This is a genomic window from Pseudomonas sp. W22_MBD1_FP4 (assembly GCF_052113765.1).
Lineage (GTDB): Bacteria > Pseudomonadota > Gammaproteobacteria > Pseudomonadales > Pseudomonadaceae > Aquipseudomonas > Aquipseudomonas sivasensis.
In genome coordinates this window covers 57,008-114,678 of sequence record NZ_JBGQOI010000011.1, presented here as the reverse complement: position 1 = coordinate 114,678, position 57,671 = coordinate 57,008, and the positions used below count along the sequence as shown (strand labels likewise).

49 protein-coding genes and 2 riboswitches (2 of these 51 running past the window's edge) are annotated in these 57,671 nt (G+C 60.5%); of the genes, 25 read left to right on the top strand and 24 right to left on the bottom strand.

Going from position 1 to position 57,671, the window contains the following annotated elements:
- From ACEN2T_RS15950 to ACEN2T_RS15940, 3 genes are all read right to left on the bottom strand, one after another.
- On the bottom strand, positions 1–212 hold the beginning of the coding sequence (locus ACEN2T_RS15950; protein WP_442116980.1) for an autotransporter outer membrane beta-barrel domain-containing protein. The gene continues 2,056 nt to the left of window position 1, outside the view; only the first 212 of its 2,268 coding nucleotides appear in the window; the start codon lies at positions 210–212; its stop codon lies beyond the left edge, outside the window.
- Between the two features lie 211 nt (positions 213–423).
- On the bottom strand, positions 424–2,406 hold the full coding sequence (locus ACEN2T_RS15945) for a hypothetical protein (RefSeq protein WP_442116979.1): 1,983 nt from the start codon (positions 2,404–2,406) through the stop codon (positions 424–426).
- 176 nt (positions 2,407–2,582) lie between these two features.
- Positions 2,583–4,529 carry a hypothetical protein gene (locus ACEN2T_RS15940; RefSeq protein WP_442116978.1) on the bottom strand — a complete coding sequence of 649 codons (1,947 nt, stop codon included), beginning with the start codon at positions 4,527–4,529 and terminating at the stop codon, positions 2,583–2,585.
- Positions 4,530–4,754: 225 nt separating this feature from the next.
- Between ACEN2T_RS15940 and ACEN2T_RS15935 the strand changes: the two genes are divergently transcribed.
- The 5 genes from ACEN2T_RS15935 to ACEN2T_RS15915 are packed head-to-tail and all read left to right on the top strand — an operon-like array spanning position 4,755 to position 9,846.
- On the top strand, positions 4,755–5,768 hold the full coding sequence (locus tag ACEN2T_RS15935; RefSeq protein ID WP_442116977.1) for a LacI family DNA-binding transcriptional regulator: 1,014 nt from the start codon (positions 4,755–4,757) through the stop codon (positions 5,766–5,768).
- Positions 5,769–5,811: 43 nt separating this feature from the next.
- Positions 5,812–6,594: a sugar phosphate isomerase/epimerase family protein gene (locus tag ACEN2T_RS15930; RefSeq protein ID WP_095185893.1), complete on the top strand. Its 783-nt coding sequence runs from the start codon at positions 5,812–5,814 to the stop codon at positions 6,592–6,594.
- Positions 6,587–7,528, top strand: coding sequence for a sugar kinase (locus ACEN2T_RS15925; protein ID WP_095185894.1), 942 nt, complete (start codon positions 6,587–6,589; stop codon positions 7,526–7,528). Before ACEN2T_RS15930 ends, ACEN2T_RS15925 begins: the two co-directional genes overlap by 8 nt.
- Before the next feature lie 45 nt (positions 7,529–7,573).
- Entirely contained in the window at positions 7,574–8,872 is a 1,299-nt protein-coding gene (locus ACEN2T_RS15920; RefSeq protein ID WP_032887028.1) for an MFS transporter, read from the top strand.
- Positions 8,869–9,846 carry a 2-hydroxyacid dehydrogenase gene (locus tag ACEN2T_RS15915; RefSeq protein ID WP_032887030.1) on the top strand — a complete coding sequence of 326 codons (978 nt, stop codon included), beginning with the start codon at positions 8,869–8,871 and terminating at the stop codon, positions 9,844–9,846. The genes ACEN2T_RS15920 and ACEN2T_RS15915 overlap by 4 nt, the downstream gene beginning before the upstream one ends.
- 134 nt (positions 9,847–9,980) lie before the next feature.
- Here the strand turns inward: ACEN2T_RS15915 and ACEN2T_RS15910 are convergent, their stop codons facing one another.
- On the bottom strand, positions 9,981–11,606 hold the full coding sequence (locus ACEN2T_RS15910) for a methyl-accepting chemotaxis protein (RefSeq protein ID WP_032887031.1): 1,626 nt from the start codon (positions 11,604–11,606) through the stop codon (positions 9,981–9,983).
- A 232-nt stretch (positions 11,607–11,838) separates the two neighbouring features.
- Between ACEN2T_RS15910 and ACEN2T_RS15905 the strand changes: the two genes are divergently transcribed.
- Genes ACEN2T_RS15905 through ACEN2T_RS15895 form a run of 3 tightly spaced genes read left to right on the top strand, consistent with a single transcriptional unit; the run spans position 11,839 to position 14,304 of the window.
- Complete coding sequence (locus ACEN2T_RS15905) at positions 11,839–13,266, top strand: nucleobase:cation symporter-2 family protein (RefSeq protein WP_032887032.1); 1,428 nt, start codon at positions 11,839–11,841, stop codon at positions 13,264–13,266.
- 12 nt (positions 13,267–13,278) lie between these two features.
- The gene (locus tag ACEN2T_RS15900) at positions 13,279–13,740 is read left to right on the top strand and encodes an LEA type 2 family protein (protein WP_032887033.1); all 462 of its coding nucleotides are present in this window, start codon (positions 13,279–13,281) and stop codon (positions 13,738–13,740) included.
- Between the two features lie 18 nt (positions 13,741–13,758).
- Positions 13,759–14,304: a GNAT family N-acetyltransferase gene (locus ACEN2T_RS15895; protein WP_442116976.1), complete on the top strand. Its 546-nt coding sequence runs from the start codon at positions 13,759–13,761 to the stop codon at positions 14,302–14,304.
- Between the two features lie 120 nt (positions 14,305–14,424).
- Here ACEN2T_RS15895 and ACEN2T_RS15890 read toward each other — a convergent pair whose 3' ends face one another.
- Positions 14,425–15,351: a carbon-nitrogen hydrolase family protein gene (locus ACEN2T_RS15890; protein WP_032887037.1), complete on the bottom strand. Its 927-nt coding sequence runs from the start codon at positions 15,349–15,351 to the stop codon at positions 14,425–14,427.
- A gap of 91 nt (positions 15,352–15,442) precedes the next feature.
- Between ACEN2T_RS15890 and ACEN2T_RS15885 the strand changes: the two genes are divergently transcribed.
- Positions 15,443–16,363 carry a LysR family transcriptional regulator gene (locus ACEN2T_RS15885; protein WP_181643693.1) on the top strand — a complete coding sequence of 307 codons (921 nt, stop codon included), beginning with the start codon at positions 15,443–15,445 and terminating at the stop codon, positions 16,361–16,363.
- Here ACEN2T_RS15885 and ACEN2T_RS15880 read toward each other — a convergent pair.
- Positions 16,335–16,589 carry a hypothetical protein gene (locus tag ACEN2T_RS15880; protein WP_003190904.1) on the bottom strand — a complete coding sequence of 85 codons (255 nt, stop codon included), beginning with the start codon at positions 16,587–16,589 and terminating at the stop codon, positions 16,335–16,337. The genes ACEN2T_RS15885 and ACEN2T_RS15880 overlap by 29 nt on opposite strands.
- 163 nt (positions 16,590–16,752) lie before the next feature.
- On the opposite strand from ACEN2T_RS15880, the gene ACEN2T_RS15875 reads away from it, so the two are divergent.
- Positions 16,753–17,073, top strand: coding sequence for a DUF883 family protein (locus tag ACEN2T_RS15875; RefSeq protein ID WP_032887039.1), 321 nt, complete (start codon positions 16,753–16,755; stop codon positions 17,071–17,073).
- Positions 17,074–17,223: 150 nt separating this feature from the next.
- On the opposite strand, the gene ACEN2T_RS15870 is transcribed toward ACEN2T_RS15875, so the two are convergent.
- On the bottom strand, positions 17,224–18,261 hold the full coding sequence (locus ACEN2T_RS15870) for an Ldh family oxidoreductase (RefSeq protein WP_032887040.1): 1,038 nt from the start codon (positions 18,259–18,261) through the stop codon (positions 17,224–17,226).
- 180 nt (positions 18,262–18,441) lie between these two features.
- Between ACEN2T_RS15870 and ACEN2T_RS15865 the strand changes: the two genes are divergently transcribed.
- Complete coding sequence (locus ACEN2T_RS15865) at positions 18,442–23,607, top strand: dermonecrotic toxin domain-containing protein (RefSeq protein WP_442116975.1); 5,166 nt, start codon at positions 18,442–18,444, stop codon at positions 23,605–23,607.
- Between the two features lie 21 nt (positions 23,608–23,628).
- On the opposite strand, the gene ACEN2T_RS15860 is transcribed toward ACEN2T_RS15865, so the two are convergent.
- The gene (locus ACEN2T_RS15860; protein ID WP_016979404.1) at positions 23,629–23,898 is read right to left on the bottom strand and encodes a PepSY domain-containing protein; all 270 of its coding nucleotides are present in this window, start codon (positions 23,896–23,898) and stop codon (positions 23,629–23,631) included.
- A gap of 141 nt (positions 23,899–24,039) precedes the next feature.
- Here ACEN2T_RS15860 and ACEN2T_RS15855 point away from each other — a divergent pair, with 141 nt between their 5' ends.
- The 7 genes from ACEN2T_RS15855 (at position 24,040) to ACEN2T_RS15825 (ending at position 30,055) form a co-directional block, all read left to right on the top strand.
- Complete coding sequence (locus tag ACEN2T_RS15855) at positions 24,040–25,035, top strand: FecR family protein (protein ID WP_442116974.1); 996 nt, start codon at positions 24,040–24,042, stop codon at positions 25,033–25,035.
- Between the two features lie 327 nt (positions 25,036–25,362).
- Positions 25,363–25,812, top strand: coding sequence for a hypothetical protein (locus ACEN2T_RS15850; protein WP_442116973.1), 450 nt, complete (start codon positions 25,363–25,365; stop codon positions 25,810–25,812).
- Positions 25,812–26,360, top strand: coding sequence for a hypothetical protein (locus ACEN2T_RS15845; protein ID WP_032887046.1), 549 nt, complete (start codon positions 25,812–25,814; stop codon positions 26,358–26,360). The genes ACEN2T_RS15850 and ACEN2T_RS15845 overlap by 1 nt, the downstream gene beginning before the upstream one ends.
- Before the next feature lie 67 nt (positions 26,361–26,427).
- Positions 26,428–27,174: a hypothetical protein gene (locus ACEN2T_RS15840; RefSeq protein ID WP_442116972.1), complete on the top strand. Its 747-nt coding sequence runs from the start codon at positions 26,428–26,430 to the stop codon at positions 27,172–27,174.
- Between the two features lie 61 nt (positions 27,175–27,235).
- Entirely contained in the window at positions 27,236–27,916 is a 681-nt protein-coding gene (locus ACEN2T_RS15835) for a C39 family peptidase (RefSeq protein ID WP_442116971.1), read from the top strand.
- Between the two features lie 38 nt (positions 27,917–27,954).
- On the top strand, positions 27,955–28,698 hold the full coding sequence (locus tag ACEN2T_RS15830; protein WP_095185906.1) for a hypothetical protein: 744 nt from the start codon (positions 27,955–27,957) through the stop codon (positions 28,696–28,698).
- Positions 28,699–28,747: 49 nt separating this feature from the next.
- Positions 28,748–30,055, top strand: a complete 1,308-nt coding sequence (locus tag ACEN2T_RS15825; protein ID WP_099602903.1) for an autotransporter outer membrane beta-barrel domain-containing protein — start codon at positions 28,748–28,750, stop codon at positions 30,053–30,055.
- A 110-nt stretch (positions 30,056–30,165) separates the two neighbouring features.
- Here the strand turns inward: ACEN2T_RS15825 and ACEN2T_RS15820 are convergent, their stop codons facing one another.
- The gene (locus tag ACEN2T_RS15820; protein ID WP_032887052.1) at positions 30,166–31,491 is read right to left on the bottom strand and encodes a sigma-54 dependent transcriptional regulator; all 1,326 of its coding nucleotides are present in this window, start codon (positions 31,489–31,491) and stop codon (positions 30,166–30,168) included.
- Positions 31,492–31,848: 357 nt separating this feature from the next.
- On the opposite strand from ACEN2T_RS15820, the gene ACEN2T_RS15815 reads away from it, so the two are divergent.
- On the top strand, positions 31,849–32,109 hold the full coding sequence (locus ACEN2T_RS15815) for a hypothetical protein (protein WP_032887053.1): 261 nt from the start codon (positions 31,849–31,851) through the stop codon (positions 32,107–32,109).
- 67 nt (positions 32,110–32,176) lie between these two features.
- Here ACEN2T_RS15815 and ACEN2T_RS15810 read toward each other — a convergent pair whose 3' ends face one another.
- The 3 genes from ACEN2T_RS15810 to gnd are packed head-to-tail and all read right to left on the bottom strand — an operon-like array spanning position 32,177 to position 35,501.
- Positions 32,177–33,001, bottom strand: coding sequence for an HAD family hydrolase (locus tag ACEN2T_RS15810; protein ID WP_095185908.1), 825 nt, complete (start codon positions 32,999–33,001; stop codon positions 32,177–32,179).
- The gene (gene zwf / locus ACEN2T_RS15805) at positions 32,998–34,521 is read right to left on the bottom strand and encodes a glucose-6-phosphate dehydrogenase (RefSeq protein WP_032887056.1); all 1,524 of its coding nucleotides are present in this window, start codon (positions 34,519–34,521) and stop codon (positions 32,998–33,000) included. Before zwf ends, ACEN2T_RS15810 begins: the two co-directional genes overlap by 4 nt.
- Entirely contained in the window at positions 34,518–35,501 is a 984-nt protein-coding gene (gene gnd / locus ACEN2T_RS15800) for a phosphogluconate dehydrogenase (NAD(+)-dependent, decarboxylating) (protein WP_442116970.1), read from the bottom strand. The genes zwf and gnd overlap by 4 nt, the downstream gene beginning before the upstream one ends.
- Before the next feature lie 272 nt (positions 35,502–35,773).
- Between gnd and ACEN2T_RS15795 the strand changes: the two genes are divergently transcribed.
- The 4 genes from ACEN2T_RS15795 (at position 35,774) to ACEN2T_RS15780 (ending at position 40,569) form a co-directional block, all read left to right on the top strand.
- Positions 35,774–35,953: a DUF6026 family protein gene (locus ACEN2T_RS15795; protein ID WP_256226376.1), complete on the top strand. Its 180-nt coding sequence runs from the start codon at positions 35,774–35,776 to the stop codon at positions 35,951–35,953.
- A gap of 161 nt (positions 35,954–36,114) precedes the next feature.
- Entirely contained in the window at positions 36,115–37,872 is a 1,758-nt protein-coding gene (locus tag ACEN2T_RS15790) for a phosphoethanolamine transferase CptA (protein WP_032887059.1), read from the top strand.
- Between the two features lie 114 nt (positions 37,873–37,986).
- Positions 37,987–40,215: a TonB-dependent siderophore receptor gene (locus ACEN2T_RS15785; RefSeq protein ID WP_442116969.1), complete on the top strand. Its 2,229-nt coding sequence runs from the start codon at positions 37,987–37,989 to the stop codon at positions 40,213–40,215.
- A gap of 144 nt (positions 40,216–40,359) precedes the next feature.
- Entirely contained in the window at positions 40,360–40,569 is a 210-nt protein-coding gene (locus ACEN2T_RS15780; protein ID WP_442116968.1) for a hypothetical protein, read from the top strand.
- 100 nt (positions 40,570–40,669) lie between these two features.
- On the opposite strand, the gene ACEN2T_RS15775 is transcribed toward ACEN2T_RS15780, so the two are convergent.
- From ACEN2T_RS15775 to ACEN2T_RS15740, 8 genes are all read right to left on the bottom strand, one after another.
- Positions 40,670–41,161, bottom strand: a complete 492-nt coding sequence (locus ACEN2T_RS15775; RefSeq protein WP_095185912.1) for a GNAT family N-acetyltransferase — start codon at positions 41,159–41,161, stop codon at positions 40,670–40,672.
- A gap of 172 nt (positions 41,162–41,333) precedes the next feature.
- Positions 41,334–42,437 carry a cell division protein ZapE gene (zapE, locus tag ACEN2T_RS15770; protein WP_442116967.1) on the bottom strand — a complete coding sequence of 368 codons (1,104 nt, stop codon included), beginning with the start codon at positions 42,435–42,437 and terminating at the stop codon, positions 41,334–41,336.
- Between the two features lie 39 nt (positions 42,438–42,476).
- On the bottom strand, positions 42,477–45,134 hold the full coding sequence (gene pepN / locus ACEN2T_RS15765) for an aminopeptidase N (RefSeq protein WP_442116966.1): 2,658 nt from the start codon (positions 45,132–45,134) through the stop codon (positions 42,477–42,479).
- 13 nt (positions 45,135–45,147) lie between these two features.
- Positions 45,148–45,978: a DUF2797 domain-containing protein gene (locus ACEN2T_RS15760; RefSeq protein WP_032887068.1), complete on the bottom strand. Its 831-nt coding sequence runs from the start codon at positions 45,976–45,978 to the stop codon at positions 45,148–45,150.
- Positions 45,975–46,235 (bottom strand): YeaC family protein, encoded by a 261-nt coding sequence (locus tag ACEN2T_RS15755; protein ID WP_032887070.1) that lies wholly within the window; start codon positions 46,233–46,235, stop codon positions 45,975–45,977. The genes ACEN2T_RS15760 and ACEN2T_RS15755 overlap by 4 nt, the downstream gene beginning before the upstream one ends.
- Before the next feature lie 14 nt (positions 46,236–46,249).
- Complete coding sequence (locus tag ACEN2T_RS15750; protein WP_032887072.1) at positions 46,250–47,119, bottom strand: rhomboid family intramembrane serine protease; 870 nt, start codon at positions 47,117–47,119, stop codon at positions 46,250–46,252.
- On the bottom strand, positions 47,116–48,090 hold the full coding sequence (locus ACEN2T_RS15745; protein WP_371260727.1) for a metallophosphoesterase: 975 nt from the start codon (positions 48,088–48,090) through the stop codon (positions 47,116–47,118). The genes ACEN2T_RS15750 and ACEN2T_RS15745 overlap by 4 nt, the downstream gene beginning before the upstream one ends.
- Complete coding sequence (locus tag ACEN2T_RS15740; RefSeq protein WP_032887076.1) at positions 48,087–48,977, bottom strand: NAD(+) kinase; 891 nt, start codon at positions 48,975–48,977, stop codon at positions 48,087–48,089. The genes ACEN2T_RS15745 and ACEN2T_RS15740 overlap by 4 nt, the downstream gene beginning before the upstream one ends.
- 156 nt (positions 48,978–49,133) lie before the next feature.
- On the opposite strand from ACEN2T_RS15740, the gene ACEN2T_RS15735 reads away from it, so the two are divergent.
- Positions 49,134–50,081, top strand: a complete 948-nt coding sequence (locus ACEN2T_RS15735) for a DUF1853 family protein (RefSeq protein WP_032887077.1) — start codon at positions 49,134–49,136, stop codon at positions 50,079–50,081.
- Positions 50,082–50,208: 127 nt separating this feature from the next.
- Here ACEN2T_RS15735 and ACEN2T_RS15730 read toward each other — a convergent pair whose 3' ends face one another.
- The 4 genes from ACEN2T_RS15730 to cobW form a co-directional block, all read right to left on the bottom strand.
- On the bottom strand, positions 50,209–50,811 hold the full coding sequence (locus tag ACEN2T_RS15730) for a vWA domain-containing protein (RefSeq protein ID WP_442117002.1): 603 nt from the start codon (positions 50,809–50,811) through the stop codon (positions 50,209–50,211).
- 53 nt (positions 50,812–50,864) lie between these two features.
- Positions 50,865–51,863: an ATP-binding protein gene (locus tag ACEN2T_RS15725; RefSeq protein ID WP_442116965.1), complete on the bottom strand. Its 999-nt coding sequence runs from the start codon at positions 51,861–51,863 to the stop codon at positions 50,865–50,867.
- Positions 51,864–52,089: 226 nt separating this feature from the next.
- Positions 52,090–55,851, bottom strand: a complete 3,762-nt coding sequence (gene cobN / locus ACEN2T_RS15720) for a cobaltochelatase subunit CobN (RefSeq protein ID WP_099602912.1) — start codon at positions 55,849–55,851, stop codon at positions 52,090–52,092.
- 3 nt (positions 55,852–55,854) lie between these two features.
- Positions 55,855–56,916, bottom strand: coding sequence for a cobalamin biosynthesis protein CobW (cobW, locus tag ACEN2T_RS15715; protein WP_099602913.1), 1,062 nt, complete (start codon positions 56,914–56,916; stop codon positions 55,855–55,857).
- Positions 56,917–57,009: 93 nt separating this feature from the next.
- Positions 57,010–57,210, bottom strand: a riboswitch (cobalamin riboswitch).
- A gap of 41 nt (positions 57,211–57,251) precedes the next feature.
- Positions 57,252–57,457, top strand: a riboswitch (cobalamin riboswitch).
- A gap of 96 nt (positions 57,458–57,553) precedes the next feature.
- Between cobW and ACEN2T_RS15710 the strand changes: the two genes are divergently transcribed.
- A protein-coding gene (locus tag ACEN2T_RS15710; RefSeq protein WP_012723860.1) for a CbtB domain-containing protein crosses the window boundary here: on the top strand, positions 57,554–57,671 show its 5' portion. It continues 71 nt past the right edge of the window; 118 of the gene's 189 nt are visible here — the first part of the coding sequence; it begins with the start codon at positions 57,554–57,556; its stop codon lies beyond the right edge, outside the window.

Below are 57,671 nucleotides of genomic sequence, written 5' to 3'. Positions count from 1 at the left end.
CCGGTAGTTGCTCCGTTGACGGTCAGGCTGGAGCCGGCCTGCAGCGCCCAGTTTTTTACTGCCTCTCCAGACTCAATAACTTTGGATTCACCTGGGGCGACGACTTCCTGACTTGCCTGGCTTTGTACCGATACGCCCAGCAACAGGCCCAGTGAAGACACCTTGACAGCCGCACTTATGGGGGAAAGTTTAAAAAAATACTTGATGGACATGCTGTAACACTCGCTCTAACTAAATGCCATGAATCAGTGGCATGACTCGTTCCGAAGGAGTGGAGCCAGACCTGTAGAGGCCGCGAGGTTATAGTTGGGGGAGGTAGGCGTAAGTAGGATAAATCTGAAGAGCGCAGAAGAACTGAGTGGTGCAACCGTAGTAAAAAGCACCGAGACACATCATGTCTCGGTGCTTGTCGCACGCCTTGGGTTACGCGGGCGTTCCATCGCAATAGTTATTGGACGTCACCATACGAATCGGAACAACCGCAGGTATCGATCGTGCCGGTGTTCCGGCGATGTCCAGAGAGTATTGGAACCAGAGCGTATTCCACGGCGCGGCGGCACCGACCACTTTGAGATGCGGATCGAACGGTTTGAGTTGGAAGATAAACCCTTTCGCCGCCATCTCCGCGTCCAGCGTAACTGAAGCTGTACCGCGTGTAGCCTCGATAGGGATATCGCCTAGAAGTCCCGTGGAAGCAACAAACTCAACGGTGATTTGTTTTCCATCCGCAAAAAACTCAGAATTGGGCGGAATCCTCACCTCAACATACTTCTCACTCCACGGCGTACCGGCATCTGTCGGCCGCAAGGAATCACAGATAAGCCTGCCTCTAGGATCCATGCTCCAGGGTCCCAAATGGAGAAACTCCGCCGGGTCGAGTTGATGAGTAATGGCGTCGTCCACTTTCACGGACGTGCTATCCGAGTAGTTACTATTGCTTGCCCCGGAGCGGCTCACCCCATAGAACACCGGAATATCGTCGCCATTGCCCCCCGCAGCAATCGCAGTTTTATCTACCTCGATTTCAACCTCAGTGCCAGGCCCATCGCCAGGCCCAACGGTGTATGAGCCTGCCGGGTTCAACTTGCTCCCCCAATACAGCGTAACGACGTCGTCTTCTTCCGGCTCAGGGTCGACAGACCACAAATCGAAGGTGGCCAGGATGGGGCCAACGTGATCGATGTCGGCGGAGTTCAGATAGTTCGTCGTGGGGGCCGACGCGGGGCCGGTGATGGTGACGATGTCCAGGTCTGGGCTAGGCTCGCCCGGAACCGGACCCGGAGGCCCAACAACGCTTAAATCAACACTCACCAGAGTGTCATCGGTCGGAGAATTGGTAGAGCCGGTCCTGATGATGTCATAACTGGCCGTCACCGAAACCGGGCCTTCCTGATCGGCGTACTCGTCCACAATCAGTTGGCCAGGGACCGTGAATTCGAACGGAAAAACCCCGCTTAGAGGCGCCAGAGCGGTGGTCTGGTCGCCCCAATGCAACCTGTATTGATCGCTCGGCTCCCATGCATATTGTGGAATGGCCCCCTTCACGCCGGCCTGCCATGCTTCGATATCCACCATCCCACCAGAGGGTGGTGCAACGATTACAAGAGGATCCAGGTTCAGGTTTGCACTGCGCTTAAGCCTGCGCCCGGTGGGGATTCTGGAAATCTCGCTGTAATTGCCGGCAGCGTCGACGAATTGGTAGTAAGCAAATAAAATGCCATCAGCCATAGCAGCAATGGCTGAAATAGGTACGTTGAACACTGTTCCACCAGCCTCCATGGGTTTGCTGCCCAAAGAGGGCGCATCGTCGGGCGGCTGGATGGCGGTAAGCCAGACCCGGGCCACGGTGTCCCCCGCCTCATAATCCCCATAGCCAGGAATATCAAGCTCAAACCCTCCGGGGTTCAGGTCCAAGGTCTCTTGCGTAATATCAACACCGAGAGGCAATGAAGCCGGCCAAACAACTCTTGCAGGTGCTTCACTCTTACCGGGCGCTTTGTAAGGACCGTACAGATCAATCTTGATCCGTTGTTGGGCAGAGAAGTCTAAATAATCACTGCCCGAACCGGGCTTTACTTTAAACCTGAGATCAAACTCACCATGGCCGAGGGGTGCGATATTGATGGTCACCTGAACGAAAGGTCCCGACGGTTGAACTGGAAAGAAAATGGGATCCAGCGGTATCCAGAAGGCTTGCCCAACCACGCTGAATTCGATCTGCAGTACGTCCCCGTCATCCGGGAACGCCCAGATGGGGCAGTCAACCCTCAAACCGCCATCGCTGTCCAAGTGCGGCCGCCAGATTAAACCGCTTGTACCATTGAGGGCCTGAGGAAAAATCGGCGCAGCCAGGTTGGGGTCTTCCCAGCCCGCCACACTTGCTTTTTTTGAACGGTTAATTGCCATCTCAGTTTCTCCTTGCCAGTAGTAAGGCGCTCAAGAATGACCCGGGTATGTTGTCGGCCGCTCAGCAACCGAAACAGCCGCCAGCCCGTACATAACCAAGTTCAAATCAAGCACGATGAAGAACGATCAATTAATCTTTAATTACCCTTCACAGCCACGAATGGAAACTTCGCTTTTTAGTCCGGACCATCACCACCAGGTCCACAAAACAGTGGCAAACTATGTGATTTACGCCGATCAATTTTTATATAACGAATCGATGAGCTGCCTATGCGATTTTTATTACGCCATACCGTGAACTCAGCATAAGCGCCTGCCTCGTCTTTCATGGGTTTTACATAAGGAACATAAGGCACGACACATTCGTAATAACCCTGAGCGTCATGAGCGGCCGACCAATAATCCACAAACACCTCAGTGGTTTCCGGGATAGGCTGGTTGCCGCCGAAGCCAAGCGTACCCTGCCATTTCAACCGCACTTCGTCCCCTATCTTGATATCGGCATGTTTGAGCACGTGAACACGAACCCCGTCCCAGATGGGTGGGTCGGTGTCACAGTTCAACCAGGCGTTACTGTTTGCATGTGGAAATTCCGGCCGAGGAAATCTAACTGGCGGGGCTATATTTATATTCACCAGTTGACTGGGCGCCAGTTGATCATTCACACCATTACGGGTTCGATAACTCACTGGGAACGCCGGGTTATTGGGTGTTTCAGCAACCACCGACCAGGCAATAGGGGTAAATGTCACCAAGGCCCCTGCTACGTCCCCGGGCTGTACATGATAGGAGGCCACTGGCTCTTCTTTATCTCCCCAATACAAGTCCAACCACTTACCGACACTCGGACCGTCGGGCAGCGCGACGGTCGCCGTGACAGGTTGATCCGAATCACTGAAATCCAAGTGGTTGGCCGTATCGGAAACCGCACCGCGAATCTCGACCCGCTCCAAGTGTCGATTCAACTCATCAGGTGCCTGATCATGATCCACGCCAAAGACCCGGAAGTCGGCATCGACATGCCGCACGGGCGATGGAATGGCCGTCGGAACGCCTGCACGATAAATGAAGTATTGGACCGGTAGATGGGTCTGCAGGTAACCCTTCTGGATCAACGTAGACCACGGCACCGGCACCACTTTCGGAAAACCCTCGACCCCCTCTCTTGCCAGAACAATACTGTCCCAACTGACCACTACCTCGTCTGCCGGATCCCAATCGAAATAGGCTTCAAACCTCACATTGACGCCCGCACGTGCATCCGCGCGATCAATCAGGCCGTCAAATTCGTAGGCAAGGACCTGGGGTGGTTTAAGCCCACTTGGAGACGGTTTCAAATTGATGTAGACGGGCGTAGGCCCCGAATAATTGGTTTGCTGGTTACCTGCCCGGTCACGCAGGCCATAACGAATAAACCGCGGGCCATTCGGTAATTGTCGAAACAAAATAGAAGGCATGGTGACTAGCAACGGATCCTGAACAGTCGTGAGCGTGTACGTATAGTTGGCCTCGAAGGGGTTTGACTCTTCGTTCAATAATAGAAATATCAATATATCGTCATAGGGTTGGGCATCTATATACCTGGGAATACGCAGACCCGTGTTCTCATACTTGCTCAAATACTCTTCAGTGACGCCGTGCTCGATGATCTCGTTGTTTATGAAGGTCGCAGGCTGCAAAGGCCCCGTCCCACCGGGCGGTATCCAGTCCAGTGTGAAGGTCGTGGTATATGGGCAGTGTTCTATGCCGCCGGGTCCGTCAACATAATAGGTAAGGTCATAGGAGCCGCTGATCTTCAGCCAGTTTCCGCCTATGGTCAGCTCCACAGGGAAATCGTCTTCCTGGCTGAGTGGCCCTTCTAATGGAATCGGTGTCAGCGGATAGGCTGGCTCAGGCGTGTGAGGTTGGATGAAGAAGTGGACATAGTCCGTCTCACCCTCTTGGGCAGGGAACCTCCAGATGTTCTTCAACTGAATTTTTATCGGGTGGTACAAAAACTCAGTGGGAATCAATCCGACTGGATCACCCTCAATGGCATCCACTACTACAGCGGCCTCAAGTGACGATACCTGCCCTTCTGAACGGTCGCAGAAGGATTTTTGGGTGGTCTTCGAAAGCGTCATCGTGCGCTCCTTGATGCTCAGACAGACAGGTAGAAAACCATGGCTGGATCAAATTAAGCGCCCATTTCGAACCTCTGGATACTGTCATAAGTAACAGGTAGGCGACCCCTTTCGTCGGATTCCACAGGAGCCTCCCGACGAGCGCCCCCTTGACGCAAGGGTTGTGTTGGTGTTTCCTGAAACCGGTTTCAAGGCAACCTCCAAACTAATAAAAAAGGCTCTACGGTGACTTCCTTTTCCGATGCCCAGCGCTCTCGCGTCACCATGCTCGACGTCGCCCAACACGCCGGTGTATCCAAGGCCAGCGTGTCGCGCTTTATCGGCGACGACCGTGCCCTGCTCTCCGATGCCATTGCCTTGCGCATCGAGCAAGCCATCGAACAGCTCGGCTACCGCCCCAACCAGATGGCCCGTGGCCTGAAACGTGGCCGCACCCGTCTGATCGGCATGCTGGTAGCCGATATCCGCAACCCCTATTCCATTGCCGTGATGCACGGCGTCGAAACCGCCTGCCGCCAGCACGGCTACAGCCTGGTGGTGTGCAACACCGACCGCGACGACGAGCAGGAACGCCAACACCTGGCTGCACTGCGCTCGTACAACATCGAAGGGCTGATCGTGAATACCCTCGGCCATCACCTCGACCAACTGCTGGAACTGCAACGGGAAATGCCTCTGGTGCTGGTGGACCGCAAGGTCGAGCCGCTGCACAGCGACCTGGTGGGGCTGGATAACCCGGCAGCAGTGCGCATGGCGGTGGAGCATCTGGAACAACAGGGTTATCGCGAGGTGTTGCTGGTGAGCGAAGCCGCCGATGGCACCAGTTCAAGGGTAGAACGCTTGGGCAGTTTCAAGGCCGAAATTGCCCGGCGCCCGGCGCTGACCGGCGCGGTGCTGGAGTTGGATGGCAACCTCGAAACCGGCCTAAAGAATTTTCTCGCCAAGCCCGGCCCCAAGGCGGTGTTCTGTGCCAACGGCGTCGCCGCGCTGGCCTCTACTCATGCGCTCAAGACGCTGGGCTGCAACTTGTTTGAAGACGTGGGCCTGATCGCCCTGGATGACCTGGATTGGTATCCGTTGGTGGGCAACGGCATCACCGCCCTCGCCCAGCCTACCGAGGCAATTGGCGCCAGCGCGTTCGACTGCCTGCTCAAGCGCTTGCGCGGTGACGATGCACCCACGCGCACCCTGGACTTCCTGCCACAACTGATCGTTCGCGGTTCTACCCACCGTCGATAATTTTTTTGCACAAAAATGAAACCGGTTTCAGAGGTAAACAACAATGCATAAATACCCCGTCTCCATCAGCCTTTCGAGCTACGGCGCCGACTTGGTCCGCCAGCAAGGCCAGTTGAGTTTTGTCCAGCTATTGGCCGCCGCCGGTGCCCAACGCATCGAGTGGCGAGAAGAGTTGCTGACCGGCGAAAACGCGGCCGAACTCGCCCAGGCCGCTGCCGAAAAAGGGCTGGAAGCCGTGTTCTCATCGCCCCTGGAACTGTGGGTCGCCGGTCGCGCCCAACCCAACGCCGAACTGAACGCGACTCTGGACCGCGCCCAGGCTTTTGGCGCGCGCTGGTTGAAAGTCTCACTCGGTTACTTCACCGACACTAACGATCTGGAAAGCCTGCACGCCCTGCTCAACCGCCACCCGGTCCATCTGTTGGTGGAAAACGACCAGACTCTGCACGGCGGGCGCATCGAGCCCATGCAGCGGTTCTTCACCGAGGTCGAGCGCCTGGGCCTACCGGTGAAAATGACCTTCGACATCGGCAACTGGCAATGGCAGGACCAATCCGCCCTCACCGCTGCCCGCCTGTTGGGCCGACATGTGGACTACCTGCACTGCAAGGCCGTGGCCCGCCGCCCGGACGGCAAGTTGGTAGCGCTGCCGCCTGGCGCCACCGACCTGCACCTGTGGGAACAACTGCTCAAGCACATGACTCAAGGCATTACGCGGGCGGTGGAATTTCCGCTGCAAGGCGATGACCTGATTGATGTCACCGCCCAACAGGTCGCCACCCTTGCCCTGCTCGGCCAACCCCGCCAGGAGAATGCCCATGTCTGAGATCGATATCCTGTCGTTCGGTGAAACCATGGCGATGTTCGTCGCCGAGCAGACCGGTGATTTAGCGCAGGTCAGCCAGTTTCACAAACGCATCGCCGGAGCCGACAGCAATGTCGCCATTGGCCTGTCGCGCCTGGGCTTCAACGTGGCCTGGCTGAGCCGGGTAGGCAACGACTCCCTCGGCCGCTACGTGGTCGACACCCTGCAAAAGGAAGGCCTGGATTGCCGGAATGTGGCCGTCGACCCGCTGCACCCCACCGGCTTTCAGTTCAAGTCCCGCGAAGAAGCCGGCGCCGATCCCCAGGTGGAGTATTTCCGCAAAGGCTCGGCTGCCAGCCATTTGTCCATCGCCGCCATCAGCCCGGCGCTGCTGCAAGCCCGTCATTTGCACGCCACCGGGATTCCGCCGGCGTTGTCCGAGGCCACCGGTGAACTGTCCGTCGAGTTGATGACCCAGATGCGCAAGGCCGGGCGCAGCGTGTCATTCGACCCGAACCTGCGGCCGTCGCTGTGGGCCAGCCAAGCCCAGATGATCCGCCAGATCAACGCCCTCGCCGGCCTGGCCGATTGGGTGTTGCCGGGCTTGAGCGAAGGCCGCCTGCTTACCGGTTTCGACGACCCGGCCGACATCGCCGCGTTCTACCTGGACCAGGGCGCCGAAGCCGTGGCCATCAAGCTCGGCCCGGACGGCGCCTACTACCGCACCCACCTGGACCAAGGCTTCGTCGCCGCCGTACAGGTGGACAAGGTCGTGGACACCGTCGGCGCCGGCGATGGGTTTGCCGTGGGCATGATCAGTGCCCTGCTGGAAAACCTGAGTTTCCCCGAGGCGGTACAGCGCGGTAACTGGATCGGCAGCCGCGCCGTGCAAAGCCGTGGCGATATGGAAGGCCTGCCCACCCGCGCCGAATTACCCACCCGATCCGTTGCGTGACCCACACCCTGTTGCCACAACTACAACAAGCTCAGGAGCAACCTTATGGAAACCGTGAAATTCGCCACCCGTCGTTGGTGGTACATCATGCCCATCGTTTTTATCACCTACAGCCTGGCCTATCTGGACCGCGCCAACTACGGCTTCGCCGCCGCCTCCGGGATGGCCGAAGACTTGATGATTACTCCCGGCATGTCGTCGTTGCTGGGCGCACTGTTTTTCCTCGGCTACTTTTTCTTCCAGGTGCCGGGGGCGATCTACGCGCAGAAGCGCAGTGTTAAAAAACTGATTTTCGTCAGCCTGATCCTCTGGGGCGGCCTGGCCACCCTGACCGGCGTGGTGTCCAACGCCTACATGCTGATCGTTATTCGTTTCATGCTCGGCGTGGTCGAAGCCGCAGTGATGCCGGCGATGCTGGTGTACCTGTGCCACTGGTTCACCCGCGCCGAACGATCGCGGGCCAACACCTTCCTGATCCTCGGCAACCCGGTGACCATGCTGTGGATGTCGGTGGTGTCGGGTTACCTGGTGCAGCATTTCAGCTGGCGTTGGATGTTTATCATCGAAGGCCTGCCCGCGGTGCTGTGGGCGTTTATCTGGTGGAAGCTGGCCGATGAGCGTCCCAAGGATGCCAAGTGGCTGAGCGACAGCGAAAAGCACAGCCTGGAAACCGCCCTCGCCGCCGAACAGGTGGGCATTAAAGCGGTTAAAAATTACGCCGAAGCGTTCCGCTCCCCCAAGGTGATCATCCTGGCGCTGCAGTTCTTCTGCTGGAGCATCGGCGTGTACGGCTTTGTGCTGTGGCTGCCGTCGATCCTCAAGGCCGGTTTGCAGATGGACATGGTCGAAGCAGGCTGGCTGTCGGCACTGCCGTACCTGGCGGCAGTGATCGGCATGCTGGTGGTGAGCTGGGGGTCGGACAAACTGCAAAAACGTAAACGCTTTGTATGGCCGCCGCTATTGATTGCCTCCATCGCGTTCTATGCCTCCTACGTACTCGGCGCCGAACACTTCTGGTGGTCCTACACCCTGCTGGTGATTGCCGGGGCCTGCATGTATGCGCCTTATGGACCATTTTTCGCGATCGTCCCGGAAATCCTGCCCGCCAACGTCGCCGGCGGCGCCATGGCGCTGATCAACAGCATGGGCGCGCTCGGCTCGTTCGGCGGTTCGTACCTGGTGGGCTACCTCAATAGCAGCACGGGTTCACCCGGCGCTTCGTACCTGCTGATGAGCGGTGCGTTGATGCTGGCGGTGGTGCTGACGATTTTCCTCAAGCCAGGCGCCAGCGACCGTGAGCGCGTGCCCCTGCAAACCCTCGAATTGAAGGTAAAAGCCCAATGAAAAAGTCTGTGGTGTTGTACAAGAAACTCTCCGCGCCGCTGATGGCCCGCCTGCATGAACAGGCCGAGGTCACGCTGATCGAAGCCCTGGACGACACCGGCCTGGCCAAGCTGCGCGACGCCCTGCCGACCGCCCATGGCCTGCTGGGCGCGAGCCTGCGCCTGGATGCCAAATTGCTGGATCTGGCGCCTCACCTGGAGGCGGTAGCCAGCGTGTCGGTCGGGGTCGACAACTACGACATCGACTACCTGACCCAACGCGGCATCCTGCTCAGCAACACGCCGGACGTGCTGACCGAAACCACCGCCGACACCGGCTTCGCGCTGATCCTCGCCACCGCCCGGCGCGTGGTGGAACTGGCTGATATGGTGCGCGCCGGCCAATGGAACAAAAACATCGGCCCCTCGCACTTTGGCAGCGATGTGCACGGCAAGACCCTGGGCATCATCGGCATGGGCCGCATCGGCGAAGCCCTGGCCCAGCGCGGGCATTTTGGCTTTGGCATGCCGGTGATCTACCACAGCCATTCGCCCAAGCCGGCGGTGGAACAACGCTTTGGCGCGCAATACCGCAGCTTGAACGACTTGCTGGAGCAAGCCGATTTTGTCTGCCTGACGTTGCCGCTTACAGCTGAAACCGAAAAACTGATCGGCGCGCAAGAGTTTGCGCGGATGGGGCCCGAGACGATCTTCATCAATATCTCGCGGGGCAAGGTGGTCGACGAAGCGGCGCTGGTCGAGGCATTGCAGCAGCGCACAATTCGGGCAGCGGGGCTGGATGTGTTCGAAAAGGAACCGCTGGATCATGGCTCGCCGTTGCTGCGTTTGAACAACGTGGTGGCAACCCCGCATATCGGCTCGGCGACCCATGAGACGCGGGAGGCGATGGCCACCTGTGCGGTGGATAATCTGCTGGCGGCATTGGCGGGCGAACGGCCAAAAAACCTGGTGAACCCAGATGCCTGGAAACACTAGTTTCTAACACTGCAGAGAACACATGTGGGAGGGGGCTTGCCCCCGATAGCGGTGGATCAGTTATAGATATCTTGACTGACACACCGCCATCGGGGGCAAGCCCCCTTCCACATTTGATTGCTTTGCACAGTGGGTCAGATCACGAACTTGGCCACCATCCCGTTCAAATCCACCGCCAGGCGTGACAGTTCATGGCTGGCAGCGCTGGTCTGGTTGGCTCCCGCCGCCGACTGGGTGGCCAGGTCGCGGATATTCACCAGGTTGCGGTCCACCTCGCGGGACACCTGAGCCTGTTCCTCCGAGGCGCTGGCGATCACCAGGTTGCGCTCGTTGATCAGGCTGATCGACTGGGTAATCTGCTCCAGCGCCACCCCGGCGGCGCGGGCCATTTCCAGGGTGCTTTGGGTACGTTGATTGCTCTGCTGCATCGATTGCACCGCTTCACCGGTGCCGTTCTGGATGCCGGCGACCATTTTTTCGATTTCCTGTGTCGACTGGGCGGTGCGGTGAGCCAGGGCCCGCACTTCGTCCGCCACCACCGCAAAGCCACGCCCGGCTTCACCGGCGCGGGCCGCTTCAATGGCAGCGTTGAGCGCCAGCAGGTTGGTCTGCTCAGCGATCGCGCGGATCACATCAAGCACCTTGCCGATATCGCGGCCCTGAGTGGCCAGGCCTTCGATCATCGCGGCGGTGTTCTGCACGTCCTGGGTCATGGTCTGGATCGCGCCGACGGTTTCCACCACCCGGTCGCGCCCTTCCCGTGCAGCCTGGTTCGACTGGCTGGACGCCTCAGAGGTGGACACCGCATTACGCGCCACCTCTTCGACTGCGGCGGTCATCTCGTTAACCGCGGTGGCCGCCTGATCGATTTCATTGTTCTGTTGCTGCAAGCCTTTGGAGGCTTCTTCGGTGACCGCGCTGAGCTCCTCGGCGGCAGACGCCAGCTGGGTGGCCGAACCGGCGATGTGCTGGATGGTCTGGCGCAGGTTCGCTTGCATCGCGGCCAGGGCGCCGATCAAGCGAGCCGGTTCGTCGTTGCCGTCGTCTGCGATGGTGCTGCTGAGGTTGCCGGCGGCGATGGTTTCGGCCACGGTCACGGCTTTGCGCAACGGCGTGACGATGCTGCGGGTCAGCAACCAGGCCAGTAATACGGTGAGCAACGCGGCGGCGACCGAGACCATAATCACGCCGGTGATGGCACTGTCGTACCCTCGCCCAGCTTCAGCGTCTGCGGTCTTGGCGTCAGCGGCGTTGATGGCAATCAACTTGTTCAGCTGTTCGCCCATCTGATCGGTGCCGTCCTTGATACGGGTGTTGATCAGCGCACGCATTTCATCGACCTTGCCTTGCCTGGACAGGGTCAGCATGTCGGCCTGGGCCTTGAGGTAGTTGTCCAGGGTCGTACCAAATGTCTTGTACAAAGCCGCCTCTTCCGGCCCGGCGGGCAGCGTGGCGTAACCGGCCTGGGCGGTCTTGACCTTGTCGGCCAACACACCGATGCGGGTTTCTGCTTCCTGCAAAGCGGCCGGTTCACGGTTGACCAGTACGCGAAAGGACAGGATGCGCAGGCGCAACACGTTTTCCGTGATCGTGCCCAGGTACGTCACGCTGGGCAGCAGGTTGGCACTCATGGCCACTGACGCCTCGCGAATCAGTGTCATGCGGTTGACCGCAAACACACCTAGAACAACCACTAACAACGCGATGAACGCGAAACCCAGAGAAGCACGAGGGGCGATATTCAGGTGACGGAGGGACATAGGCGAGACTCTCAGGAGTAGTGTTTGCGCGCGTCCCTGCCGCGAAACGATCCGCCGGTGTCAACGCACCGCTCAGACCTTGGCCCACTGTTGTTATTGAGGGGTGGGCCTATAAACGGTATCGGCCGGCTGCAGCATTTTATGCAGGGGGTTCATAAATATTTTTTTACACTTCTGACGACTAGCGGTTTCTGGCATCCTGCGCCTCCATTTTCTGACCCGAGCCCTCAACTTGTCTGACGCTCAAGCCCCCCGCCCGCGCTATAAATCCGACCTGATCTACGGCCTGGAAGACCGCCCACACTTCACCGCAGCGATCTTTGCCGCGCTGCAGCATGTGCTGGCGAGTTTCGTCGGCATCATCACCCCAACCCTGATCGTCGGCGGTGTGCTCGGCCTGGAAAGCGAAGTGCCGTACCTGGTGAGCATGGCGCTGTTTGTGTCGGGGCTCGGCACTTTTGTGCAGGCACGCAAGTTCGGCCCGATCGGTTCGGGGCTGCTGTGCCTGCAAGGCACCAGTTTTTCGTTTATCAGCGTGATCCTCAGCGCGGGTTTCATGGTCAAGGCCCGGGGCGGCGGCACCGATGAAATCCTTTCGACCATCTTTGGCATCTGTTTTTTCGCGGCGTTTATCGAAGTGGTCCTGAGCCAATTCATCGGCAAACTGCGCAAGCTGATCACCCCGGTGGTCACCGGCACCATCATTACCTTAATGGGCTTATCGCTGATCAAGGTGGCGGTCACCGACATGGCCGGCGGCTTCGGCGCCAGTGACCTGGGTGCCGCGAGCAATATGGGCCTGGCGGCGCTGGTGCTCGTGACCATCGTGGTGCTCAACCGCTTCAACAACCCGTTCCTGCGCCTGGGCTCGATCGTAATCGGCCTGACATTGGGCTTTGTGGTCGCCTGGTGGCTGGGCCGCGTCGACCTGGCCGCCTTGCCCCACGTGCCCCTGATCAGCGTGCCGGTGCCGTTCAAGTACGGCTTCTCGTTCGACTGGGTGGCGTTTATCCCAGTGGCAGTGATCTTCCTGATTTCGCCGCTGGAAGCGGCGGGTGATCTGACAGCCAACTCAATGATTTCCCAGCAGCCGGTCAAGGGTCCGCTGTATATCAAGCGCATCAAGTCCGGCTTGCTGGCCGACGGCCTCAACTCGGCGATGGCGGCCACGTTCAACAGCCTGCCGATGGTGACCTTTGCGCAGAACAACGGCGTGATCCAGCTGACAGGCGTGGCCAGCCGCTACGTGGCGTACTTCATCGCGGGTTTACTGGTACTGCTGGGGCTGTTCCCGATGATCGGCGCGGTGCTGCAACTGATGCCCAAGCCGGTGCTGGGCGGCGCAACCCTGATCATGTTCGGCACGGTGGCCGTGGCTGGCATCAAGATCCTCGCCGAAGCCGGGCTGCACCGGCGCAATGTGCTGATCGTGGCGATCTCCCTGGGCATGGGCCTGGGCGTCGCCGCCGTGCCGGAAGTACTGCGTGACCTGCCCAAAGCCCTGCACAACATCTTCGAGTCGCCGATTACCGTGGGCGCGTTCTGTGCGATCCTGCTGAACATTTTCCTGCCGGAAGAGTTCATAGAACTGCAAGAAGATGAATTTGATCCGGAGTCCTCCACCCTCAAAGTGATGCAGGACCCGGACGTCACGAAATAGGAGCACTTTTGTATGCGCAAGCTCATGGTTCTATCACTGTTGCTGCTGACCTTGAGCGCCTGCGCGCTGTTCCCCAACCGCGACCCGGTCAACATCAATGTGGTGGGCATCGAGCCACTGCAAAGCCAGGAACTGGAAGTGCGCTTCGTCGTGAAACTGCGGGTGCAAAACCCCAATGAAACGGCGATCGACTACAACGGCGTGGCCCTGGACCTGGAGGTCAATGGCCGGCCGTTGGCGTCGGGTGTCAGTGATCAGGCCGGAAGCATCCCACGCTTTTCCGAGGCCGTTCTGAGGGTCCCCGTCAGCGTTTCTGCGTTCTCGGTGTTGCGCCAGACCCTGGGCCTGAGCCAGACCCAAAGCTTGAACAATCTGCCGTATGTGCTGCGCGGCAAACTCGCGGGTGGGCTGTTTGGCACGATGCGGTTTGTGGATCGCGGCACCCTGGACCTACCCAATACTGCCACTTGGTAAACCTGGAGTTTCTGCAACATGGATGCGTTGCCTACCCTTTACACCGAACGCCTGATTCTGCGCCCGCTGACGCTGGACGATGCGGATGCCGTCCAACAGCACTTTCCCCACTGGGACGTGGTGCGTTACCTCAACGCCCTCGTGCCCTGGCCCTACCCGGCCGACGGCGCCCTCGCCTATCTGCAAAACGTGGCCTTGCCGGCCATGGCACGGGGCGAGGAATGGCATTGGTCAATCCGCCTCAAAACCGCGCCTGAACAACTGATCGGCAATGTCAGCCTGATGGATGACGTGGATAACAACCGTGGCTTCTGGCTGGCGCCCGCATGGCAAGGCCAGGGATTGATGACCGAAGCCAGCGCGGCGGTGACCGACTATTGGTTCGGCGTGCTGCAACGCCCCGTGATGCGTGTCCCCAAGGCCGCGCCCAACCTGGGGTCGCGGCGAATTTCCGAGCGTACGGGGATGCGCTTGATCAGGACCGATGAGGGGCAGTTTGTCGAAGGCACCTTCCCACGGGATATCTGGGAGATGACCCGCGAGGAGTGGTTGGAATCCCAATGACCCAAACGCTGAAAATCAACTGTGGGAGGGAGCTGCCCCCGATGGCAGTGGGTCAGTCACACCTGCACCCATTGACACAGCGTCTTCACGAGCACGCCCGTTCCCACATTTAGACCCGGTTCAGTCTGTAACAAAGCGCACGCCCGGCTTGGCCCGCTCATCCACCGTCAACTCAAACACATCCGGGCGAGCGTAGTGCCCCACCACGTCATAGTCGTACCGCGCCTTCACCAAGTCATCGGTGTTGATCTGCGCCGTCAACAGCCCAGCCCCACCCAGCAACGGCCCCGCGAGGATGTCACCCATAGGGCCGACAATCACACTGCCGCCAGCAATCAACGGACGGCCTGCTGGCCAGTTGGCAATCTCCAGCCCCAATGCCTCGGGCGAAGCTTGCACCTGGCACGCGCTCACCACAAAACAGCGCCCTTCATGGGCCACATGGCGCATGCTCACCTGCCACATTTCGCGCTCATCCACTGTTGGCGCGCACCAGACTTCGACGCCCTTGGCGTACATCGCCGTGCGTAACAGCGGCATCATGTTTTCCCAGCACACCGCGCCACCGAGACGCCCTACTGCGGAGTCGATCACTGGCAAGGTGGAGCCATCGCCCTTGCCCCAGATCAGCCGTTCGGTGCCGGTGGGCATCAGCTTGCGATGCTTGGCCACCAGACCACCCGAGGGTTCGAAATACAGCACGGTGCAATACAGCGTGCTGCCACTGCGCTCGATCACACCCAGAACCAAGCTGGCGCCGGTGCGCGCCGACAAGCCGGCCAGCGCCTCGGTTTCAGCGCCTGGCACATCAATAGCGTTGGCAAAGTAACGGGCAAACGCCTCGCGCCCCTCGGGCAGGCGGTAGCCCAGTTGTGTGCCGAAGCCTTCGCCTTTGGGATAGCCGCCCAGCAGCGCCTCGGGCATGACCACCAATTGCGCGCCGCTGCGTTTGATCTCGTCCTCGTAGCCCAGGATTTGTTCAAGGGTTGCCGCCTTGCCGTCCGGCAACGAACCGAGTTGCAAAGCTGCCACAGTAGAAACAGGCATTACGATCACTCCGAATTAGGGGGGTTGCCCATTCTCCGGCCAGCCGTGATCATGAATAAAGCCCACCTCAGCACTGAATGATATGAGCCAAATGAATATCGCCCAGGTCGATCTGAACCTGCTGAAGACCTTCGAAGCGCTGCACGACGAATCCAGCGCCAGCCGCGCGGCATTGCGCCTGGGCGTCACGCAATCGGCCATCAGTGCGGGCTTGCGACGCTTGCGCGAGGTATACGGCGACCCGCTGTTCGTGCGCACCGGCCGAGGCTTGGCGCCGACGTTGCGGGCCAATCAGTTAAAGCCGGTGATCAGCGAGGCGCTGGACCGTTGCCGGCAGAGCCTGGCGATGGTCAACCCGGATAACCCGCATTACCAAGGGCGTTCCGTGGTAGTGGGGTTGTCCGATGATTTCGAGATCGCCTACGGTCGCCGCTTGATGCAGGAGATCGCTCAACGTTTGCCGAAACTGCGCGTGATCTTTCGCCAGACCCACAGCCAGATCGTGGCAGGCGCCCTGCTCGACCGCACGCTCGATCTGGCAATTACCGCCGGCGGGTTTGCGCAGAACCGTTTGAGTCGACAGGTATTGGCGGAAGGAGACTACCTTTGCCTGGTAGACCCCGGCAGTCTTGCGCCGGACCAGAACAGCATCGGCCTGGAAGAGTTCGTCAGCCGCGAGCATGTGCTGGTGTCGTCAGGCGGTTTTATCGGAATTACCGATGAGGGGCTCGCAGCGCTGGGGCTGAGCCGGCAAGTGTGTGCGTCGACCAGCCACTTTGCCGCACTGCCGTTTTTGCTCAAGGGCAGCCAAGCGGTTGCGACCATTCCGGGGCATGCGGCACAGGCGATCGCCGAGATGACAGGCCTGCGCGTACTGCCCTGCCCGCTGGCGCTGCCGCGCTACCCCGTGGAACTCGGCTGGCGGACACAGGCCCAGTTGGACCCTATGTTGCTCAAAGTACGTGAGGCGATTGCCGCCAGCTTTACTTCGCCGCTGCCATCAGCTTATTGACTTCGCTGCGCACCATATTGGAAAACTCTGGCGGTGACATGCCATCAAGCTCTGCGCGGACCCACTCGGCCCACTTGCCCTTGCGCTTGGCACGCTCACCGAACAACCGCGCCGCTTCGCCCTTGGCCTTGCCCAGATTGGTTTGCCACAGGTCATAGAGGCGGGACTTTTCATCTTCCAGCTCGGCACGTTCGGCGAGGGTCTTGTTGGCGAGATTGAAGCTCATGTTGAATTACCTGCTGCACAAATAGGCGACATCTTACACTGTAGGTCGAAATTTCCTGATTCGGATTTTGGCTGGAACTGCGCTCAAGCAAAAAAACTGCAACTTTTGCCATCGCGCGATACTCCATTGTTCACTGTCACATTCACTCGCAAGGAGTCACACAATGGCCCGCAAAACTGCTGCCCAAGCTGTCGAAGACCAGATCAAGGATCAAGCCTTCAGCGAACTCACCGCGCTGATCGAAGAGTCGGACAAACTGCTCAAAAGCAGCGCCGCCCTGGTGGGCGAAGAAGGCGAAACCCTGCGCGAGCAGGTCGCGATCAAACTCAAGCAAGCCCTGGACTCAGTGTCCAACGTGCGCGAGCGTAGCAAGCCGGTGGTGGATGCTACTGAAACCTACATCGGTGGCCACCCTTGGCAAACCGTGGCCATTTCCGCAGGTTTCGGCCTGGTAGTGGGTTTGTTGCTGGGTCGTCGTAACTGATCAAGCAAGCGGCGCAATAGCAACCACACCGCTGATGCTATTGCGCCGTTGCTCTGGCTCTTGATCTGCTTGTGATCTTGATCTTAAGCACCCGACAAACAGTTATCGCTGGCAAGCCAGCGCCTACATGCAAGCTGCGCCAAACCCTTCTCAGTCAGTCACCAGCGCCTGTAATCGCGCCAGATCCTCAGCCTCCAGCTCAATCCCCAGCTCCAACGACTTCGCCCGCGTGCGATGACGTCGATCCCCCGGCAACCTGCGCAACCCTGCCGCATGCATCTGCCGCACCAGTTCCTGGCTGCGCTCGGCAAAGCTTTGCCCAGCGGTTTTGCTTGGGTCGATCACGATCAGCAACTGCCCAGTCCACGGCGTGCGGGCGCCTGGGTGATCAGCCCAATCAAACTCAAAGGAGAAGTTGCCTCCAGTCAACGCCGCCGCCAACAGCTCGACCATCATCGACAACGCCGACCCCTTGTGCCCGCCAAACGGCAGCAACGCGCCGCCTTCGAGCACGGCTTTAGGGTCAGTGGTGGGTTGGCCGAGGCTGTCGACGCCCATGCCCGGCGGCAATCGCTCGCCCTTGCGCGCGGCTATTTGCACGTCGCCATGGGCAATGGCGCTGGTGGCCAGGTCGAAGACAATGGGCGCGCCATCGGCACGCGGGGCGGCGAAGGCGATGGGGTTGGTGCCGAACAACGGGCGGTCGGCGCCATGGGGCACCACGCAGGTCATGCTGTTAACTACGCTCAGCGCCACCAGGCCTTCTTCGGCGAAGGGTTCGACGTCGGGCCACAGCGCCGCAAAGTGATGGGAGTTGTGAATCGCCAGCAACGCAATGCCGGCGCTGCGGGCCTTGTCCACCAGCAACCCACGCGCTGCCGCCAGGGCCGGCTGAGCGAACCCGTTGCCGGCATCGACCCGCACGAAGCCGGACGCCACGTCGGTGACCACCGGCACCGCCTGGCCGTTGACCCAGCCGCTGGCCAGGGTGCTGAGGTAACCAGGGATGCGGAAGATGCCGTGGCTGTGAGCGCCATCGCGCTCGGCGCTGGCGCAGTTGTGCGCAAGGATCGCCGCGACGTCGGGCGAGGTGCCGTGCTTGACGAAGATCGCCTGCAGCAACGCCTTCAGCTCGTTGAAACCCATGAATGCTGTAGCACTGTCGATGATCGGGGACTGGGCAGACATCTGTAGCTCCGATTTTATAATTGGAAGAGACAACAACAATCCAGACCCGTCGATTAAACAACGCCTCCTGTGCTTGCTGTCAACGTCCGCTTGCCGCCGAAGCAGTTATCTACCGCCCCGCCCCTGGCGCAAGCGCCTACCGTGGAGCCTCGTAACTGCCAGTTTGATGGAGCGAGCACCATGGCGACGCTTTCCCCGCCGTACTTTTTCGACGAATTCCTGCTACCTGCCGGGCGTAAACAGCCGACGCCACGGGAGCGGGCGTTGGGATTTACCGTCAAGGATCTGGAGTGGTTGCATACGCTTTACTACGCCACGGATGCAGCCCGCCAGGATGCGGCCCTGCACACGCACCCCATGCAGGTGGAGCGACTGCTGATCAACCGTCCTGGCAAACCCGCGCTGACCCTGACTGGCGCGTTCCTGATGAGTCCGACACCGGACAACAATAAAGCCGTGCTCTATACCCCCTACGGCGGGCTGGAGCTGTTCGACAGCCGCGCCGTGCTGCTTGCTGCGGTGCACGAGCGCTTGCAGTTGCCAACGCAGCGAGATGACCTGCTGTGCTTTATATCCATCGCTGAACGTGACGCGCTGCCGGTAGACGCGCCGGTAACAATCACCACCGCCATCATCCAGGGCGCGGTGATGCAGGATCAGGAGGACGCCATTATGGCCAGCCAGCAGCAGAACGTAGCTGCCCTACTCAATGAGCTGCGCAAGCTGCCGAGCCTGCACGGGATGCTTGATAGCCTGCTCGGCATCATGGCCCGTTCCTTCTTTCCTAAGTTGAAACAGGCCGACACGCGGGTGGATTTTTTCAGCCGCGCCTCGCAGCAAAAAGACCGTCGTTGGCTGGCCTCACTACCGTTGCGCGATGCACTGCTGCAGTTTTATGCCAAACAAGCCTGGCCCCAGGATCAAACTCATTCGTTCGTCAATATCGGCTACGACAGCAGCGCCTTGACCGCGGATCAACGCGTCCTCGACCAGCAGCGCTGGGACAGTGTGATCGAACAAACCAGCGGCATTCTTTCCTCGTTACTGAAAAGCCTGCTACAGACCTACTGGAACGAAGACGTCAGCGCGGGCCAGTCGCGCCTGACGTTTTGTGCCCGGGTGATGCGCGAAAAGTTTCGCGCCGATCTGTTGCTCAAACGCCAGAACGCGATTGTCTCCACCTCAGAGAGCCAGCAACTGCGCGCCGCGTTCCTGCTGGACTCGGCCGCGAGCACAGCGCCCGCGGATGATTTGCGCATAGAAAAGGTGCGTATTCACGCGCCCTATCAACATTACGTCGACCTCGCCAGCACGTTGATGATCAGCAAGGCCCACACCTACCTCTACACCCAGTCCCGCGGTCTGCAAGTGCTCAAGGATCTGAACGACCTCAACGACACGCTGCTGGCGATGCTCAAGGCCGCCGGCCATCAGGATGAGCTGCTCAACTTTCTCTCGCTGGATGAACGCAGCGTGTATATCGGTATGGATCATGTTCAGGTCAGCGGGCAACCGATGCAGGGCGATGTCTTCCAGGACATGCTCGAAGACATCGTCGCCAAGCAGTTCGACAACCTTGAGCATGCCCTCGGCGTGTACCGCCGCAGCGCCAGCGACATCGACCTCGCCGCGCTGCTCGACCATGCGCTGGACGTGCGCACCCTGCTCGATAGCCGTCTGCTGGTGCAGGACGCCGGCGGGCGCTGGTCGGTTCACCCCGTGTCCAGCGGCAATGGGCACCCCAGCACCGTACTGGCGGAAACCGCCAAACGTCATCTGCAGCGCCTGCAGGCCGTTGAAACCGCCATGGCTATGGGGCGCAGCAAACATCCGACCTTGGGCGTGCTGGCGGCCCATGCGTTGGACCTGGAGCTGGCGAAAAGACAGCTGGCGCTCGACGCCGACGATGTCTGCATCAATACCTATGCCACCCCGGCCCAGGAACGTGAGGAGCGCTTGCCCGTGGCGTCTTCGAGCATGGTCGCGCACTTTATCGCGCGGGTGACCGGTCAGGCCGAAGCACTTACGCCCTCGGCCCTGACCTGGTTCTACGGCCTTCGCAGTGAAGGCGTCGCCCGGCAACTGCACAACCTGAGCGTCGATAGCTTCAATGCCATCATCGAGCAGGTGATGAGCACCTTCGCCCAGCACGAGCTGCGCGAACTGCCGCACCTGCTGCTGGACAACAACCAGGCCCATCTAAGCCACGGCCTGTTGCAGGGGTTGAGCGGCGAGGCCGAGATGAGCCGGTTATACAAAAGTTTGTCGCCGCAGCAACTGGCGCTGCTCGACTGCGTGCTCAACGCCGACAGCCTGCGCAGCCGCGCCAGCCGTCACGGGCTCAACGGCTTCCTGCCGGACGCATACGCCCTGAGTCTCTGCAGTGACGCAGCCGCCCTGCCCCAGCCCCTGGCCAACTGTTTTGTACTGACCGAACGCGGAGGCCTGGACCCCGATCACTCCGGCGCGGCCCTGCTGTGGACCCCGCGCTCTGGGTTTGAGGCGTTTGCATCCATCCAGGCGCTGGGTGAGGTGCTGGGGCAACGCTTGCAAGATCCGCTGGTCTGCTGGCCCTTGCTCGAAAACCTGCCGGTATCCAGGCGCATGCCCCACCAGACCTACCGCTTGGGCCCGCTGCAACGCATTGACGATCATCTGCTGGATAACCGCCAACGCTCCTACAGCGCCTGGCTGCGCGACGAGATTGACCATCTGCTGGCAATGAAACCCGGCGTGCAGCGCTTCCAGGATTGTATGGACGCTTTGATCCGCCGCGCGCCACCGTCCAACCTGCCCAGGGCGATTGCCATGGCGCACGCGATGATCCACCAGCAGTCACTGCCGGTCTGGCTGGGCATGGCGTCGCCGGATGAACAGATACTGCACGCCGAACTGCTTGAGCAGTACCGCCTCAGCGCGCCGCAGGAGCGTGACTATCTGCACAGCATTACGCCCCTGCGCGAGCAGGTCGCTAACACGCTGACGAGCCTGCTCGATGCTCGCTTTGCCCAACAAGCGCTCAACCCCGATAACATCCTGATTCCCTGCCGTATTGACCTGGACGGCCACACGCAGACCCTCACCGATTTCGCCCTGCGGCACTTGCCGGACCTGCATGCCGAGCGCATCCGGCCACGCTCGCGCACCGCCACGCCGTTACCGGCGGCGCTGGACGGCGATGCCGTCGTGCAACTGGTGCGCCAACTGGACTTGAAAGGCATCTACCAGCAACGGCTTATCACCCACCTCAAGCAACCAAGCGAAGACGCGCGCGCGCGGCGAACCCTGTTTTGCCGGCAGTTACCCTGGCAACTCCTGCAATACGCCCATGAGCAGATGCTCAATGAGCGACTGTCTGCCAACGCCTGGAGGCTCATCCAGCAAGTGTTTGACATGCCCGATGCAGTGGCGCGTGCCAGCGTGAGTGGCAGCTCGGCCACCGTCCGCCACTTGGAGTTGATCGCCACCGAAGGCGCGGCAGGCGCCAGGGCGCTGGGTTGCTACCTGATAGGTCCGCAGGCTGGCGCGTCCGGGCCGCTGGTGCTGTACGCGCCCTTCAGCCCCCAGCATTTGCTGAAGGAATTCGCCAGCGAAGCGGCGCTGCTCAGTGAGTTCACCAACCCCGGCGCACTGCAGGACTGGATCGTGGGGCAACTGGAGGGGGCGCAGCGCGCCACCTATTGCAACCTGCTGGACAAGGGCTGGCACGTCGGACTGGCAGAAATCACCCTCGGCGCAACGCCCATGGGCGGCAACCTACTCAAGCAACTGTTTGAGGACAACGTGCAGATGCTGCTGCAGATGCTAGGCGCGCAGTTTGCCCCGTCGGGCAAGACCCATTGGGATGCGATCACTTGCCTGCTCACTCAGGAAATCCCCAACGGCCTCCAGTTCCTGGCCGGCAAACTGGCCTATCCGCTGGTGGTGTGGCGCAGCTATCAACTGTTCAAAGACTCCGCCGAAAACCTGCAGGCGCACCGCTGGAGGCACGCACTGAAAACCTTCGCCCTCGGCGTGGCTGAATTGGCCTCGTTGCGCAAAGCGCTGGACAGGCCCCTGCAACAGACGCCGCCACCTGCAGAGCAGCCCTCAGTGGAGCGGTGGCTGCAAGCGCCTGCCCCCGCAGCCGCCAACCTGGACGAGTTGGCAATAACCGCGCCCGAACGCACGCAGTTGCGCGGTTTTGAACACCACGATGACGCCCTCGGCGACTTGTCATTCAGCTCAGCCAACCAGGTGTATCGGGATGACACCACCTCGCGCAATTTCCTGCCGCTGGCGGGAAAAGTCTATCCGGTAAAACGCGCCGGCGAACGCTGGCGCCTGAGCAAGGGCGAGCGGCTGGGCCCCTATGTACAGCGCAACGCCCACGGCCAGTGGACGCTGGACCTCGACCGCCATCACCCACGCTACGGCAAAACCTTGAGCCGCTACGCCGGCAAAATGAGCACACGCCTGGCCGAACGGGACGCCATCAACATTGAAGCCGTGGGCATGCGCGAGATCGCCGCGCTATCCAGTTGGAAGGCCCAATGCATTGATGAAGCGCTGAATGTGGCGACTTACTATGCGGTGACCTGCAAGCGCAACTTGCTGCACTTCGCCACGCTTCGTGAACCGAGCAGCCGCCTGGGGCGTTTTTTCAGTGAGTTTTTCGGCGTTGTCTCGCTGGCGCCCGAACAAGTGCGAAGGGTCGAGCGGCGCATTGACGAGGTGCTTGATGAACTGATCAATCACACCCTGATCGGGCCCGACTCGATGCGGTTTGTCAGCGGCACCCATCGGTACAGCCCCCGCGATTCCTTTGCTTTCGTCGTGCCCGACGATGCCGACCATAAGATCTACCTGCTGGACCGCTTCTTCGACCCGCCCATGGACATCTATCAGAACCGCCTGACCACGCCGTTCAACATCTGCGCCCATGCGCGCGCCACAGTGCTGATACACGAGATCACCCACATCAAATCTCTGACCGAGGACCTGGCTTACCTGGACAGCATGCGGCCCTTCCCGGACCTCATCAACGTTGCCATCAACGGCGCCACGCTGATGAAAACCGACCTGGATAACCTGCGGGATAACGCACTGTCGATCTCCACCCCTGCCAGCATGCTGTTCAGAACCTGGGATGCGTTTTCCCAGCAATGGGAGGATTTCGGCAGCCGCCGCTTGACCGCGCCGTTGCGCGATAAAGTCCTGAGCACCACCGGCGCCCGCACACTGGAGGAGGCGCGATCGGTGTTCATGAGCAACAGCGACAAGCGTATCGACACGATTCTGGCCAATGCCGACTCGGTGACCTGCATGATCAGCGAGCTGGGGCGCAGTCTGGATGCGGGAGCCTGAGCAGGCTCCCGGCGGGGTAGATCAGTCTTTCTGGTCGCGCAGGATATTGCCCGAAGCGCCGTCGATACGTGCTTCATAAACGGTGCCGTCGGACTTGCGCCCTTTGACTTCCCAATAACCGTTGTCGTCGGCTTCAGCGGCGTAGACCTCGACATAGCCTGCCTTGGTCTTGGCCACCTCGATGGCCTTCTCGATGGTGATCCAGCCCGCACCCGGTTTATCGGCCAGCGCGGCGCCGGCGCTGAGCAGCGCAGTGGTTGCACACAGGGCGACTAAGGTTTTCTTCAGCATTTTCGTTCTCCATTGTAGGAATGTCCTGAATTTTTTAGGCGCCTCCAAACGAGAATAAGTTCCAATTGATGTGCAATCGCCATGATGGATGTTCTCGCGATGCACCCTGGGGGTTAGAATGTGGGAAATCAGGATGAGTTAATGAGCGAAAAGTCCCTTTCAGAAGCCGAATATGACGCCATCACCGACGCCGCTGCGCATTGGTGCATGCGTATGCATGCAAGTGATTGCACCCCCGGTGAACGTCAGGCTTTTGCCCAATGGCACGATTGCGACCCGCTGCACGCCTTCGAATACGCCGCGATGCTGGAAATCTGGGACGTCGCCGACCATCTGCCCCGCCACGAACCCACCGCCTTGGTGGTGCCGTTCAAACCGCGCAGTCGGCTACGTACCTACGCCGCCGCGGCAGCCATATGCCTGGCAGCCTTACCGGTGGCGGCCTTTACCGCTTGGGAAGCGGGCTGGCTGCCCAATGCCTACGAGCGCTTTGAAGCCGCCGATGGTTTGCGCCAGGTGACGTTGGGGGATGGCAGTCAAGTGGAGCTGAACCTCGGCACTGAACTGGTCTACAGCAACTACAAGGACCAACGTCGGGTGACGCTGAAAAAGGGCGAAGCGTTTTTCAAAGTCAGCCACGACCGTGAGCATCCGTTCGTCGTGCGTGCCGGCGAAGGTCAGGTGCAGGTGACGGGCACGCAATTCAATGTGTGGAAATACGGCGATCAGGTGCGAGTCATGCTGCTTGAAGGCGCAGTCCAGATTTCCAGCGACCGGATCCACGGCAGCGTGCCGCTTACCCCCGGGATGCAGGCCAGCTATCAACTGGGCGACGCCACACCGCGTGTCGCCACGATCAGCCCCAACGACAGCGCGCTGGCCTGGCGCCAGGGCAAGCTGATCCTCGACAACCTGGCCCTGGTCGACGCGTTGCCGCTGATCAACCGCTACCTGAACAAACCGGTGATGCTCGCAGATGCCAGCACCGGGGCGATTCGCATTGGCGGGATCTACAACATCAATGAAGTCAACAACCTCATCCCCTCCCTGCCCAAGGTGCTGCCGGTCTACCTGACCCAGAACCAGGATGGCAACCCCGTGCTCAACTCCATTCCGCGTCAATCCCCCAAAGGCTGAGCCTGATCCACATCCCCGGGCCTCTTTGCGCCCGCAGTGTCCATTTTTGAAACACACGGCGCCTCTGAAGCGCCCGTACTGTGCGGATTCATCGATTTGTCATGGGCGGTGTTACAGCGGTGATACAACAGGGTGAATCGTTTGTGGTACGGCCGCGTGCGCGTGCCGTGACCGCAGGTGTATCAGCCATGAAACAGCACTGACATCACTTTGCCCTCGATTCATTCCAACCTATTGAAAATAAACACTAAATAAAAAGCGGCACGGCTTCTGCTCTATCCCTTACAGCGCTGTTTAGGGTCAGCGCGAAGAATAGGGAATGCCGCCGTGATCACACTCACTCAAGGTCCGATGAACGTACTGCTGATCAGCTGTGTACTCAGCGTCGGCATCAGTGTTCCAAGCTTTGCAGGCGATGGCGTGATCGTGACAGGGCGCAACGTACAGGCTCACATGTACGGTCGCGCCGCCTTCGGTAAAGACCCCTACCCCACCACCGCCAACGCCAATCCCAGCCGCGACATCATCGGTGCAACCGGCGAGCTCAGTGATATGGATATCGGCGGCATCAGCAGCGGCTCCAGCATCGTCGGCGCGATTCCGACGAACAACACCTTGACCGGCCTGCATGCCACGCAAAACAGCATGTTCACCCTGGGGGCCGGCTCTGCCGCCGGCCACGGTGCGGGCAGCAGCATGGGTGGACAGATCAGCGACTCGATCCAGCGCGGCATGGCGCCGCTGAACAACATCGGCAGCATGATGGGGGGCAAGTAATGAACCGCTCCCTGCTCGTTCTCGCCCTGCTGGCCGCCGCTCCGGTATTCGCCGACAACACCGCGGTGATCAACAACAGCGGCCAACAATACGAAGGTGTCGTGTCGATCAACCAGGCGGCCGGCAACCAGCAACAAATGTCCAACAGCCGTGCCATTGCGCTCGGTGGCCAGGCCACCAACGTCAACATCCAGCGCCAGAACGGCAGCGTCGACCCGTCCCTGAACGCCAAAGCGGCGATTCATGGCACCTCTTTTACCAACGGCAACGGTGTGCTGGGTATCAACCAGTCGGCCGGGGCCAATAACCAATCAGTCAATGCCGTGCGGATCAGCATCAACCCTGGCCCGCAAAGCATTGATGACAGCGTCCTGTTGCAACAGAACTCGACGCAGTTGACCGACTCAGGGCTCACCCCCACCACTGGCAGCCGCCAGGTCGCTACCAGCGACCAGGCCTTCACAGGCAGCCGAGGAGTGATTCAGGTGAACCAGAGTGCCGGGGTGGGGAACCGAGTGGCTAACACCCTAGGCATCACTATCAAGTAAACGCTTGGTAGTACTCGTTAGACCGTACCAACACTTAACCAACTAATTAGAAGCAAGGAGAAACACCATGAAACCTCAAATGGCTCTGAAACCAATGGTTTTCGCTCTCGCCGCACTCATGGCTGCTGCTGCTCAGGCAGGTGGTGGTGGTTGGCACCCTGCGCCTCAACCAACCGGGGTTGTTGCCTCTGTCGTGACCGATGTACAAAACAGCGGCGGCAACAAGTTTGACGACACCAAAACCGAAAACAATGCCTCTGCCGATAACTCGGTAAACGGCAACAGCGGCAACACCGGTGTTAACGTTCAGTCGGGCAGCGGTAACCAGGCAGACAACTCTGGCGCCATCTCCAGCGCCAAGGGTGACTTTGCAACAGTATTCGCTGTCGTCGATGTCAATCAAAACAGCGCGCTGAACAACTTTGTCAACAAAGGCACCCAGAACAACGCCTCTGCGGATAACTCCCTTAACGGTAACTCCGGCAACCTGGGTTACAACGGCCAGGCCGGTCAAGGCAACCAGGGTAAAAACAACCTGGCAATCACCACTGCTGATGGCAAAAACATCGCAGCGGCCGCCAACACCGAGCAAAACTCCCTCGCCAACAGCTACCTGAACACTGCCGCTACCAGCTACGGGTATGGCCATGGCAAGGCTCAATACGTGTCCAACAACTCCAGCCTCGACAACTCGGTTAACCGCAACTCCGGCAACGTGGGTGTGAACCTGCAATCCGGCTCGGGCAACCAAGGCAGCAACAGCCTGTCGATCGGTCAAGGTTGCACCGTCTGCTCCAGCGGCGTGCGCTTCTGATCCAACGGGGCCTTGGCAACAAGGCCCTTTTTTATTCCAGTGTCCAGCAGGTCACACGATCATGCGCCTCGCGACCCTCACCCTCCTGATGTTACTCACCGGCCCAACGTGGGCAGGCACCATGGCGATCTCCGCCCTGCCTGGCGGTGCAGTGATCTACAAGAAGGTCGAGAGTATTCGTGAGCGCCGGTTCGCCAACCTGGTGGAACAGAAAACCGATTTCAGCTGCGGTGCTGCGGCACTCGCCACCATTCTGCGCCAGGGTTACTGGCTGGACGTGGACGAAGATCACGTCATCAAAGGCATGTTGATCAATGCAGACCAGGACCTGGTACGTACCCAGGGTTTCTCCATGCTGGACATGAAGCGCTACCTCGAAAGCATCGGCATGCGTGCCCGGGGCTACAAGATCGGACCAGAGACCCTGGTCACCGTGAAGATCCCTGTGGTGGTGCTGCTGGAAATTCGTGGCTACAAGCACTTCGTGGTGATGCAGCGCGCCGACAAGGACTGGGTCTATATCGGCGACCCGGTATTGGGCCACAAGCGCTATTCGCGTGACGACTTCCTCAAGGGCTGGAATGGCATCGTCTTCGCTGTGCTGGGTGAAGGTTACGACAAGGCCAACGCCTTGCTCGACCCGCCTACTCCGCTGACCGCCAAGAACCAGTTGAATGAGTTCAGGCCCGTAGGCGATGCCGAGCTGATGGACTTCGGTTTTATTCAGAGCGACTTCTTCTAAGAAGCGCAATAAGGGGCAGGACGCTCCAGGAGCAGAAGATGAACACTTCCCGTTGGCTGACGGTCATGTGTCTGGCAGCCTCAATGCCCGCTTATGCTTCATCGGGGTTCAAACCGATCGAACTCAAGGATTCGGAAATGGCCGACCTGCGCGGCCGCTACGTCATGCCGGGGCGCATCATTAGCTTCGGCATTGTCATGAGCAGCACGTGGACCAACGCCGTAGGAGACACCATCACCGGCAAGGCCAGCATGCAGGTCGACTCGTCGACCATCACCCCACAATTCTACGTACAGACCACCGGCTCGACCGGCAACGGGACCAACCCGAACACCGGCACCGGCACAGTCACAGGCGGCGCCGGGCTGGGCAGTGGCCAAGGCGTGACCCAGAGCGTGCGAACCGCTGGCGATGGCAACACCGCCTACAACAACGTAGGCATTACCGTCGAGAACGGCTTCGCGCCTTCCAACGCGGTGCAATCGGGGCAAGTACTCGTCGCCGGCGGTACCGTTACCGGGGACAGCGCAGCAGGTCGAGTCAGTGTGTCGGCCAACAATGGCGGCTTGCAGATGGCGATCCAGGCCAACCATAACCAGGGCAACAGTTTGCAGCAGATCGGCGGCGGTACTGTGCTGCAAGGTACGGTTTTGACCGGCAACACCAACTTCGTCAACAACATGACCCAGCTCAACGTCGTGATGAATAACAACGGTTTGAACAACGGTGCGCTGAACTGCAACTTGGACCAACTCAAAGGCCTACGCACCCTCGGTTATTGAACTACGCTGACCCTCGACACTTACGCATTAGAAAAGGACGGCTTATTTCATGCATCGATCGTTATCGCTTCGTGCGGTGGTCTGTTTAAGTACGCTCTTGCCTGCATCCGTTCTGTATGCCGCGCCAGACGCCGATATAGAAACGCTCAAACAGGAACTTTTAGAACTCAAGCAGCGGTATGACGTTCAGCAAAAAGCTTTGGCGGTACTGGAACAACGGGTACGACAGGTCGAAGATCAACCGTCGGCACCGGCACCCAAGCGCCTGGCCAAATCCCCGGCAGACTTTCAGAAAGCCAGTGGTGCAACGGTCGCAGGCACGGGCGCCGCAGCAGCATCCGGCGGCGCCGGTGGTGGTGGCGGCAGTTCCTACGGCCAGTCCCTCAAGGACGACTCGGCCCCTGCGCAAAGTGTGAGTAACCTCTATAACGAAGCCAGCGGCTTTTTCGGGAATGGCAAGTTCAGCTTTGAAACCGGCATTACCTATGCCCGTTACGATGCTCGCCAGTTGACCCTCAACGGCTTCCTGGCGCTGGACTCGATTTTCCTCGGCAATATCAACCTGGACCGGATCAAGTCCGATAACTGGACCCTGGACCTGACCGGGCGATACAACTTCGATAACCGCTGGCAGTTCGACGTGAACGTGCCCGTGGTGTACCGCGACTCCACCTACCAGTCCGCCGGCGCCGGCAACAACGGCACGGCGACGTCGGAAGCCTCGGTCACGCGCGACCCGACCATCGGCGACGTCAACTTTGGTGTGGCGTACAAATTCCTCGACGAAACTCCCAATCTGCCGGACGCCGTGGTGTCGGTGCGGGTCAAGGCGCCTACGGGTAAAGAACCGTTTGGTATCAAGCTGGTCAAGACACCCGGCAACGACAACCTGTTCGTGCCGGAAAGCCTGCCTACGGGTAACGGGGTCTGGTCGGTCACGCCGGGGATTTCCCTGGTCAAGACCTTCGACCCGGCGGTGTTGTTTGGCTCGCTCTCGTACACCCACAACTTCGAGGGTTCGTTCGACGACATCAGCAGTGACGTCAACCAGAAGGTCGGCGGCAAGGTCAGCCTGGGCGACAGCTTCCAGTTTGGCGTCGGTGTGGCCTTTGCCCTCAACGAGAAGATGAGTATGTCGTTCTCGGTGTCGGACCTGGTGCAGCGCAAGAGTCGGCTCAAGCCTAATGGCGGCGACTGGCAGTCGGTGGTGTCCAGTGATGCGAACGCCGGGTACTTCAACGTGGGGATGACGATCGCGGCATCGGATAATTTGACGATCGTGCCGAACCTGGCGATTGGGATGACGGATGATGCGCCGGACTTTACGTTTAGCCTGAAGTTTCCGTATTACTTTTAACTGATCCGACGGTGTATTCCTGAGGCGAAGGAGCTTGCTCCCGATAACGTAATAAAAGGAAAAGCCCCGCAACGATAAGGGTCGTTGCGGGGCTTTTCGGTTTACCCGCCCTAGCGGATCTGGTGTTTGTGCAGCAACCGATAGAACGTTGGCCGGGAAATTCCCAGGACGCGGGCAGCGACACTCAAGTTATCGCTGTGCCGGTTGAGCACATCGCACAGCGCCTGGCGTTCGGCGCGGTGTTTGTAGTCTTCCAGTGTAGACAGGGGTGGCGAAATTGCCTGTTCGCTGATCAATCCCAGATCAATAGCCTCGATCTGTCGCCCTTCGGCGAGTACCAGGCCACGACGCACCCGGTTGGCCAACTCGCGCACATTGCCCGGCCACGGGTGTTGCCCCATCGCCACCAGCGCGTCTTCGCTGAAACTGCGCGGACGGCGGCCGGTTTCCTGGCTGTAGAAACGTGAGAAGTGGTTGGCCAACATCGCTACGTCGCCGTGGCGCTCGCGCAGCGGCGCAGTGACCACTTGCAGCACGTTGAGTCGGTAGTACAAGTCCTCACGAAAAGCCCCCTTGGCCACAGCGGCTTCGAGGTCGACGTGAGTTGCCGCCAGTACCCGCACATCCACGGGGATGGGCTGGCTGCCGCCGACGCGCTCAACCTGTTTCTCCTGGAGAAACCGCAGCAGATTGGCTTGCAGTTCCATGGGTAAATCGCCGATTTCATCAAGGAACAGCGTGCCGCCATGGGCCGCTTCGATGCGCCCGACCTTGCGCTGATGGGCGCCGGTGAAGGCGCCCTTCTCATGGCCGAACAGTTCGGATTGGATGAGGTGTTCAGGAATCGCGCCGCAGTTGATCGCGACAAAGGGCTTGGCGTGGCGTTGGGATTGGCGATGCAGGGTCTTGGCCACCAGTTCTTTACCGGTGCCACTGTCACCACGGATCAAAACCGGGGACTCGGTGGGTGCGAGCTTGGCCAATAGCTTGCGAAGTTCGCGAATCGGCCGACTGTCGCCGAGCAGTTCGTGCTCCGGCTCATTTACAGGTGTATTGCCCTTGCCGCGCAAGCGCGCCATGCCAAAGGCCCGGCCGAGGGTGACCTGCACGCGCGCGACGTCAAACGGCAGGGTATGGAAGTCGAAGAACCACTCGCAGACAAAATCACCGACATTCTGCAAACGCAGCACATCCTGGCTGAGCACAGCGATCCACTCGGTGCCGCTGCGGCCGATCAATTCCTTGACCGCTTCGGGACGCTCCAGGTGATAGGGCTGCAACCGCAGCAAACCCAAGTCACACGACCGGTCGCCCACCGCCTCCAAAGCACAGCTGTCCACCTCCCAACCTGCCGTGCGCAAACCGGGCAATAGCCCATGGCAGTCATCACAGGGATCGACCACGAGCAAGCGGCGTTGCGCAGGTGTAACAACCATGACTATTCCTTGGCGCCAAAATTGTTGATTGCTGGAGGTAAAGTTATTTAGAAACAACGGTTTGTGGCGCTCAGCGCTAACACTAGCAAAATCTTGACGCGGGCCTTGTACCGTTTCGCTATAAGTGCGGGCAAAAAGCCACCCACTGTCGCGTCCATCAAAAAAAGTTGGGCACGGCTAAAACTTTCATTCAGCTTTCAAAACAGCCGCTTACATGACAGTCATCAGGAAAAGTTAAAATTTGTTGCTCTAACATGTGACCCGTACCCCGTCATCGTGCATCAGTACAAGTAACCCGCCGCACGGTCAGCCCAACCGCCGGTACTCACTTGAATGGGCATTTAGAGAGAGACCCACATGAACGCCCCGCTCCGCATCAACGAAGCTCTTTTGATCGCAGACCGTGCTTTTCAGCCCTTTCAGTGCGTGGCTTGGCACGATGGCAACGGCGCCTTGAGCCTGAGCGTCATCGACCGCACCAATACCCGTATTGGCAGCAAACAACTGTCATCGAACACCTACAGCGACCCGGCGCAATTGGAAGACCTGCTGTTGCAGGCCCGTGCCGAACTCGACAAAGATGGCTACCAGTTGCAGTCCTGGGCCATGCCTAAGTAAGTTGCTGCACCAACTTCCGATCACTGCAAGACACTGATCGGAAGTTGGGCAACTGAACTTAAGACGTTTATCGCGCGGCGAGAATAAACCGCTCGATTGCCTCTGCAGCACCGTCATCAATATTACTACCGGTGACCACATTGGCCTGGCGCTTGACGGTTTCTTCCGCCTGCCCCATGGCAATCGATAATCCGGCTACCTGAAACATCGCCGGGTCATTTCCCCCATCGCCGATGGCCGCCGTCTGCTCCAGCGGGACCCCAAGGTGCGCCGCCAGGGTCTTCAAGGCCTCGCCTTTATTGGCCAGCATGGCCGTCACATCCAGATAAATCGGTTGCGAACGCGATACCTGCGCCAGGCCTTGCACCTTGGGCTGTAAACGCGCCTCCAGTTCCACCAACAACTGCGCGTTGTTGCTGGCGGCGACGATCTTGTCGATCCGATCCAGGTACGGCTCGAAACTCTCCACCACCACTGGCCCATACCCCAGGCCATGGGCTTCGCGCGGTTCCATCGGGCCTGGCGGGCCACGGCGCAGCCAATCACCGTCGGCAAATACCCATGGTTCCACGTCCGGCTCGGCCGAGAACATCGCCAGTGCGACCAGCGCCGCCTCCGCCGGCAGATGGTGGGCAACCAGGATGCTGCCATCCGGGTTGATCAAGGTACCGCCGTTAAAACCGGCTACCGGCACATCGATCCCGAAGGTCTCGATCAGGTGCAGCATGGCTTTGGGCGGTCGCCCGCTGGCGAGGCTGAAAAACACCCCCGCCTCGCGCAACGCACTGACCGCATCGACCGTACGCTGGCTCAGACGGTGATCTGGGTGCAGCAACGTGCCGTCCACGTCGCTGAGGATGAAACGGATGGGATGAATCGCGGCATCACTCATCCAAGGGTGTGCCAAGTGCGACCATCGCGGGCCAGCAACGCATCTGCAGCAGCAGGACCGTCTTCACCGGCCTTGTAAGCCTGGATTCCATCGTCTTCCTTCCACGCATCGAGAAATGGCTGCACGGCACGCCAGCCGTTCTCGATATTGTCGGCCCGCTGGAACAAGGTCTGATCGCCGGTCATGCAGTCGTAGATCAGGGTTTCGTACCCGGTCGACGGTTGCATCTCGAAGAAGTCCTTGTAGGCAAAGCCCAACTGAATGTTGGCCATATCGAGGGTCGGCCCTGGCTTTTTAGCCAGCAGGTCAAACCACATGCCTTCGTTGGGCTGGATCTGGATTTTCAGGTAGGTGGGCTTGAGCTCATCAACCTCGGTATCGCGGAACTGCGCATAAGGCGCCGGTTTAAAGCAGATCACGATTTCGGTGTCGCGCACGCTCATGCGCTTACCGGTACGCAGGTAGAACGGCACACCGACCCAGCGCCAGTTGTCGATCATCACCTTGAGGGCAACGAACGTCTCGGTGCTGCTGTCGGGCGCGACGTTGGCTTCTTCCCGGTAGCCCGGCAACGACTTGCCGCCGATTTCGCCAGCGGTGTACTGCCCACGCACCGAGTTGGCCCGGGCATCTTCCAGGGACCAAGGCCGTACCGCGCCAATTACCTTGGCCTTTTCACCGCGCACAGCGTCGGCACCAAATGCGGCGGGCGGCTCCATGGCCACCATCGCCAACAACTGGAACAGGTGGTTCGGCACCATGTCCCGCAGGGTGCCGGTTTTTTCGAAGAAATTACCCCGGGTTTCCACACCAACGGTTTCGGCGGCGGTGATTTGCACATGATCAATGTAATGGTTGTTCCAGAACGCCTCGAACAGCACGTTGGAGAAACGGCTGATCAGGATGTTCTGTACGGTTTCCTTACCCAGATAATGGTCAATGCGGTAGATCTGCTTCTCGCTCATCACCTTGAGCAAGCTGGCGTTCAGCGCTTCGGCGGTGGCGAGGTCGGAGCCGAACGGCTTTTCGATCACCACACGCCGGAAGCTGTCATCAGTCTCCGTCAACAATCCGGCACTGCCCAGGCGCTGCACCACTTCACTGAAGAAGCGGGGCGCAGTGGCCAGGTAGAACACAGCGTTGCCGGTGCCGCTGTCGGCGATTTTCTTGCCGATGTCGGCGTAGGTGCTGTCGTCGAGGAAATCACCCTCGACGTAGCTGATGCCTTTGGCCAACTGCGCCCACAAGTCCGGGTCCAAAGCGTTCTCGCCATTACCCTTGACCTTGCTCGCAGCCTCGGTGCGAATGAAATCCTCGAGTTTCTTGGCGAAGTCGGCATCGCTGATGGCGTTGTGATCAACGCCCACAATGCGCAGCCCATCGCCCAACAGGCCATCACGACTGAGGTTGTACAGCGCCGGCATGAGCAGGCGCTTGACCAGATCGCCATGGGCGCCAAACAGAAACAGCGTGGTTGGAGGTGCGGGTTCGGCCTTGGGTTTCTTGCCGTTAGCGGTCATTTTTTGGAAGTCTCCACATGACCACCAAAGCCGAAGCGCATGGCAGACAGCATCTTGTCACCGTAGGTGCTCTGCTGGCGCGAGCGGAACCGCGCGAACAACGAGGTGGACAGCACCGGTACCGGCACGGCTTGTTCCATGGCGGCTTCGATGGTCCAGCGGCCTTCGCCACTGTCGGCGACGGAACCCGAGTAGCCTTCAAGTTTAGGGTCGGTGGCCAGGGCGTCGGCGGTCAGGTCCAGCAACCAGGACGAAACCACACTGCCACGGCGCCAGACTTCGGCGATATCGGCAACGTTAAGGTCGAAACGCTGGTCTTCCGGCAGGTTGTCCGAGTTCTTGGTCTTGAGGATGTCAAAGCCTTCGGCGAAGGCCTGCATCATTCCGTACTCGATGCCGTTGTGGATCATCTTGACGAAATGCCCGGAACCCGCAGGACCGGCGTGGATATAACCCTGCTCGGCGCGCGGATCTGCGGAGGCGGAACGGTCCTTGGTGCGCGGGATATTGCCCAGGCCCGGTGCCAGCGCGGCGAAGATAGGGTCAAGGCGTTGCACGGTTTCGGTATCGCCACCGATCATCATGCAATAGCCGCGTTCCAGGCCCCAGACGCCGCCAGAGGTGCCGACATCAACGTAGTGCAGGCCCTTTTGCGCCAACGCCTTGCCGCGACGAACGTCATCCTTATAGTTGGTGTTGCCGCCGTCGATGATCACGTCACCGTCTTCGAGCAGCTCACTGAGTTCATTGATGGTGTTTTCAGTGGGGTCGCCTGCTGGCAACATCACCCACACGGCGCGAGGCTTTTGCAGCTCGGCAACCAGGGCTTTCAAGTCGGCAACGCCAGTGGCGCCCTCCTCGCTCAAGCCTTTGACAAATGCTTCGTTACGGTCGAAAACAACGGTGGTATGCCCATTGAGCATCAGGCGCCGTGCAATATTCCCGCCCATGCGGCCTAGTCCGATAATCCCCAGTTGCATGTGCTGATGCTCCTAACTACTAAATAAATGTGTGACATAGTTTATAGCGCAATGAGGCTAATGAGGGTTAGTCAGGGGCAGATCCATGTAGTTTCATGACAAAAAAGTTGCCATCGTTTCAGCATCACAGCACCAAAAGTCACAGGACCACCAAAAATAAAAAAGTTCCATTGCGCTGAAAAAGAATTCAGAATTGCTTCCGACTGTTGCCGAGAACCTCGACTCAAGCGTTCTGGCACACCGCGACACACCGGCTATTTGCGAGGTAAGCAATGAGCACTGCACAGATGACCCGTCCTCCCCAGACCCTCTACGTCACGCTCCGTCGCGATGAACTGCGCCAGTTGAAAGACGAACGCGAGCAGTTGCAGCAGGAGGTCATGCGCCTGCGTGCTCATATCATTCAAGCCCAGCTGGATCAGCCTTACGGCGCGCAACCTGCGCTCTGCTGAGCCCTGTAATGACTTTGTAAGATAACGGCTACACAAATCTCACAAAGTTTTCACACGCACTTCCCGATACTCCCGCCCACAAGGGCCACCCCAATGCAAGGGTGGCCTCTATTGCGCGCAGCCCTGCGCGTGATTGAAAAACTACCGGGTTGGAGCGCTGGATGGCGATGTTCGAACGCAGCACTAAGTCTGCGAAAGGCTTTGATTGGGCCGGTCTTGGCTGGCTATTCCTGTTTTTCTGGTACTTCTCCGGCATCACACAACTGCTGATCCAGCTCAGCGGCACGTCCGGCTTCAGTGGTTTTCGCCAAGCGTTCTTCATGAGCGCACTGTGGCTCGCCCCCCTGCTCGTTTTCCCACGCCGTACGCGCTTGCTCGCCGCCCTGATTGGCGTGGTGCTGTGGGCCTGCTCCATGGCAAGCCTGGGTTACTTCTTCATTTACCAGCAGGAGTTTTCCCAAAGCGTCATCTTCATCATGTTCGAGTCGAACATCTCTGAAGCCGGTGAATACGCCACCCAATACTTCGCTTGGTGGATCGTGCTGGCCTTTATTGCCCACACCGCCGTCGCGGTTTTCCTGTGGACCCGCGTGCGACCGGTGTACCTGCCGCGCGGCCAAGCCCTGGTGGCGGCAACGGCGATCCTGGTGGCCATTGTCGGATACCCGCTGGTCAAGCAAATTGCCCGCAGCGACACCCTGGACGACGCCATCGACCGCTTTGAATCGCGCATCGAGCCTGCAGTGCCTTGGCAGATGATCGTCGCCTATCGCCGCTACACCGAACAACTCGACAACATGCAAGGCATGCTCGACAGCGCCAGCCAGATTGCGCCCTTGACCAATCTCAAGGACACCATGGCCGGCCAGCCCTCGACCCTGGTGCTGGTCATCGGCGAATCCACCAACCGCCAGCGCATGAGCCTCTACGGTTACCCGCGCAACACCACGCCGGAACTGGACAAGCTGCGCGACCAACTGGCGGTGTTCGACAACGTCATCACCCCGCGCCCCTACACCATCGAAGCGCTGCAACAGGTGCTGACGTTCGCCGATGAAGAGAACCCGGACCTGTACCTGAAAACCCCGTCGATTGTCAGCGTGATGAAACAGGCCGGCTACAAGACTTACTGGATCACCAACCAGCAGACCATGACCAAGCGCAACACCATGCTCACGACCTTTTCCGAACAGGCCGACGAACAGGTGTACCTGAACAACAACCGCAACCAGAACGCACGCCAATACGACGGTGACGTCCTCGCGCCATTCTCCAAGGCCCTGGCCGATCCAGCGGAGCGCAAGTTCATTGTGGTGCACCTGCTCGGCACCCACATGAGTTACCAGTACCGCTACCCGCCGACGTTCGACAAATTCACCGATCGCCAAGGCGTACCGGCAGGCATCAGCGATGATCAATTGCCCACCTACAACAGCTACGACAATGCCGTGCTGTATAACGACTTCGTGGTGTCGAGCCTGATCAAGGATTACGCCAAGACCGATCCAAACGGCTTCCTGCTATACCTGTCCGACCACGGTGAAGACGTATTCGACTCCGCCGGCCACGCCACACTGGGGCGTAACGAAGGCAAACCGACTGCGCCGATGTACACCATTCCCTTCATGGCCTATGCCTCGCCGAAATGGCGTGAGAGCCATGACTGGAGTTTCGCCGGCGATCTGCAACGCCCTTACACCAGCTCGCAGTTGATCCACACCTGGGCCGACCTGGCCGGGCTGAGCTCCGATGAAATCGACCGCAGCAAAAGCCTGGTGAGCGACAGTTTCAAAGCACGTCCGCAACTGATCGGCAACCCGTACTTGCGCCAGCAGAAGGCCCTGATCGACTTCAGCCTGATCAAGCCGAAGAAGGTTGGCCCGACCGATGTGGTGCTTCAGGAAGCGCCAGGTTCGTAACAGAAAGATAACAATCATTCTCGTTTAACCCTAAAGTTCCGCTCCTCCTTTCGTCTTTGAGCCAAGGCCTTCCCTTTCCGGGGTGGCCGCAAAGACGACAAGGAGTCTCACGCGATGTTCGCGCCAATTACCCGTTCCATGACCCTCACGCTCGGCCTGTGCAGCGCCGCGCTGAGCCCGGACCTGCTGGCTGAAACCGACCCCGAACAGACCCAACTCGAACTCGGCGCCACCCGCATCACCGCCGAAGGCCTGGGCGCGACCACTGAGCACACCGGTGCCTACACCACCGGTTCGATGAGCACCGCCACCCGCCTCAACCTGTCCGTGAAAGAAACCCCGCAGTCGATTTCGGTGATCACGCGCCAGCAGATGGACGATTTCAATCTCAATACCTTGACCGACGTGCTGCGCCAGACCACGGGTATCAACGTGCAGCACAACGACTCAGACCGCGTGTCCTACTCCTCTCGCGGCTATGGCATCACCAATTTCCAGATTGATGGGATGCTCAACACCTTCGGCTACATGAAGTCCGACGCTGACACCATCATCTACGACCACATCGAAGTGGTGCGCGGCGCCACGGGCCTGACCACCGGAGCGGGCGACCCTTCAGCCACTATCAACATGGTACGCAAGCGCCCCACCGCCCAGTGGCAGGCGAAAACCGGCGTAAGCGCGGGCAGCCATGACAACTATTACAGCTACGTGGACGTGGGCGGCCCGCTGGCATTCGACGGCAAGTTGCGCGGGCGTACCGTGCTGGCCTATCGCGACAGCCAATCCTTCCGTGACAACTATGAGCTACAGCGGGAGGTCGGCTACGGCATTCTCGAAGGCGATCTGTCAGACGACACCGTGCTGGCCGTAGGTTTTGATTACCAGAACAAACAAGTCCAGGGCACTTCCTGGGGCACCGTGCCGTACTGGAACAGCCAGGGCGGCAAGGCCGGGCTGTCGCGCTCCACCAACATGGCCGCGCACTGGAGTTCCTGGCCGCTGACGGACAAGACCACTTTCGCGACCCTCGAACATCGACTGGGTGGCGATTGGCATATCAAAGCCGCCTACACCCATCGCCAGAGCGACACAGATGGCAAGGTCTACTACGGCGGCTCGGGTTTCCCCAACGACGACCGCAGCGGCATGAGTGCCTGGGCGAGCCACATGCGCGGCACCTCGCGGATGGAAGCCATCGACCTCAACCTGGCCGGCAGCTATCAGTTACTGGGCCGCGAACACGCCTTGATGATGGGCTACGGCGAGGCCGCGCAACGGGACAGTTCGCCATTTATGCGCGAGAACATCCCAGCCGGCTACTACAGCATTGAAGACTGGAAATACATGGGCGGGATCGCTAAGTTCGGCGACACCGTCACCGGCCTCAAAGGCGAACACAGCAGCAAGGAACAGAAGGCCGGCTACCTGGCCACGCGACTGAGTCTCACCGACCGCCTGCATGCGGTACTGGGCAGCCGCTATGGCAGTTGGGAACTGAAAAGCGCAGCCCCCCGATACGACGACAACGACCAACTGACCGCCGCCGGCAAAACCAGCCAGACCCACAACGACATGTGGACGCCCTATGCCGGGCTGCTTTACGACATAACACCGGAGTACACCGTCTACGCCAGCTACACCGATATTTTCAAACCCCAAAGCCTCAAGGATGCCAACAAGAAATTCCTTGAGCCGGTGGTGGGCAGCAACTACGAAGTGGGCATCAAGGGGAGTGTGCTGCAAGAGCGCCTGAACCTGGCGGCGGCGTATTTCTGGAGTACTCAGGACAACGTTGCCGAGCGCGATTACTCGGTGCCACGCAACCCAAGGACCGGCGAGGAATATTACAAGTCAGGCGGCAAAGGCAACAAAGTGAACGGCTTCGAACTGGAAGCGTCCGGGGAAGTGATGCCCGACTGGAACCTCACGGCAGGCTACACCTACACCCATTCGGTCAACGGTTCGGGCAACCGCAATAACACGGGTCAGCCGCTGAACCTGCTGAAAGTATCCAGCGCTTACCGCCTGCCGGGTACATGGCGCAACCTCACCGTCGGCGGCGCCGTGAACTGGCAAAGCGATTTCTATGATTTCAGCAATCGACCGACCGGTGCGCGCGATACCGATGGCGACCCGATCACCACCCGGGCAAAAATCACGCAGCAGGCCTACACCGTGGTTAACCTCATGTCCCGCTATCAATTCGACGACCATGTTTCAGCGTCGCTTAACGTCAACAACCTGTTTGATAAAAAATATTACGAGCGTGTCGGCTTCTATAACGGCGTGTACTGGGGTGACCCGCGCGCCATTACGTTGGCCTTGGACTGGAGACTTTAAAGCGCACAACCCGAAGTTAACGAAATTGTTAACTTCGGACGTTTCTCGAGTTAATTCCCACTTAATAAGATCGCTGCAAAATCGCCCCATGAATCTGCTCAAGGACAGAACGGATAACCGATCACACTTAATGAGAATACCCCGATGAAACTCTCGACTTTGATGCTTGCCAGCCTGATGACCCTAGCCTCCGCCGCCGCTTTTGCAGAAGATGGCTCGGAGCGCGCGAAGGAGTACTACAACAACTTCACCTTCATGCTGCAGAAGGTTCACGGCACTAACGAGCAAACAGCATCCGCCGACGACACGTCTTCCAAGACCAGCACCACCAATCAGGAACAACCGAAGAGTTAATTAATGTTTAGTTAATCCGCAACACCCTGGGCCATTCCGCTCCGTTGGCAAAGGTTTATTGGGCGCCATTTAATGGCGCCCTTTTTTTGCCTGTTATTTATTAAAGCGGCTTGTTCCAGAACAGCATACGGCCATGAGCCGGATCAAACTTTGAATCATCAAAACCAAACTTTCGATACGCCGACTGAGCGATAGCATTACCCTCAAGCACCTCCAAGGTGATCTTGCAGCAACCGCGCTGGCGGGCAATTTCCTCGACCTTTTGCAGCATTTTCTGACTCAGGCCCAGGCCGCGGAACTCATTCATCACCACCACGTCATGAATGTTGACCAGTGGACGGCAGGCAAAGGTGGAGAACCCTTCAAAACAATTCACCAGCCCCGCTGGCACGCCGCCGACGAACGCCAGCACACTGAAGGCATGGGGGCGCTTGGCCAATTCGGCCGGCAGTTGCTCTAGAAGGTCAGCGGGCAGGCTATGGCTTCCGCCCATGGGGTCTTGTGCGTAGTGGTTGAGCACGCGGCCTATGGCTTCAGCGTGCACGGGGTTGGTGTAGCTGGCTTGCAGCACCAGGATATCTGGGGTTTCCATTGCCTTCCTCGATCACGACAACAAGGGAATCGGCTCCCTTTGAGGGGCTCGATTGTAAGCGTGGAGTCGGCGGTAGATGAAGGAGAAAAACTACAAATATCTGCCAGAAAGCGCGAGGTTCATGGCGACGAAAAAGCGCTGGCGGCAGATTTAGGAGGTTGCCCTGCACGCCTTAGCCGAAACGCTGCAATTGCATTTCCTGCAGCCGGCTCAGGGTGCGGCGGAAGGGAAACTCCAGGTAGCCCTGGGTATAGAGGCGCTCCAGCGGCACTCGGGCCTCGATGAACAGGGGCACCTTGCGGTCGTAGCACTCATCCACCAGGGCGATGAACCGACGCACGCTGTCGTCGTGCACCGACAACTGCGGCAATTCGCGATCACCCGCCACCACCCGCTGGGCGCCGTCTTCGGTGCCTCGGGCAATCCGGCCCGGGCGCTGCTGCGCACTCAGGTCAGGCACCTCGCCAAGTAAAATCGCCTTGAAGCGATCACACAGCAGCATGAAGTCCATAGCGGCCAAGGGTTGTTCGCACAGGTCGGCATAACGACACCAGAGCACGCTGTCACTGGACCGCACCGTCACGATGCTACGGTGACCGACAACGACCGGCTCGTGGCTCACCACCTGCCCTTCTGCCAATTGCGTGAAGACAGTCGCAAGCGCCTCGGGCTGATTCACCCAATAACGCTGCATGCCGACACCTGGATGCAAACGATGATCTTCACCGCCGTCCACCGCCACCACCCGCATATGCTGCTTGACCGCTGCGATACCCGGCAAAAACCGTTCGCGGTTGAAGCCATCGGCATACAGTTGGTCGGGAGGCTGGTTGGAGGTGCAGACCATCACCACACCTTCCTCGAACATCACCTGGAACAACCGACCCAGGATAATCGCGTCCCCGATGTCATTGACGAACAACTCGTCAAAGCAGAGTACGCGCACTGCCTGGCTCAGCTCTCGCGCCAGGGCCTGCAACGGGTCGGCGGTGCCAGTAAGCTCGAATGAACGCTGATGCACCCACCCCATGAAGTGATGAAAGTGCTGACGCCGCGCCGGCACTCGCAGGCTCTGGTAGAACTGGTCCATCAACCAGGTTTTGCCCCGACCCACCGGCCCCCACAGGTAGACACCGGTGACCGGCGCACGCCCTTGGTGCAGAGCCTCATGGCAGGCTTGAAGGGCATCCACCGCCCGCCGCTGGGCATCGTCAGAGACGAAGCCCTGCTGGGCGATGGCGTGTTGATAGGCAGCGAGAGGCGAGTCGAAAGTCATGCACGCACTCCTGACAGGCCGTTTTCTTAACCTTCGAACTTACGCAAGGCTCTTACTGACCACCTCGAACACATCGCTCGACAGCTCGCCCGAACCACGAATGCGCTCCAGCTCGGCCTTCATCAGCGCCTGTCGCGCGCTGTCGTATTTACGCCAGCGGGTCAACGGCGCCAACTGGCGCGACGCAATCTGCGGGTTGAAGCCATTCAACTGGATCACCAGATCCGCCAGGAAGCGGTAGCCGGAGCCATCCGCCGCATGGAAGTTGATTAGGTTCTGCCCGGCAAAGGCGCCGATCAGTGCACGCACTTTGTTCGGGTTTTTGAGCGTGAACGCCGGGTGTTCCATCAACGCCTGGACCCGCGCCAGCCCGCCCGGCAAGGTGCTGCCGGCCTGCACACTGAACCACTGGTCCATCACCAACGGGTTGTCCTTGAAGTTCTCGGCAAACACCGCCAACGCCTGGGCTTTTTCCGCCTCGAACGGCGAGTTCACCAGCACCGCCAGCGCGGTCAGACGCTCGGTCATGTTGTCACTGGTGTCGAACTGCTCCAGGGTGGCCGCCAACACCTCAGGCTTGCCGCTGAGCATCAGGTACGACAGGGCGATGTTCTGCAAGGCGCGACGGGCAAAGTGCTCGGCCGCTGCCACATATGGGGTTTGCTTGGACAGGTCGCGATTGGCCTGATAACGCAGCCACAGCCCTTCGAACAAGTTGTCGGCCAGTTGCTTGCGTGCAAATTCGCGTGCGGCGTGGATCGCATCCACATCCGCCACTTCGCTGATTTCTGTCAGGTAGGCTTCGCCCGGCAACGAGAGCATTTCCGCGACCATCGCCTGGTCCAGGCTTTCGTCGCTCAGTACCGTACGCAGCGCGTCGATCAGGCGTTGATCCATTTTCAGCGCCTGGCCCGCCTGATGCTGGCCAATCAGTTCCTGCAACACCTGCACCGACAGTTGCTGGCCGGCATCCCAACGGTTGAAGCCGTCGCTGTCGTGTTGCATCAGGAACATCAACTGATCGCGGTTGTACGGGAAGCTCAGTTTCACCGGCGCCGAGAAGCCGCGCAGCAGCGACGGCAACGGCTGTTCAGCGATGTCGACAAACGTGAACGTCTGCTCGGCCTCAGTCACCGAAATCACGCGGGACGTACCGCCCGCCGCTGCTTCACCGGCCAGGCGCAAGGCGATACCGGCGCCCTTCCCGTCCAGCAAGCCCAGCTCAACTGGAATCACGAACGGCAGTTTCTCGACCTTGTCCGGGGTTGCCGGGCAGCTCTGGCGGAAGGTCAGGCTGTAGGTCTTCGCCGCGGCATCGTACGACTCGCTCACCGCCAGACGCGGTGTACCGGCCTGGCTGTACCAGCGCTTGAACTGGCTCAGGTCGGCGCCGTTGGCGTCTTCCATGGCCTTGATGAAATCGTCGCAGGTCACGGCCTGGCCGTCGTGGCGCTCGAAGTACAGGTCGCTGCCTTTACGGAAGCCTTCGGCGCCCAGCAAGGTGTGGATCATGCCGACCACTTCCGAACCCTTTTCGTAAACAGTTAGGGTGTAGAAGTTGGAGATCTCGATAAAGCTGTCCGGGCGCACCGCATGGGCCATCGGGCCGGCGTCTTCGGCGAACTGGTGGGTCCGCAGGTATGCCACGTCCTGGATACGCTTGACCGTGGCCGAGTTCATGTCAGCCGAGAAGCCGGAGTCGCGGAACACGGTGAAGCCTTCCTTGAGCGACAGCTGAAACCAGTCGCGGCAGGTCACGCGGTTGCCCGACCAGTTGTGGAAGTATTCGTGGGCGACGATGGCCTCGACGCGCTGGTGCGCGGCATCGGTGGCGGTTTCGGCGCGGGCCAGCACGGCGCTGGAGTTGAAGATATTGAGACCCTTGTTCTCCATGGCGCCCATGTTGAAGTCGTTCACCGCGACGATCATGAAGATGTCGAGGTCGTACTCACGGCCATAGGTTTCTTCGTCCCAGCGCATGGATTTCTTCAGGCTGGTCATGGCGTGCTGGCACTTGTCGATGTTTTCTGGCTCGACGTAGATGCGCAGCGCCACTTCGCGCTGGGTCATGGTGGTGAAGCTGTCTTCGACGCACCACAAATCTCCGGCCACCAGGGCAAACAGATAGGCGGGTTTCTTGAACGGGTCTTCCCAGGTCGCCCAGTGGCGGCCGTCTTCACCGGGGCCGCTGGCAATCGGGTTGCCGTTGGACAGCAGCACCGGGTAGCTGTGCTGCTCGGCGATCACCGTGGTGGTGAAGGTGCTCATCACATCCGGGCGGTCGAGGTAATAGGTGATTTTGCGGAAGCCTTCGGCCTCGCATTGGGTGCAAAACATGCTGCCGGATTTGTACAGGCCTTCCAGAGCGGTATTGGTTTCCGGGTGGGTCTTGACCGTGGTATCGAGGGTAAAGGTCGCCGCCGTCGGGTGCACGGTCAGGTGGCTATCAGTCAGTTGGTAGTCAGCGTCCGTCAGTTCCTGGTCGGCCAGGTTCACGCTCACCAGCTCCAGCTGCTGGCCATCGAGCACCAACGGCGGCAGGCCCGCGCCACGCTCGGGGTTACGGCGCATCACCAGCTGCGCGTGGACCAGGCTGTGGTCCTCGAACAACTCGAAGGTCAGGTGCGTCTCATCGATCAGGTAGTCCGGCGCCTGATAATCCTTCAGGTAAATCATCTTCGGTTGTTCGGTGCGCATGGGTGGCATCCTTCTACTGGTGCACGGCGAGCTGGTAGGCCGTGTACTTACGAATATTGATAACGCCGGTGTCGAAGATCAGGTATTGGCCCTTGATCCCCAGCAGCGTGCCTTCGGCAATCGGGTTCTTGTCCAGGTTGAAGCTGACGATCTTGGCCGGATACTGCTCCACCGGGTAGCGAATCTCAATCGGCTCGATGTCGGTCACCGGTTGGATGGCTTGCAGGCCAAAGCGTTCCTGCAGGTTTTCCAAGCCTTCGGCGCAGGAGGCGAACAGTTCGTCACGCACCTGCTTGAGGTCTACGGGTTGCGCGTCGCCCTTGAGCAATGCACGCCAGTTGGTCTTGTCGGCCACCTGGCTGCGCAGCACGTCTTCGACGAAGCCGGACTGCTGGCGCGTGGCAACTCGCAGGATCGGCAACGCCTGGCTCGCGCCCTGGTCCAGCCAGCGCGTCGGCAGTTGGGTGGCGCGCGTGATGCCGACCTTGATCCCCGACGAATTGGCCAGGTAAACCACGTGGTCGGTCATGCAAAATTTCTCGCCCCAGCCTGGATCACGGCAGGTGCCAGCGTCGTAATGGCAACGCTCGGGGCTCATGATGCACAGGTCGCACTGGGCCAGCTTGGTCATGCACGGGTAGCAATAACCCTGGCTGAAGCTGGTCTTGGTCTTGCGGCCGCAATGGCTGCAATGGATGGCGCCGAGGTACTCCAGGCGGATGTGGGTACCGATCAATGGGTTGACCGGCACCTCGGTCTCGCCCAGGCGAAACGCGTATTGAACGGTCGGCTCACCGAGTTGCGCCGACATTTTGCTGACTGCACCGCGACCAATTTCAATCAATGGATCGCATCCGACTTGAACAGGATGTTCGCCACCGGCTCGGATTTGGACGCGCATTCCTGCGGGCCCATGTAGCCGGTGCGCTGGTCTTCCGGCAGGTTCTGGATTTCCCAGGCGATCATCGCTTGCAGGGACAGTTCACGCTGTTCGGCGGTGAGCTTGCGGCCATCGGACCACTTGCCGATTTCCACGGCGAGCTTGAGGCTCTCGTAGATGTCCGGGGTGATGTTTTCGATCATTTCAGCAAAAGAGGACATTAGGCTCTTCCTTATCAAATAGACGATTTGCGGCGGCTGTACAGCCCACCCAGCAAACCGGTGAGGCAACCGATAACCAGGCCGCCCACGTGGGCTGCGTTGGCGATTTCGCCGAAGCCGATCATAGAGACCAGCCCCGACATGCAGAGCACCAGCCAAATCAGCATCATCGCCAGCACGCCACGGGGCAGGCGATAAGCCGGATTCGGCGAGAGTAAATGAAAGATCCAGCAATGCCCGAGCAGGCCATACAGCACGCCCGACAACCCGCCGAACAAACCGGGGCCACCGTAAGCGTATTGAGCGTAGTTGGAGACCAGGCTGAACAGCACGGTCAAACCGAGCAAGTTGACACTGCCCTGGCGTGCTTCGATACGCCGTCCCAGTTCCCAGTACCACATGCCGTTCATGGCCAGGTGCAGGATGCCGAAGTGGATCAACATCGGCGTAACCAACCGCCACCACTGCCCCGACGCCAAACTGTCGGCCAGCGGCGTGAATTGGATGTACTCGCCCAGGATGCGGAACGGCAAAAACGTCAGCCAGGCGACGGCTTGCAGGTTGTCCCCCAGCAAGGTCAGTGCGCCGACGATAATGCTCGCCAGCAGCACAGACGCCGTAACCGGGCTGTGACGCACTTGCTGGGCAAAACTCGGACGCGTCATCGGCGCCTGTTCAGGGATATCCAGTTGCTGGTCGGGGTCACCGGCGGGAAACCGCTGGTACAGCACGCGCACGTCGTCGCTGATGGTCTCGGGCACCCACAACACCTGCTCGCCCGCCTCTTCGCTGACGCGATGGGGCACTTGCATGCGTTGCAGCAGTTTGACGAAGCCGCCCAGATCGACACTCAAGGGCAGGCGCAGTACAGCCACGGTACTCATGTGATGACCTCGGGCCGCTCAACATCGACCCATACGAATTTACGTGGATCGAGGCGGGTTTCCTGATCCAGGCGATACGCCACCAGCTTGCCGTACAGCACTGCGCTGTAGTCCAGGCAAGCCAGGTTGTCGCGGATCGGCGCCGGTTTGCCACTGCGCCAGTAGTGGCCGACGAACAGCAACGGCTCGTCGACGCCATAGCGCAGCAGTGAATTTTTTTCACTGGAGGACAGCGGCGTGCGCGCCACCGGCTCGGGCAGTGCGTCGGGCTGGAACACGATGTCGCCGTAAGTCTTCGGATCGTCTTCCCAGAACTTGGTGCGGAAGAACGAACGCGTCAGACCGTCGCCACCGGTGAGCGTCAGGCCATCGGGCAGGCGCATGTCGGTGCCGCGCAGCAGGCGGTCAAAGGCGTTGCAGGCAAAACTGCCAGGGACGGCAGCGGCCTGCAGGAAGTGCTGGTCGATGCAGCCATCCGGGAAGGTCGCACGCAGCGGCGTGATAAAGCCGTCGTCCCAGCACGCATGCACCACGCGGAAACGCCCGGCATCGACAAACAGCGGCATGTCGTAGAACCAGCCGAGGAAGTCGTGCCAGTCGGCCGGGTGGTGTTCGAACTGGGTCAGGGTCTCTTGAATCAACCGCGCATGCCGTGGGTTGTGCTCACGCACGAACTGCTTGCCACTGCCCGGTGGCGCCGGCGTGGTCCAGCCCAGAGCGTTGAACTCGTGGTTGCCCATGATGCACAGCGCCTGGCCGGCCTCGGCCATGTCGTGGACGATATGCAGCGCCTCGCGGATGCGTGGGCCACGGTCGATGATATCGCCGAGGAACACCGCCATGCGCGACGGATGGCGCCAGGTGCCGCCCTGCTTGTGGTAACCCATTTGGTCGAGCAAGTGCTCAAGGGTATGAGCGCAACCGTGCACGTCACCAATCAGGTCGTAGCTACGCGCGGGATCGAGCATCAGTCGCCTCCACCCCCCAAGCGGCTGCCCCAGCCCAACTTGGTGCGGCACACTTCGTAATAGTTGTGGTCCAGCGGGTGGATCAACCGCAGCTTCTGCGCCTTTTTGCTCACGGTGATGGTGTCACCGGGGGCGCAGGTGAAGTGGTTCTGCCCGTCACAGGAAACCTGCGGGTAGATTTGCATGTCTTTGGACACCACGATTTTCAGCTCACTGTTGCCATCGACCACAATCGGTCGGCTCGACAACATATGGGGATACATCGGCACGATCACAATGGCATCCAGCTTGGGATGCATGATCGGCCCGCCGGCCGACAGCGCGTAGGCCGTGGAACCGGTGGGCGTGGCGACGATCAGGCCGTCAGCCTTCTGGCTGCACACGAACTGGCCGTCGATGTACAACTCGAACTCGATCATCCGCGTGGATTTACCGGGGTGAAGCACCACATCGTTGAGAGCATCGCCCTGGCCGATGGCTTCGCCGTGGCGGCGCACTTCGGCTTGCAACAGGAAGCGGTTTTCCACCAGGTAGTGGCCGTCGAGCACCTTGGCCACTTCGACTTCCAGTTCATCGGGGCGGATATCGGTGAGAAAACCCAGGCTGCCCCGGTTGATCCCCAGCACCGGCACGTTATGCCGCGCCAACGCCCGCGCGGCACCGAGCAGGCTACCGTCGCCGCCCACCACGATGACCATGTCGCACACTTCGCCGAGCATTTTGCGCGACGAGGTTTGCAGGCCGTGGCCAGGAAGAATCTCGGCGATGGTGTCTTCGAGGATCACGTGCAGGTGGCGATCCAGCAGGAATTTTTTCAGCCGGCGGACGGTGTCCAGCACCTGGGTACTGCCCAGGCGACCGATAATGCCGATATTGCGAAAGTGCTCCATGGGGCTCCTGCGGGATATGGGGTGTGGCAAAAAAGAAACGATTATGGGCGAAAGGCCGCCTCAGACAAAATCCTTTGTCATCGCCAAGCCTTGATGACAATGGTTCTCAGGGCTTCTGCTCATCCTGCGCCCGCATTAAAAGGCTATGCTCGGACCATGACCGTATTCCCCGACCTGCACAGCTTACCCCGCCAATTGCGTCACCCTGAGGTGCGCGACCTGGCGTGGGTGGTGCTCGCCCCGCCGATGCTCGCGCAGACGCCTTGGCCGCAGCGCCATCCACTGGCCGGCAGCGACTGGGTGCAGGCGCCCGAGCGTCTGGAACGCTGGCTGCGGCAACTGGACCAGGACAGCCGTGACTTGCAGCACTGGTTAAGCCTGGCCCGCACCCGCCGCCTGGGCCTGTACTACGAGCGACTTTGGCAATTCGCCGTGCAGCATGCGCCGGGCGTGGAGTTGCTCGCCGCCAACCTGCCGATCCGCCGCGCCGGGCATACCCTGGGTGAGTTGGACATGTTGCTGCGCGACCGCGATGGCGTGCATCACCTGGAACTGGCAATCAAGCTCTATCTCGGGCCGCAGGCGGGTAATGGCGAGAACCCGGCGCAGTGGCTGGGGCCGGGCTGCCATGACCGACTGGACCGCAAGTTGGCGCATCTTGCCCAGCATCAATTGCCTATTTCGGCGCGTCCGGAAAGCCGCGAAGCACTGGCGGCGCTGGATATCCAGCAGTTCGATGCGCATTTGTGGCTCGGCGGGTATTTGCTCTATCCCTGGCCTGGACTGGCCGAAGCGCCCCACGGCGCCCATCCGCAGCATTTACGGGGGCGCTGGTTGCATCAGCGTGATTGGCAGGATTTTGTCAGCGCCAGCGCGCCAGGTCGCTGGCAACCATTGCCCCGGCATGCGTGGCTGGCGCCGGCGCACTACTCGGCGGATGAAGTGTGGAGTGAAGAACAGATGCAGCATTGGCTGAGGGAGCTCGATCCGATGGCGCCCGCGCAGTTGCTCGTGCGCATGGTGCAGAGCGGCGAGGATTGGGAGGAAGCCGAGCGGTTGTTCCTGGTGGCGGATCTTTGGCCGAATGTGCCAGGGGCTGGCTGATGGAGTGTGTGGTGTCTGTGAGTGCCTCATCGGGGGCAAGCCCCCTCTCACCACTGACCGCACTCCAAAAGGGTGTACTCGGTCAAATGTGGGAGGCGGCTTGCCCCCGATAGCGGCGACACCGCCACTACAAATTATCGATATGCCGATAATCCAACTGCAACCCGGCCGCCAGCGCCTCGGCCCGGCCCAGCCTGATTGGCCCGCGCTCGATATCCACCAGCAACCCTGAACACTCCAACGACGGCAACGCGGCGATGTCCTTGAGGCGTCCATCGGTGATCACCAATAAACGCTGGTCCTCAGCCGGATAACGCCTGCGCCGAGCCGTCAGCCACTGCCCGGCCTCGGTCAGTGCGGCCAGCAATGGGGTGCCACCGCCCGCGCCGAGCTGATCCAGCCAGCCTGCCAAGCCTTTCGCGGCCTTCAAGCCCTGCACCTGCCATTTGGGCGCCTGCCCGCTGGCGGTCAGCAATGCCATGCGCGCCCGTTGTCGGTACGCGTCATCAAACAACTGGGCCAGCAAGCCCTTGGCATCGGTCAACGCGTGATGGCGCCGAGTAGAGGCCGATGCGTCGACAATCACCAGCCACAATTGCTGGGCAGAACGGCTGCGCAGGTGAAACAGCAAATCCTCACGGGATTGCGGTCGGCCGCCAAGCAAGGTGCCCGGCCAGTTGATCGAACCCTGTTGCGCGCTGCGCGCCTTGCCCTGCCTGCCTCTGTCCAGTCGCCCTGCCTTGGGCCGGGCATCCGCCCCCGCGTCAGGTCGGGGGCGAATGCCTAGGGCTTTTTTGGCCAGCTGGGTACTTCGCGACGTGCGCCGGTGGGCAGCGGCGGCGCGGGCATGTCACCCCACTGGCCTTGACCCGGCGAAGCCTCGCTGGAATTGGGCGACTGGCCCTCAGGCGGTGGACTGGCGGGCGGCGACTGTTCCTGGCGACGGTGGCGCAGGGCAAACTCAGCCACTGCTTCAATATCCTCCTCGGCAATTTCATCAGCGCCGCGCCACGCCGCATGGGCCCTGGCGCCGCGCAGCCAGACCAAGTCCGCGCGCAAGCCGTCGACGCCCGCAGCAAAGCAACGCTCGGTAATCTGCGCCAAGGCCTGGTCATCCAGCGCGATACTGTCGAGCCGCGCCCGAGCCTGGGTGCAACGCTCGCGCAGGGCCGCCTGGGGCTCGGCCCACTGGGCGCAGAACGCGACAGGATCGCTGTCGAAATCCAGGCGACGGCGAATGATCTGGCCACGCTCGGCTGGCAAGGTCTGCCCACTCAAGGCCACGTTAAAACCGAAACGGTCGAGTAACTGCGGACGCAACTCACCCTCTTCCGGGTTCATCGTGCCGATCAACACAAAACGCGCGCTATGGCGATGGGAGATGCCGTCACGCTCGATCAGATTGGTGCCGCTGGCCGCCACGTCCAGCAACAGGTCCACTAAGTGGTCGGCCAGCAAGTTGACTTCATCGACATACAACACGCCGCCATCGGCCTTGGCCAATACGCCGGGGGAAAACTGCGCGCGGCCCTCGCCCAGCGCAGCGTCGAGGTCCAGGGTACCGACCAGGCGCTCCTCGGTCGCACCCAACGGCAAGGTGACGAATTGACCGCTCGCAAGCAGGTCCGCCAGGCCACGGGCCAGTGTGGACTTGGCCATGCCACGCGGGCCTTCGATCAGCACACCGCCGATCTTCGGGTCGATGGCGGTCAGGCACAGCGCCAGTTTCAGGTCGTCGGCGCCGACCACGGCGGACAGCGGGAAATGGGGAATATCGGTCATCCGGTCTCTCTTTAAATTCTGCTGTACACGTAATCACCCTGTCACGAGCCCGCTTCTTGTGGCGAGCGGGCTTGCCCCGCGTTGGGCTGCGAAGCAGCCCCAATAGAAGCGCCGCAGTCTGCCAGGCAGCTCCGGGGCTATGTTTTGGGGCCGCTTCGCAGCCCAACGCGGGGGCAAGCCCGCTCACCACAACAGCACCGCCCGCCACAACGGCCCATCTCGCGCTCTAACTGCCTTCTTCTATATCCAGCAACAGATTTTCCAACGCTTCACGGTACGCCCCTGGCTCTTGCCAAAGGCCACGCTGTTGCGCCTCCAGCATGCGCTCGGTCATGTCCCGCAATGCCGCGGGGTTGTGCTGCTGCACAAACGCGCGGGTGTCGGGGTCGAGCAGGTAGGCGTCGGCGAGCAAGGCGTATTGATGATCGTCGATCAGCGCCGTGGTGGCGTCGAAGGCGAACAGATTGTCCACGGTCGCGGCCATCTCAAACGCACCTTTATAGCCATGACGCTTCACCCCATCGATCCACTTGGGGTTGGCAGCGCGGGCACGGATCACCCGGTTCAGCTCTTCCTTCAAGGTGCGGATCTTCGGCAAGTCCGGCTGGCTGTGATCACCGTGATAGCTGGCAGCCTTATCGCCGCTCAGGGTTTCCACGGCGGCGAGCATGCCGCCCTGGAATTGGTAGTAATCGTTGGAGTCGAGCAGGTCGTGCTCGCGGTTGTCCTGGTTTTGCAGCACGGCCTGCACCTGGCTCAGGCGCTGGGCGAACTGCTCGCGGGCGGCGGTGCCTTCGTCGGCGCCGCCATAGGCGTAGCCGCCCCAGTTCAAGTAGACCTCGGCCAAGTCCTCGCGGCTTTGCCACAGGCGGCCATCGATCGCGCCCTGCACGCCTGCGCCATAGGCACCGGGCTTGGCGCCAAAAATGCGCCAGCCGGCCTGTTTCGCCGCGGCCTCTTCATCCAGGCCAGACGCCAGCAACGCCGCTCGTTCGCTGCGCACCTTGGCGGCCAGTGGGTTCATGTCGTCCGGTTCGTCCAACGCCGCCACCGCCTGCACCGCCGCGTCAAACAAGCGGATCAGGTTGGCGAAGGCATCGCGGAAAAACCCGGACACCCGCAGCGTCACATCCACACGCGGGCGGTCCAGCAGGCTGACCGGCAGGATTTCAAAGTCATCCACCCGCTGGCTGCCCGTGGCCCACACCGGGCGCACGCCCATCAGCGCCATGGCCTGGGCGATATCATCGCCGCCGGTGCGCATGGTCGCGGTGCCCCAGACCGACAGGCCCAACTGGCGCAAATGATCGCCGTGGTCCTGCAAATGCCGCTCAAGAAGCAAGCTGGCCGACTGGAAGCCGATGCGCCAAGCCGTGGTGGTGGGCAGGTTGCGCACATCGACGGTGAAGAAATTGCGCCCGGTGGGCAGTACATCCAAGCGCCCACGACTCGGCGCGCCGCTCGGACCTGCCGGCACGAAACGGCCGTCGAGGGCGTCCAGCAAACCGCGCATTTCCGCCGGGCCGCAGGCATCCAGGCGTGGTGCCACGACGATGCGCAGGCTTTCGATAACCGCTTTCACGTCTTCCCAGCCGGGTTCTTCCAACTGTTCAAGGGGACCTTCCAACGCCTGCTCGATCAGCCGCGCCGCGTACAACTCCAGACGCTCGCGGGTGTCGCCGGCGGTGCGCCACACCTGCGCATCGATGCTCTGCAACACCGCCGGGCGGCGCCCAGTCCACGGTTCGGCCAGGGCGCAGTCCAGCGGGTCGAAGCCCAGCCCAAAGGCCTTGGCCAACACGCGCAGCAAACTCGATTGCGGGCCACGGCCATCGCCTCGGGGGATGCGCAGCAAGGCCAGCAACGTATCAATGCGCAAACGGCCTTGCGGCGATTCACCGAAGATATGCAGGCCGTCGCGGATCTGCGATTCCTTCAAATCACACAGGTAGGTGTCCAGGCGCGGCAGCCAAATCGCCGCATCGGCGTCGCCATCCAGTTCAAGCTCCTGGTCGATACGGGTTTCGCGCACCAGCTTAAGGATGTCTTTTTGCAGCTCACGGGCACGGCGTGGGTCGAGCAGTTGGGCCTCGTAATACTCGTCCGCCAACAGCTCCAGGTCACGCAGCGGGCCGTAGGTTTCGGCGCGGGTCAGCGGCGGCATCAGGTGATCGATGATCACTGCCTGGGTGCGCCGCTTGGCCTGGGCGCCCTCGCCCGGGTCGTTGACGATAAAGGGGTAGATATTCGGCAGCGGCCCCAGTATTGCGTCAGGCCAGCAGTGTTCCGACAGGCCCACGCCCTTGCCCGGCAGCCATTCCAGATTACCGTGCTTGCCTACATGGATGACGCCATGGGCGCCATAGGTGTGGCGTAACCAGAAATAGAACGCCAGATAGCCGTGGGGCGGCACCAGGTCCGGGTCGTGGTACACCGCACTGGCGTCCACCTGGTAACCCCGCGCCGGCTGGATGCCGACGAACGTCAGGCCCAGGCGTAGGCCGGCGACCATCAGGCGGCCATCGCGGAACATCGGATCGTTATGGGGCGTGCCCCAGCGCTCCAGCACGGCGCGCTGGTTGGCTTCAGGCAGGCGCTTGAACATCGCCTCGTACTCATCCAGGCCCAGGCTTTGATGGCACGGGCGCAGGTCGAGGCTGTCCAGATCGTTGGTGACGCCACCCAACAAGTCGTGGATCAAGGCGGTGCCGCTTTCCGGCAGTGCCGCTGGCACCGGGTAACCTTCAGCTTGCAACGCACGCAGGATATTCAGCGCCGCCGCTGGGGTGTCCAAGCCCACGCCGTTGCCGATGCGGCCATCGCGGGTCGGGTAGTTGGCAAGGATCAGCGCGATGCGTTTGTCCGCATTCGGCACACGCGCCAGTTCGACCCAACGGCGCGCCAGCTCGGCGACAAAATCCATACGCTCGGGCGCTGCGCGGTAGCACACCACGTCCGACTGGCTGCGTTCGCTGCGCCAGGCCAGGTCTTTGAAGCTGATCGGCCGGCTGATAATGCGGCCGTCCAGCTCCGGCAAGGCAATGTGCATCGCCAGGTCGCGCGGACCCAGGCCTTGTTCACTGGCCTCCCAGCCGGGCTGGTTGTCCTGGGCGCAAATCGCCTGGATCACCGGAATGTTGCGGCGAAATGGCCGCAAATGCGGGGCTTCGGGGCTGGATTGGGCAAAACCGGTGGTATTCAGAATCACCGATGCCTGCACTTCATCCAGCAAATCCTCGACCACCGCGAGGCAGCCGGGCTCTTTCAAACTGGCCACCGCCATCGGCAACGGGTTGAGGCCCGCCGCCTGCAAGCGCTGGCAGAACACATCGATAAAACCGGTATTGGCCGCCTGCAAATGGGAGCGATAGAACAGCACCGCCGCCACGGGATGGTCGGCGTGCCAATCTGCCTGCCAGTCGCTCAGGCGAGCATTGGCTTTGCCGGGATGATAAATCGCCGTACGCGGCAAGGCTTGCGGCTCGGCCCACGAGTAGTCGCGGCCCATATAGCCGCTGGCCAGGCAGCGATAAAAGTCCAGCGCGTTGCCAAGCCCGCCCTGGCGCAGAAACTGCCACAAGCGATCCCGCGCCTCGACGCCGACGGTACTGAGACCGCTGAGTTCCGGGTCCGGGCGATCATCCCCCGGCACCAGGATCAGCTGCACACCGCGCTCGGCCAACTCCACCAAGCGCTCGATGCCGTAGCGCCAATAACCGATGCCACCGTGCAGGGAAATCAGGATGACCTTCGCGTGGCGCAGCACCTCATCGACATACAGGTCGACCGAAGCGTGGTTCTGCACCTGCATCGGGTTGGCCAGGCGCAGGCTCGGGTAGTCATCCGGCAACTGCTGGGCCGCTTCGGCCAGCAGCGCCAGGCTGGAATCACCGCTGCACAGGATCACCAGCTCGGCGGGGGTTTGTCCAAGGTCGGCAATATTGTCGTCCGCGACAAAACCACCGGGCTGAGTCCTGAGCAGGTGCATGGATTAAACGCTGAGCGCGGCGCGCAGTTGCGCTTCGAGGCCGACCGCATCCAGGTCCTGGCCGATCAGCACCAGGCGCGTGATGCGTGCTTCGTCAGCACCCCAGGCGCGGTCGAAGTGTTTGTCAAAGCGGGTGCCCACGCCCTGGATCAACAGGCGCATCGGCTTGTTCGGGATCGCGGCGAAGCCTTTGACACGCAAGATGCCGTGTTGCACGACCAGTTGAGTCAATGCGTCGAGCAGCAGCGCTTCGTCGGCCTGGGGCAGGTCGATGGAGATGGAATCAAACGCATCGTGGTCGTGATCGTCTTCACCTTCGTGGTGATGATCGTGATGACTATGACGACCGTCGATATGCTCTTCGGAGCCGGCACCCAGGCCAATCAACACGTCCAGGGGCACGCGACCGCTGCTGGCCTCGATGATTTTGACGGCTGGCGGCAGCTCTTCGGCGACTTCCAGGCGCACACGGGCCAGGTCTTCCGAGCTGATCAGATCGGCCTTGTTGAGGATGACCAGGTCCGCGCTGGCCAATTGGTCGGCGAACAGCTCGTGCAGTGGCGACTCATGGTCCAGGTTCGGGTCGAGTTTGCGCTGGGCGTCCACTTGATCGGGGAACGCAGCAAAAGTACCGGCGGCCACGGCCGGGCTGTCGACCACGGTGATCACCGCGTCAACCGTGCAGGCGCTGCGGATTTCCGGCCACTGGAAGGCTTGCACCAGCGGTTTTGGCAGGGCCAGGCCCGAGGTTTCGATGAGGATATGGTCGAGGTCGCCGCGACGGGCGACCAGTTCGCGCATCACCGGGAAGAACTCTTCCTGCACGGTGCAGCACAGGCAGCCGTTGGCCAGTTCGTACACGCGGCCATTGGCTTCTTCTTCGGTGCAACCGATGGAGCACTGCTTGAGGATTTCACCATCAATGCCCAACTCGCCGAACTCATTGACGATGACGGCGATGCGACGGCCCTGGGCGTTGTCGAGCATATGGCGCAGCAAGGTGGTTTTGCCCGAGCCGAGGAAGCCGGTAACGATGGTGACGGGGAGTTTGGCCAGTGTTTTCATCGGATGCCCTTGGGGGCGGGCATACGGGACGATAGGCCCTGCGGCGCGGCGCAGAAGCGGATTTCGTCACCGGATCACCCCGCCCGGTTGAATTAGAAAATCGGTTGCGAGGCAGGTCTCCTGGCTTAGGGCTTGCGGGTCGTTAGACCGGCGCCGGCTGCGCCTTCCCGCCGGTGATGGCAGTGGCGTGGCAGTCGGATGAACCCTTCACAGTTGCGGGGGCAGCCGCGGATTGAACCGCGTTCCCTTCTTAGCTTCGGCCTGGGCCGAAGAACCTCGAAGGTGCAAGGCTACAGGGGCTCGGTGAATTTGACTACCGTCGCTCTGCATGCTTTCCTACATGCCTTGTTTCGGGTGCCCTTCACAGGGTGAAACGGGAAACCGGTAAATCATGCCTGCCATGACCAGTCCGGTGCTGCCCCCGCAACGGTAAGCGAGTGAAGCGTCAGATCCACTGTGCCTGTAAGGCATGGGAAGGCGATGCTTTATAGACCCAGTGTCCCTCGCAAGCCCGGAGACCGGCCCGAAAAATCAGATAACAAACCCGCGGTGGGCGGGCGCTGTTCGGAACTCTGCGTGCCTGGCTCGCGGGGTTTTCATGCGCTCGTTTCATCCAGACACCTGAAAGGGACGCGCCATGTCAATCATCAGCAGCACTTCGCACTCCGCCAGCAGCACCTCTACCTTGAGCCAACGCCTGACCGCCGCCATCGGCGCGTCGATCCTCGGCGCGTGTCTGGTGTATTTCGCCGGTT

Bases quoted from the DNA above. Each gene is read 5' to 3' on its own strand.
- ACEN2T_RS15945 (WP_442116979.1), bottom strand. From the start codon at position 2,406: ATGGCAATTAACCGTTCAAAAAAAGCAAGTGTGGCGGGCTGGGAAGAC.
- ACEN2T_RS15940 (WP_442116978.1), bottom strand. From the start codon at position 4,529: ATGACGCTTTCGAAGACCACCCAAAAATCCTTCTGCGACCGTTCAGAA.
- ACEN2T_RS15930 (WP_095185893.1), top strand. From the start codon at position 5,812: ATGCATAAATACCCCGTCTCCATCAGCCTTTCGAGCTACGGCGCCGAC.
- ACEN2T_RS15925 (WP_095185894.1), top strand. From the start codon at position 6,587: ATGTCTGAGATCGATATCCTGTCGTTCGGTGAAACCATGGCGATGTTC.
- ACEN2T_RS15920 (WP_032887028.1), top strand. From the start codon at position 7,574: ATGGAAACCGTGAAATTCGCCACCCGTCGTTGGTGGTACATCATGCCC.
- ACEN2T_RS15915 (WP_032887030.1), top strand. From the start codon at position 8,869: ATGAAAAAGTCTGTGGTGTTGTACAAGAAACTCTCCGCGCCGCTGATG.
- ACEN2T_RS15910 (WP_032887031.1), bottom strand. From the start codon at position 11,606: ATGTCCCTCCGTCACCTGAATATCGCCCCTCGTGCTTCTCTGGGTTTC.
- ACEN2T_RS15900 (WP_032887033.1), top strand. From the start codon at position 13,279: ATGCGCAAGCTCATGGTTCTATCACTGTTGCTGCTGACCTTGAGCGCC.
- ACEN2T_RS15895 (WP_442116976.1), top strand. From the start codon at position 13,759: ATGGATGCGTTGCCTACCCTTTACACCGAACGCCTGATTCTGCGCCCG.
- ACEN2T_RS15890 (WP_032887037.1), bottom strand. From the start codon at position 15,351: ATGCCTGTTTCTACTGTGGCAGCTTTGCAACTCGGTTCGTTGCCGGAC.
- ACEN2T_RS15885 (WP_181643693.1), top strand. From the start codon at position 15,443: ATGAATATCGCCCAGGTCGATCTGAACCTGCTGAAGACCTTCGAAGCG.
- ACEN2T_RS15880 (WP_003190904.1), bottom strand. From the start codon at position 16,589: ATGAGCTTCAATCTCGCCAACAAGACCCTCGCCGAACGTGCCGAGCTG.
- ACEN2T_RS15875 (WP_032887039.1), top strand. From the start codon at position 16,753: ATGGCCCGCAAAACTGCTGCCCAAGCTGTCGAAGACCAGATCAAGGAT.
- ACEN2T_RS15870 (WP_032887040.1), bottom strand. From the start codon at position 18,261: ATGTCTGCCCAGTCCCCGATCATCGACAGTGCTACAGCATTCATGGGT.
- ACEN2T_RS15865 (WP_442116975.1), top strand. From the start codon at position 18,442: ATGGCGACGCTTTCCCCGCCGTACTTTTTCGACGAATTCCTGCTACCT.
- ACEN2T_RS15860 (WP_016979404.1), bottom strand. From the start codon at position 23,898: ATGCTGAAGAAAACCTTAGTCGCCCTGTGTGCAACCACTGCGCTGCTC.
- ACEN2T_RS15855 (WP_442116974.1), top strand. From the start codon at position 24,040: ATGAGCGAAAAGTCCCTTTCAGAAGCCGAATATGACGCCATCACCGAC.
- ACEN2T_RS15845 (WP_032887046.1), top strand. From the start codon at position 25,812: ATGAACCGCTCCCTGCTCGTTCTCGCCCTGCTGGCCGCCGCTCCGGTA.
- ACEN2T_RS15840 (WP_442116972.1), top strand. From the start codon at position 26,428: ATGAAACCTCAAATGGCTCTGAAACCAATGGTTTTCGCTCTCGCCGCA.
- ACEN2T_RS15835 (WP_442116971.1), top strand. From the start codon at position 27,236: ATGCGCCTCGCGACCCTCACCCTCCTGATGTTACTCACCGGCCCAACG.
- ACEN2T_RS15830 (WP_095185906.1), top strand. From the start codon at position 27,955: ATGAACACTTCCCGTTGGCTGACGGTCATGTGTCTGGCAGCCTCAATG.
- ACEN2T_RS15825 (WP_099602903.1), top strand. From the start codon at position 28,748: ATGCATCGATCGTTATCGCTTCGTGCGGTGGTCTGTTTAAGTACGCTC.
- ACEN2T_RS15820 (WP_032887052.1), bottom strand. From the start codon at position 31,491: ATGGTTGTTACACCTGCGCAACGCCGCTTGCTCGTGGTCGATCCCTGT.
- ACEN2T_RS15815 (WP_032887053.1), top strand. From the start codon at position 31,849: ATGAACGCCCCGCTCCGCATCAACGAAGCTCTTTTGATCGCAGACCGT.
- ACEN2T_RS15810 (WP_095185908.1), bottom strand. From the start codon at position 33,001: ATGAGTGATGCCGCGATTCATCCCATCCGTTTCATCCTCAGCGACGTG.
- zwf (WP_032887056.1), bottom strand. From the start codon at position 34,521: ATGACCGCTAACGGCAAGAAACCCAAGGCCGAACCCGCACCTCCAACC.
- gnd (WP_442116970.1), bottom strand. From the start codon at position 35,501: ATGCAACTGGGGATTATCGGACTAGGCCGCATGGGCGGGAATATTGCA.
- ACEN2T_RS15795 (WP_256226376.1), top strand. From the start codon at position 35,774: ATGAGCACTGCACAGATGACCCGTCCTCCCCAGACCCTCTACGTCACG.
- ACEN2T_RS15790 (WP_032887059.1), top strand. From the start codon at position 36,115: ATGGCGATGTTCGAACGCAGCACTAAGTCTGCGAAAGGCTTTGATTGG.
- ACEN2T_RS15785 (WP_442116969.1), top strand. From the start codon at position 37,987: ATGTTCGCGCCAATTACCCGTTCCATGACCCTCACGCTCGGCCTGTGC.
- ACEN2T_RS15780 (WP_442116968.1), top strand. From the start codon at position 40,360: ATGAAACTCTCGACTTTGATGCTTGCCAGCCTGATGACCCTAGCCTCC.
- ACEN2T_RS15775 (WP_095185912.1), bottom strand. From the start codon at position 41,161: ATGGAAACCCCAGATATCCTGGTGCTGCAAGCCAGCTACACCAACCCC.
- zapE (WP_442116967.1), bottom strand. From the start codon at position 42,437: ATGACTTTCGACTCGCCTCTCGCTGCCTATCAACACGCCATCGCCCAG.
- pepN (WP_442116966.1), bottom strand. From the start codon at position 45,134: ATGCGCACCGAACAACCGAAGATGATTTACCTGAAGGATTATCAGGCG.
- ACEN2T_RS15755 (WP_032887070.1), bottom strand. From the start codon at position 46,235: ATGTCCTCTTTTGCTGAAATGATCGAAAACATCACCCCGGACATCTAC.
- ACEN2T_RS15750 (WP_032887072.1), bottom strand. From the start codon at position 47,119: ATGAGTACCGTGGCTGTACTGCGCCTGCCCTTGAGTGTCGATCTGGGC.
- ACEN2T_RS15740 (WP_032887076.1), bottom strand. From the start codon at position 48,977: ATGGAGCACTTTCGCAATATCGGCATTATCGGTCGCCTGGGCAGTACC.
- ACEN2T_RS15735 (WP_032887077.1), top strand. From the start codon at position 49,134: ATGACCGTATTCCCCGACCTGCACAGCTTACCCCGCCAATTGCGTCAC.
- ACEN2T_RS15725 (WP_442116965.1), bottom strand. From the start codon at position 51,863: ATGACCGATATTCCCCATTTCCCGCTGTCCGCCGTGGTCGGCGCCGAC.
- cobN (WP_099602912.1), bottom strand. From the start codon at position 55,851: ATGCACCTGCTCAGGACTCAGCCCGGTGGTTTTGTCGCGGACGACAAT.
- cobW (WP_099602913.1), bottom strand. From the start codon at position 56,916: ATGAAAACACTGGCCAAACTCCCCGTCACCATCGTTACCGGCTTCCTC.